At 70.8% G+C, this 55091-nt stretch carries 59 protein-coding genes (1 of these 59 running past the window's edge); 34 read left to right on the top strand and 25 right to left on the bottom strand.

Annotation, left to right across the window (positions count from 1 at the left end; translation table 11 throughout):
- Window positions 1-661: the 5' portion of an acetaldehyde dehydrogenase (acetylating) gene (locus AB0M08_RS27680; RefSeq protein ID WP_364499088.1), read on the bottom strand. The gene continues 269 nt to the left of window position 1, outside the view; only the first 661 of its 930 coding nucleotides appear in the window; it begins with the start codon at window positions 659-661; its stop codon lies off the left edge, out of view.
- Window positions 662-686: 25 nt separating this feature from the next.
- Window positions 687-1673 carry a class I SAM-dependent methyltransferase gene (locus AB0M08_RS27675; protein WP_364499086.1) on the bottom strand — a complete coding sequence of 329 codons (987 nt, stop codon included), beginning with the start codon at window positions 1671-1673 and terminating at the stop codon, window positions 687-689.
- Window positions 1674-2426: 753 nt separating this feature from the next.
- Here AB0M08_RS27675 and AB0M08_RS27670 point away from each other — a divergent pair.
- Entirely contained in the window at window positions 2427-3221 is a 795-nt protein-coding gene (locus AB0M08_RS27670; RefSeq protein ID WP_364499083.1) for a fumarylacetoacetate hydrolase family protein, read from the top strand.
- 293 nt (window positions 3222-3514) lie between these two features.
- Window positions 3515-4618 (top strand): phospho-N-acetylmuramoyl-pentapeptide-transferase, encoded by a 1104-nt coding sequence (mraY, locus tag AB0M08_RS27665; RefSeq protein WP_364499080.1) that lies wholly within the window; start codon window positions 3515-3517, stop codon window positions 4616-4618.
- A 54-nt stretch (window positions 4619-4672) separates the two neighbouring features.
- Here the strand turns inward: mraY and AB0M08_RS27660 are convergent, their stop codons facing one another.
- From AB0M08_RS27660 to AB0M08_RS27650, 3 genes are all read right to left on the bottom strand, one after another.
- Complete coding sequence (locus tag AB0M08_RS27660; RefSeq protein ID WP_364499077.1) at window positions 4673-5179, bottom strand: hypothetical protein; 507 nt, start codon at window positions 5177-5179, stop codon at window positions 4673-4675.
- Window positions 5180-5298: 119 nt separating this feature from the next.
- Complete coding sequence (locus AB0M08_RS27655) at window positions 5299-5700, bottom strand: ATP-binding cassette domain-containing protein (protein ID WP_364499074.1); 402 nt, start codon at window positions 5698-5700, stop codon at window positions 5299-5301.
- A 383-nt stretch (window positions 5701-6083) separates the two neighbouring features.
- Window positions 6084-6431 (bottom strand): hypothetical protein, encoded by a 348-nt coding sequence (locus AB0M08_RS27650; protein WP_364499071.1) that lies wholly within the window; start codon window positions 6429-6431, stop codon window positions 6084-6086.
- 12 nt (window positions 6432-6443) lie between these two features.
- Between AB0M08_RS27650 and AB0M08_RS27645 the strand changes: the two genes are divergently transcribed.
- Both AB0M08_RS27645 and AB0M08_RS27640 read left to right on the top strand, forming a co-directional pair.
- Window positions 6444-7187: an SDR family oxidoreductase gene (locus AB0M08_RS27645; RefSeq protein WP_364499069.1), complete on the top strand. Its 744-nt coding sequence runs from the start codon at window positions 6444-6446 to the stop codon at window positions 7185-7187.
- Between the two features lies 1 nt (window position 7188).
- The gene (locus AB0M08_RS27640; RefSeq protein WP_364499066.1) at window positions 7189-7890 is read left to right on the top strand and encodes a histidine phosphatase family protein; all 702 of its coding nucleotides are present in this window, start codon (window positions 7189-7191) and stop codon (window positions 7888-7890) included.
- Between the two features lie 37 nt (window positions 7891-7927).
- Here AB0M08_RS27640 and AB0M08_RS27635 read toward each other — a convergent pair whose 3' ends face one another.
- Window positions 7928-8278, bottom strand: a complete 351-nt coding sequence (locus tag AB0M08_RS27635; protein ID WP_364499064.1) for a DoxX family protein — start codon at window positions 8276-8278, stop codon at window positions 7928-7930.
- A 91-nt stretch (window positions 8279-8369) separates the two neighbouring features.
- Between AB0M08_RS27635 and AB0M08_RS27630 the strand changes: the two genes are divergently transcribed.
- The 3 genes from AB0M08_RS27630 to AB0M08_RS27620 all read left to right on the top strand — a co-directional run bounded on the left by AB0M08_RS27630 (window position 8370) and on the right by AB0M08_RS27620 (window position 10356).
- Window positions 8370-8804, top strand: a complete 435-nt coding sequence (locus tag AB0M08_RS27630) for a MarR family transcriptional regulator (protein ID WP_364499061.1) — start codon at window positions 8370-8372, stop codon at window positions 8802-8804.
- A gap of 25 nt (window positions 8805-8829) precedes the next feature.
- Window positions 8830-9783, top strand: coding sequence for a hypothetical protein (locus tag AB0M08_RS27625; protein ID WP_364499058.1), 954 nt, complete (start codon window positions 8830-8832; stop codon window positions 9781-9783).
- A 195-nt stretch (window positions 9784-9978) separates the two neighbouring features.
- Complete coding sequence (locus AB0M08_RS27620; protein ID WP_364499055.1) at window positions 9979-10356, top strand: hypothetical protein; 378 nt, start codon at window positions 9979-9981, stop codon at window positions 10354-10356.
- A 61-nt stretch (window positions 10357-10417) separates the two neighbouring features.
- On the opposite strand, the gene tsaD is transcribed toward AB0M08_RS27620, so the two are convergent.
- The gene (gene tsaD, locus AB0M08_RS27615; RefSeq protein WP_364499052.1) at window positions 10418-11443 is read right to left on the bottom strand and encodes a tRNA (adenosine(37)-N6)-threonylcarbamoyltransferase complex transferase subunit TsaD; all 1026 of its coding nucleotides are present in this window, start codon (window positions 11441-11443) and stop codon (window positions 10418-10420) included.
- Between the two features lie 2 nt (window positions 11444-11445).
- A complete protein-coding gene (def, locus tag AB0M08_RS27610) occupies window positions 11446-11964 on the bottom strand; it encodes a peptide deformylase (RefSeq protein ID WP_364499050.1) in 519 nt (172 codons plus the stop codon).
- Between the two features lie 144 nt (window positions 11965-12108).
- Here def and AB0M08_RS27605 point away from each other — a divergent pair, with 144 nt between their 5' ends.
- The 6 genes from AB0M08_RS27605 (at window position 12109) to AB0M08_RS27580 (ending at window position 18043) form a co-directional block, all read left to right on the top strand.
- On the top strand, window positions 12109-12807 hold the full coding sequence (locus tag AB0M08_RS27605; protein WP_364499047.1) for an energy-coupling factor ABC transporter permease: 699 nt from the start codon (window positions 12109-12111) through the stop codon (window positions 12805-12807).
- Window positions 12804-13166 carry a PDGLE domain-containing protein gene (locus AB0M08_RS27600; protein ID WP_364499044.1) on the top strand — a complete coding sequence of 121 codons (363 nt, stop codon included), beginning with the start codon at window positions 12804-12806 and terminating at the stop codon, window positions 13164-13166. Before AB0M08_RS27605 ends, AB0M08_RS27600 begins: the two co-directional genes overlap by 4 nt.
- Complete coding sequence (locus tag AB0M08_RS27595) at window positions 13163-14278, top strand: HoxN/HupN/NixA family nickel/cobalt transporter (protein WP_364499041.1); 1116 nt, start codon at window positions 13163-13165, stop codon at window positions 14276-14278. The genes AB0M08_RS27600 and AB0M08_RS27595 overlap by 4 nt, the downstream gene beginning before the upstream one ends.
- A 138-nt stretch (window positions 14279-14416) precedes the next feature.
- Complete coding sequence (alaS, locus tag AB0M08_RS27590; protein ID WP_364499038.1) at window positions 14417-17035, top strand: alanine--tRNA ligase; 2619 nt, start codon at window positions 14417-14419, stop codon at window positions 17033-17035.
- 109 nt (window positions 17036-17144) lie between these two features.
- Complete coding sequence (locus AB0M08_RS27585) at window positions 17145-17774, top strand: superoxide dismutase (protein WP_364499035.1); 630 nt, start codon at window positions 17145-17147, stop codon at window positions 17772-17774.
- Window positions 17771-18043 (top strand): superoxide dismutase, encoded by a 273-nt coding sequence (locus AB0M08_RS27580; RefSeq protein WP_364499032.1) that lies wholly within the window; start codon window positions 17771-17773, stop codon window positions 18041-18043. Before AB0M08_RS27585 ends, AB0M08_RS27580 begins: the two co-directional genes overlap by 4 nt.
- A 53-nt stretch (window positions 18044-18096) precedes the next feature.
- Here AB0M08_RS27580 and AB0M08_RS27575 read toward each other — a convergent pair whose 3' ends face one another.
- The 4 genes from AB0M08_RS27575 to AB0M08_RS27560 are packed head-to-tail and all read right to left on the bottom strand — an operon-like array spanning window position 18097 to window position 21599.
- Entirely contained in the window at window positions 18097-18756 is a 660-nt protein-coding gene (locus AB0M08_RS27575) for a class I SAM-dependent methyltransferase (RefSeq protein WP_364499029.1), read from the bottom strand.
- A complete protein-coding gene (locus AB0M08_RS27570) occupies window positions 18753-19517 on the bottom strand; it encodes an ABC transporter ATP-binding protein (protein WP_364499027.1) in 765 nt (254 codons plus the stop codon). Before AB0M08_RS27570 ends, AB0M08_RS27575 begins: the two co-directional genes overlap by 4 nt.
- Window positions 19514-20491: an ABC transporter substrate-binding protein gene (locus tag AB0M08_RS27565; RefSeq protein ID WP_364499024.1), complete on the bottom strand. Its 978-nt coding sequence runs from the start codon at window positions 20489-20491 to the stop codon at window positions 19514-19516. The genes AB0M08_RS27570 and AB0M08_RS27565 overlap by 4 nt, the downstream gene beginning before the upstream one ends.
- Before the next feature lie 16 nt (window positions 20492-20507).
- On the bottom strand, window positions 20508-21599 hold the full coding sequence (locus AB0M08_RS27560; RefSeq protein ID WP_364499021.1) for an iron ABC transporter permease: 1092 nt from the start codon (window positions 21597-21599) through the stop codon (window positions 20508-20510).
- 146 nt (window positions 21600-21745) lie between these two features.
- Here AB0M08_RS27560 and AB0M08_RS27555 point away from each other — a divergent pair, with 146 nt between their 5' ends.
- The 12 genes from AB0M08_RS27555 (at window position 21746) to AB0M08_RS27500 (ending at window position 33932) form a co-directional block, all read left to right on the top strand.
- A complete protein-coding gene (locus tag AB0M08_RS27555) occupies window positions 21746-23281 on the top strand; it encodes an ABC transporter substrate-binding protein (RefSeq protein ID WP_364499018.1) in 1536 nt (511 codons plus the stop codon).
- Complete coding sequence (locus AB0M08_RS27550; RefSeq protein WP_364499016.1) at window positions 23251-24237, top strand: ABC transporter permease; 987 nt, start codon at window positions 23251-23253, stop codon at window positions 24235-24237. The genes AB0M08_RS27555 and AB0M08_RS27550 overlap by 31 nt, the downstream gene beginning before the upstream one ends.
- Window positions 24230-25069 (top strand): ABC transporter permease, encoded by an 840-nt coding sequence (locus AB0M08_RS27545; RefSeq protein ID WP_364499015.1) that lies wholly within the window; start codon window positions 24230-24232, stop codon window positions 25067-25069. The genes AB0M08_RS27550 and AB0M08_RS27545 overlap by 8 nt, the downstream gene beginning before the upstream one ends.
- Window positions 25066-25980: an ABC transporter ATP-binding protein gene (locus AB0M08_RS27540; RefSeq protein ID WP_364499013.1), complete on the top strand. Its 915-nt coding sequence runs from the start codon at window positions 25066-25068 to the stop codon at window positions 25978-25980. The genes AB0M08_RS27545 and AB0M08_RS27540 overlap by 4 nt, the downstream gene beginning before the upstream one ends.
- Window positions 25981-26071: 91 nt before the next feature.
- Window positions 26072-26728: an ATP-binding cassette domain-containing protein gene (locus AB0M08_RS27535; RefSeq protein WP_364499010.1), complete on the top strand. Its 657-nt coding sequence runs from the start codon at window positions 26072-26074 to the stop codon at window positions 26726-26728.
- Between the two features lie 209 nt (window positions 26729-26937).
- On the top strand, window positions 26938-27243 hold the full coding sequence (locus tag AB0M08_RS27530; RefSeq protein WP_364499007.1) for a hypothetical protein: 306 nt from the start codon (window positions 26938-26940) through the stop codon (window positions 27241-27243).
- A complete protein-coding gene (locus tag AB0M08_RS27525) occupies window positions 27244-27579 on the top strand; it encodes a hypothetical protein (RefSeq protein ID WP_364499004.1) in 336 nt (111 codons plus the stop codon).
- A 41-nt stretch (window positions 27580-27620) separates the two neighbouring features.
- A complete protein-coding gene (locus AB0M08_RS27520; protein ID WP_364499002.1) occupies window positions 27621-27905 on the top strand; it encodes a DUF6886 family protein in 285 nt (94 codons plus the stop codon).
- Window positions 27906-28088: 183 nt separating this feature from the next.
- Window positions 28089-29087, top strand: a complete 999-nt coding sequence (locus AB0M08_RS27515; RefSeq protein ID WP_364498999.1) for an ABC transporter permease — start codon at window positions 28089-28091, stop codon at window positions 29085-29087.
- Window positions 29088-29097: 10 nt separating this feature from the next.
- Window positions 29098-30033, top strand: a complete 936-nt coding sequence (locus tag AB0M08_RS27510) for an ABC transporter permease (RefSeq protein WP_364498996.1) — start codon at window positions 29098-29100, stop codon at window positions 30031-30033.
- Window positions 30030-32156: an ABC transporter ATP-binding protein gene (locus tag AB0M08_RS27505; RefSeq protein WP_364498993.1), complete on the top strand. Its 2127-nt coding sequence runs from the start codon at window positions 30030-30032 to the stop codon at window positions 32154-32156. Before AB0M08_RS27510 ends, AB0M08_RS27505 begins: the two co-directional genes overlap by 4 nt.
- A 60-nt stretch (window positions 32157-32216) precedes the next feature.
- Window positions 32217-33932 (top strand): ABC transporter family substrate-binding protein, encoded by a 1716-nt coding sequence (locus AB0M08_RS27500; RefSeq protein ID WP_364498991.1) that lies wholly within the window; start codon window positions 32217-32219, stop codon window positions 33930-33932.
- Window positions 33933-33983: 51 nt separating this feature from the next.
- Here AB0M08_RS27500 and AB0M08_RS27495 read toward each other — a convergent pair whose 3' ends face one another.
- Window positions 33984-34589 carry a hypothetical protein gene (locus AB0M08_RS27495; RefSeq protein ID WP_364498988.1) on the bottom strand — a complete coding sequence of 202 codons (606 nt, stop codon included), beginning with the start codon at window positions 34587-34589 and terminating at the stop codon, window positions 33984-33986.
- Between the two features lie 66 nt (window positions 34590-34655).
- On the opposite strand from AB0M08_RS27495, the gene AB0M08_RS27490 reads away from it, so the two are divergent.
- Window positions 34656-35609, top strand: a complete 954-nt coding sequence (locus AB0M08_RS27490; protein WP_364498986.1) for a MerR family transcriptional regulator — start codon at window positions 34656-34658, stop codon at window positions 35607-35609.
- Window positions 35610-35677: 68 nt separating this feature from the next.
- Here the strand turns inward: AB0M08_RS27490 and AB0M08_RS27485 are convergent, their stop codons facing one another.
- Window positions 35678-36706 (bottom strand): substrate-binding domain-containing protein, encoded by a 1029-nt coding sequence (locus AB0M08_RS27485; protein WP_364498984.1) that lies wholly within the window; start codon window positions 36704-36706, stop codon window positions 35678-35680.
- A gap of 111 nt (window positions 36707-36817) precedes the next feature.
- On the opposite strand from AB0M08_RS27485, the gene AB0M08_RS27480 reads away from it, so the two are divergent.
- Window positions 36818-37999: a GGDEF domain-containing protein gene (locus AB0M08_RS27480; RefSeq protein ID WP_364498981.1), complete on the top strand. Its 1182-nt coding sequence runs from the start codon at window positions 36818-36820 to the stop codon at window positions 37997-37999.
- 31 nt (window positions 38000-38030) lie between these two features.
- On the opposite strand, the gene AB0M08_RS27475 is transcribed toward AB0M08_RS27480, so the two are convergent.
- From AB0M08_RS27475 to AB0M08_RS27465, 3 genes are all read right to left on the bottom strand, one after another.
- Window positions 38031-39371: an MFS transporter gene (locus AB0M08_RS27475; protein WP_364498978.1), complete on the bottom strand. Its 1341-nt coding sequence runs from the start codon at window positions 39369-39371 to the stop codon at window positions 38031-38033.
- A 5-nt stretch (window positions 39372-39376) separates the two neighbouring features.
- On the bottom strand, window positions 39377-40123 hold the full coding sequence (locus AB0M08_RS27470; protein WP_364498975.1) for an aminoglycoside phosphotransferase family protein: 747 nt from the start codon (window positions 40121-40123) through the stop codon (window positions 39377-39379).
- A gap of 87 nt (window positions 40124-40210) precedes the next feature.
- Entirely contained in the window at window positions 40211-41458 is a 1248-nt protein-coding gene (locus AB0M08_RS27465; protein WP_364498972.1) for a hypothetical protein, read from the bottom strand.
- A 65-nt stretch (window positions 41459-41523) separates the two neighbouring features.
- Here AB0M08_RS27465 and AB0M08_RS27460 point away from each other — a divergent pair, with 65 nt between their 5' ends.
- Together AB0M08_RS27460 and AB0M08_RS27455 are read left to right on the top strand one after the other, a co-directional pair.
- The gene (locus AB0M08_RS27460; protein WP_364498969.1) at window positions 41524-42012 is read left to right on the top strand and encodes a hypothetical protein; all 489 of its coding nucleotides are present in this window, start codon (window positions 41524-41526) and stop codon (window positions 42010-42012) included.
- Window positions 42013-42234: 222 nt separating this feature from the next.
- Window positions 42235-44013, top strand: coding sequence for a sulfite exporter TauE/SafE family protein (locus AB0M08_RS27455; protein ID WP_364498967.1), 1779 nt, complete (start codon window positions 42235-42237; stop codon window positions 44011-44013).
- A 46-nt stretch (window positions 44014-44059) separates the two neighbouring features.
- Here the strand turns inward: AB0M08_RS27455 and AB0M08_RS27450 are convergent, their stop codons facing one another.
- Window positions 44060-45286, bottom strand: a complete 1227-nt coding sequence (locus tag AB0M08_RS27450) for an MFS transporter (protein WP_364498964.1) — start codon at window positions 45284-45286, stop codon at window positions 44060-44062.
- Window positions 45287-45425: 139 nt separating this feature from the next.
- On the opposite strand from AB0M08_RS27450, the gene AB0M08_RS27445 reads away from it, so the two are divergent.
- Complete coding sequence (locus tag AB0M08_RS27445) at window positions 45426-45785, top strand: hypothetical protein (protein ID WP_364498961.1); 360 nt, start codon at window positions 45426-45428, stop codon at window positions 45783-45785.
- A 10-nt stretch (window positions 45786-45795) separates the two neighbouring features.
- Here AB0M08_RS27445 and AB0M08_RS27440 read toward each other — a convergent pair whose 3' ends face one another.
- Window positions 45796-46614: a hypothetical protein gene (locus AB0M08_RS27440; protein WP_364498958.1), complete on the bottom strand. Its 819-nt coding sequence runs from the start codon at window positions 46612-46614 to the stop codon at window positions 45796-45798.
- 65 nt (window positions 46615-46679) lie between these two features.
- On the opposite strand from AB0M08_RS27440, the gene AB0M08_RS27435 reads away from it, so the two are divergent.
- A complete protein-coding gene (locus AB0M08_RS27435) occupies window positions 46680-47261 on the top strand; it encodes a TetR/AcrR family transcriptional regulator (RefSeq protein WP_364498955.1) in 582 nt (193 codons plus the stop codon).
- A 15-nt stretch (window positions 47262-47276) separates the two neighbouring features.
- Here the strand turns inward: AB0M08_RS27435 and AB0M08_RS27430 are convergent, their stop codons facing one another.
- Together AB0M08_RS27430 and AB0M08_RS27425 are read right to left on the bottom strand one after the other, a co-directional pair.
- Entirely contained in the window at window positions 47277-47870 is a 594-nt protein-coding gene (locus AB0M08_RS27430; RefSeq protein ID WP_364498952.1) for a dihydrofolate reductase, read from the bottom strand.
- 124 nt (window positions 47871-47994) lie between these two features.
- The gene (locus AB0M08_RS27425) at window positions 47995-48507 is read right to left on the bottom strand and encodes a hypothetical protein (protein WP_364498949.1); all 513 of its coding nucleotides are present in this window, start codon (window positions 48505-48507) and stop codon (window positions 47995-47997) included.
- A gap of 177 nt (window positions 48508-48684) precedes the next feature.
- On the opposite strand from AB0M08_RS27425, the gene AB0M08_RS27420 reads away from it, so the two are divergent.
- The gene (locus AB0M08_RS27420; protein ID WP_364498947.1) at window positions 48685-49767 is read left to right on the top strand and encodes a carboxypeptidase-like regulatory domain-containing protein; all 1083 of its coding nucleotides are present in this window, start codon (window positions 48685-48687) and stop codon (window positions 49765-49767) included.
- Window positions 49768-49823: 56 nt separating this feature from the next.
- On the opposite strand, the gene AB0M08_RS27415 is transcribed toward AB0M08_RS27420, so the two are convergent.
- The 4 genes from AB0M08_RS27415 to AB0M08_RS27400 form a co-directional block, all read right to left on the bottom strand.
- Entirely contained in the window at window positions 49824-50462 is a 639-nt protein-coding gene (locus AB0M08_RS27415; protein ID WP_364498944.1) for a hypothetical protein, read from the bottom strand.
- Between the two features lie 315 nt (window positions 50463-50777).
- On the bottom strand, window positions 50778-51131 hold the full coding sequence (locus AB0M08_RS27410) for a hypothetical protein (RefSeq protein WP_364498942.1): 354 nt from the start codon (window positions 51129-51131) through the stop codon (window positions 50778-50780).
- Window positions 51128-51742, bottom strand: a complete 615-nt coding sequence (locus AB0M08_RS27405; protein WP_364498940.1) for a PadR family transcriptional regulator — start codon at window positions 51740-51742, stop codon at window positions 51128-51130. Before AB0M08_RS27405 ends, AB0M08_RS27410 begins: the two co-directional genes overlap by 4 nt.
- Window positions 51743-51817: 75 nt before the next feature.
- A complete protein-coding gene (locus AB0M08_RS27400; protein WP_364498937.1) occupies window positions 51818-52153 on the bottom strand; it encodes a hypothetical protein in 336 nt (111 codons plus the stop codon).
- A gap of 53 nt (window positions 52154-52206) precedes the next feature.
- On the opposite strand from AB0M08_RS27400, the gene AB0M08_RS27395 reads away from it, so the two are divergent.
- Window positions 52207-52434 (top strand): hypothetical protein, encoded by a 228-nt coding sequence (locus AB0M08_RS27395; RefSeq protein ID WP_364498934.1) that lies wholly within the window; start codon window positions 52207-52209, stop codon window positions 52432-52434.
- The gene (locus AB0M08_RS27390) at window positions 52431-54899 is read left to right on the top strand and encodes a CHAT domain-containing protein (RefSeq protein WP_364498931.1); all 2469 of its coding nucleotides are present in this window, start codon (window positions 52431-52433) and stop codon (window positions 54897-54899) included. The genes AB0M08_RS27395 and AB0M08_RS27390 overlap by 4 nt, the downstream gene beginning before the upstream one ends.
- The last annotated feature ends 192 nt before the right edge of the window (window positions 54900-55091 follow it).

Here is a 55091-nt window from a genome sequence, read left to right as displayed (position 1 = left end):
GGAAACTCATCGCGACGCGGAAGGTCGCCGGGGGACGGGCCGGACTCAGGTTGAGGATCGTCTTGACGGCCGATGTCCCGGTGCTGGCGCGCACCGCGTCGCGAGTGGTGGCGAGGTACTCGTCGAGATTCAGCCGGGTGGCCCTGCCGACGGAGAGGTTCGCGGCGGTGGTGACCACCTCGACGTACGAGGGACGGTAGCGGGACGACAACGCATGCAGGATGGGTACACAGGCCTGGCCGCCACAGCTCACCAGGTTGAGATTGCGGTGCACCGGAAGCGTGTCGCCGTTGACGGCCGGCACCACGGCATGGCCCACCCCGCTGGGCGTCAGGTCGACGACCAGGCAGCCCAGCGGCTCGAGCGCCTGCCAGTGCGCGGGATGTGCCGTGGCGTTGCTGGCGTCGAACACGATGTCGTACGGGTCCGCGGTGGCCAGTACGGCGTCGACGCCGTCCGCCGACACACGGCAGCCCAGGTCTCGCGCCGCGCGCAGCCCGGGCGCGTCCTCGTCGCGGGCCGTCACGAGCCGGCAGTCCAGTTCCGCCGATCGCTGGATCTTCATCGCGAGGTCGAGGCCGATGAGCCCGGCCCCGATGACCGCCGCGCGCAGGGGCCGGCTGCGGCGTACGCCCGTGGTGGGAGTGGTGGTTGCCTGCATGTCTTCTCTGCTTTCTGCGGTGGACTCAGCCGGCTACGACGAACAACCTGCTCGTCGGCATGCGCATCGGGCGGCAGGCCACGTCGGTGAAGCCCGCGCGGCGGAAGGCCTGTTCCCATTGCGGCTGCGGTGGCAGGGCGACTCCCATCGACGAAGCGTGCAGGTAGGTGAAGAGGCTGCTGAAGGCGCGCTCCCGCGGACTGGCCGAGTAGGGCACCGCGTCGCTGATCACGAGCCTGCCTCCCGGCGCCAGTGAGGCTCTGCACGCGCGCAGGATGGCGTTCAGTACCTCCGGGCGTCCCGCCACGTCGTGCATGACGAATCCGGCGTGGATGACATCGGCGCCGGCCAAGGGGGACGGATCGTCGGGCAGGGACTCGATCGCGCGGTTCACGACGTTCAGCCGGTCGGCGACGCCGGCCCGTTCCCCCGCCCGCAGCGCCTCCACACAGGCGGCGTCGCTGAGGTCGACGGCGACGCCGTCGCTGTCCGGCAGCGTCTGCAGTAGGTGAATGACGAGTGCGGCTGCCCCGGCGCCCAGATCGACGATCCGTTGGGGCTTCGCCCCGGCGATCTCCTCGAACGCCGCCTGGTAGAAGCCCTGAGACCCGATCCAGCGTGAGGATACGGCGACCCGGCGTCCGTCCCGGCGGTACTTCTGCGGTGCCCGGCTGGGGTCGCTGAGGATGTCGTGGATGTTGTCGATGTACGGACGGTTCGCGGTCATCGCCCAGGAGACGTACCCGGCCGCGTGGCGCAGCGCCGGCAGCTCCGCCGCGCCGGTGTACGCGTGTTCCGGTTCCGTGGCGACGGCCAGTCCTGCAGCGTCGAGCGCCTCCAGGAAAGACACCGCTGACTGGCGCGGGATGTGCGCGGCGGTCGCGGCGTCGTCGGCGGTGAAGGCGTCACCGCTGTCCAACAGGGCGGACAACCCCAGGTTCTCCGCCATCTCCAAGAGGGCGGTTACCGCTGCCAGGTCGGCGGCCGGCTCGGCCGTCCACTTACTCGTCATGGTGCCTCGGGCTCCCCGTGATAGTCGCGGTCCCGCCTGTCGGAGCGGTCCCGCCGTGACGGTTGCGTGACGACTCTGCTGCTCCGGACGCGACGGGTGGCCGTCGGCAGCGGTAGCGACGGTGTGCAGATGTTGTCTGCGGAAATGGTGCTCACGCGCCGGGAACGAAATCAAGTATGGCGTAGCGCCCACTTTCACCGAGCGCGCCGAGGTATTCGGTAAACGACTTGTCGGTTGCGTGGAGGGTGTATTCACCCCTGGCTGGAGAGGTCAACCCCAGTCCTTTGCTGAAGACCCCAGGATTACTTTTGGCTTCGTCTATATGATCTATGGCCGAGGGCCATGTTGGCATGAAACACAGTGGACGTCAAGGCCGTCGAAGCCACTCGGCAAGGCCCCTCAATATCGGCCTTGAGCTGCATGGATATGGCTAAGATGCGACGGCGTGAGAGATGCTTGGATTCGTGGTAGCAGGCGTACCGGACGGTCTGTCAGCGATTGTCGATGATCAATTGTGTTCGGTTTTCGTGATGTGGCAGACCCGCCCCGGCGGAATCTCTTGAGCGATCCTGACGGGCCATCGCCGGAAGTTATCTTGCGCCGTCATCATTCGTCATGCATACTTCGCCGAAGGACGTGTCATCCACCGGCGGCCATCGATATTCCACGGCATCACGAAAAGCATTTGCCGCGAGCCGGCACGACGTCACGGCTGCCCTGGTCCGGGCGACCGCTGGAGCAGAGGAGGCCGGCGTGGGACAGCTGCCCCGCGGAGCCGCGCGGACGCTTGCGCGCTCCCTGTACGAAGCACGCGCCACGCGGCAGCCCATAGCGCCCCTCACCGACGCGGAGCCCGGACTGGGGCCGCTCGACGGTTACGCGATCCAGCGCGAGCTGCTCTCTCTGTTGCAAGCCGACGGTGAGCGGGTGTCCGGCTACAAGGCCGGTCTCACCTCCGAGCCGATGCAGGCGATGTTCGGCCTGGACTCCCCGGATTACGGTCCAGTCCTCGCCTCGACGGTCCACCGGTCAGGTTCCGCCCTCTCCCTGAAGGCGTTCACAGCGCCCCGAGTCGAGGCGGAGATCGCCTGCCGGCTCGGCGCCGACCTCACCGGGCCCGGCATCACGGTCCAGCAGGCCCGGCGGAGCATCACCGAGGTGTATGCCAGCATCGAGATCGTCGACTCCCGCATCCGCGACTGGCGGATCCGCCTGGCCGACACCATCGCCGACCTCGCCTCCGCCGGTGCCGTGGTGATCGGCGACCTCCCGGTGCCGGCGGCGGGCCTCGACCTGCCAGGCATCGCGATGCACCTCCGCCGCGGCGACGAGTGGATCGCCGCCGGCAAGGGCTCGGCCGCCCTGGGCGACCCGGCGGCCGTGGTGGCCTGGCTGGCCAACACGTTGGGTGCCCTGGGTGTGACCCTCGAAGCCGGCCACCTCGTCATGACCGGCGCGCTGCACGCCGCCGTCCCGATGTCCGCGGGCGACGAGTTCGTGGCGGAGTTCGACGTCCTCGGCTCGGTTGGCATGCGTGTGGAGCCCTGAACCGTCTCTGTGCCGGCGCCGACATCGGTCACGTGGTGGAGAGGGATGCGGTGAGCTGACCGGCCGGGGCGGAGCGTGGCGGCTTCCACCTGAGCGACGTGCCCTCCGGTAGGTCACCGTGGGCGACCGCGACGTGACGGTATCGTGCCGACCCCGCCGATGACCTCGTACCGGTGAGTCGGGGTGGCGGAACGGTGGGCCCAGGGCCGCTTCGGTTATCGTCGGATGGCAAGATCATCCCCCGTGATCGATGATTCTGACCTACTCGGCACCAATGGCGTGGAGGCTCGTTCGTGAGGGCGGTCATCGTCGCGGCGGCCGTCGCGTTCATCGTCTCCCTGCTCAGCACACCGCTGGCGATCCGGGTCTTCACCGCGCTCAAGGCCGGCCAGCCGATCCGTTCGCTCGGCCTCGCCTCCAGCGCCGGCAAGACCGGCACCCCCGCGATGGGTGGCGTCGCGTTCATCGTGGCGACCCTCGTCGCGTACGTCGCCGGGCACCTGGCGCTGACCACGCTGCCGGAGCGGCAGATCGCCCAGGAGAAGCCGACCATGACGGCTCTCGTCCTGCTCGGTCTGCTCGTCTTCTGCGGCGCCGTCGGCTTCATCGACGACTTCCTCAAGGTCCGCAAACGCAACTCCGACGGCCTCTCCGCCAAGGGGAAGCTGCTCGGCCAGGCGATCATCGGTACCGGGTTCGGCATCGCGGCCCTCTACGCGACCAGCACCAACGGCGAGACCGTGATCAGCGAGAACATCTCGTTCATCCGGGACATCAGCTGGCTGAACGTGGGCAAGATCGGCGCGGTGATGATGTTCGTCTTCGTGATCACCGCGATGTCGAACGGAGTGAACCTCACCGACGGCCTGGACGGCCTGGCCACCGGCGCGTCGACCCTGGTGCTCGGCGCGTACGCGCTGATCGGGTACTGGCAGTACCGGCACTGGTGCGCCGACGAGACGTACGCCCAGGCGACCGGCTACTGCTATCAGGTCCGTGATCCGCTCGAGGTCGCGATGATCGCGGCGGCCGCCGCCGGTGCCTGCGTGGGCTTCCTGTGGTGGAACACCTCCCCGGCACGGATCTTCATGGGTGACGTCGGCGCGCTCGGGCTCGGCGCCCTGATCGGCGGGCTCGCGGTGGTGACCCACACCACGTTGCTCTCGATCCTGATCGGCGGGCTCTTCGTCATCATCACGGTCACCTGGGTGATCCAGATCGTCTCGTACCGGACCACCGGCAAGCGTGTCTTCCGGATGGTGCCGCTGCACCACCACTTCGAGCTGGCCGGGTGGAGCGAGGTCAACATCGTGGTCCGGTTCTGGATCCTGGCGGGTGTCTGCGTGGCGATCGGCCTGGGCGTCTTCTACTCGGAGTTCCTGAGCGCCGTCGGATGACACGCGGTCGCAGGGGTGCGGGCGGCTCGGCCGCCCGCACCCCTGTTTCTCGCCTCAGGCGTCGGTCTTCGCGAGACGGTACGCGGCGGCGCCGAGTGTGAGCGCGACGTACCCGGCGAAGACCCCCAGCCCGGTCCACGGGCCGAGCGAGCCGTCCGCCCGGGTCACCGACATGATCTGGCCACCGGCGTCGCTGGGCAGGTACTTCGTGATCACGTCGGTGATCGAGCCCGGCAGGAGCATGACCAGGCCGGGCAGGATCAGCAGGGTGCCGGCCAGGATGGCGATCGCGCCCGCGCTGGAGCGGACCAGCACGCCGAGGGCCACCCCGAGCACCGCGACCAGGCCCAGGTAGAGGCCGGCGCCGAGCAGGCTGCGCAGCACACCGTCGTCGCCGAGGCCCAGCGCGGTGACCGCATCGGAGAGCAGGCCCGCACCGAGCAGGAACGAGACGAACGCGCCGGCGGTCATCAGCACGAACACGCTGCCACCGGCCATCAGCGCCTTGCCCCAGAGCACCGGGAGCCGGGACGGCACCGCGGTCAGCGTCGAGCGGATCATGCCGGTCGAGTACTCGCCCGCGGCCAGCAGCGCGCCGAGGACACCGACGGCGAGCGAGGCCAGGGTGGCACCGGCCAGCGCGAGGCTGACCGGGTCCGCCTCGACGTTGGCGGACGCGATCAGCCCGATCGCGACCAGCAGGAACGCGGAGACGCCGAGGGTGATCTGGTCAGCCCGGCCAACTCGATCACCTCGTCGACGCGGGAGCGCGGGATGCCGTGCGTACGCGCGAGCGCCAGCAGGTGGCTGACCGCGGACCGGCCGGGGTGCACCGCCTTGGCCTCCAGCAGCGCGCCGATCTCCTGGAGCGGCGCGACGTGCTCGGCGTAGCGGGCACCGTTGACCAGCACCTCGCCGGAGGTCGGCCGGTCCAGACCGACGATCATCCGCATCGTGGTGGACTTGCCGGCGCCGTTCGGCCCGAGGAAACCCGTGACCTCCCCGGGTCTTGCGGTGAAGGTGAGGCCGTCGACGACGGTTTTGGTCCCGTACGTCTTCACGACCTGTCGCACTTCGATCATGCCGGTGTCCCTCCCGTGGTGACCTGCCGCAACGACGCTACGGAGCGCCGGGAGCACGGTCGTGGCACCGCGGGTGGCATTTCGGGGGCGGAGTCGTACCACTCCGCCCGCTGCTCTCGCCGGACATGTGGCCGTCGCCCGGCGTCACCCGGGTCGCGGAGAGGTTCGTGATGGCGAATGTCGTGAACATTCCCGCCGAACAGGCCGTCACCGCGGTGGCGGCGATCCATCGCTTTCCGGTGGATTCGCTCATCACGAACCTCCCCCTTTTTTCAGCGCCGGTTCGAATCAGAACGAAAAGGTGTGCTGGAAATACACCGGCGACCGGAACGGGAGCTTGTAGGAGCCCGCGACGGTCAGGGTCTTCTGGGCCCAGTCCACGGTCACGGTGCCCTGGACGTCGATGATGACGAGGTCCAGTTCGAAATGCCCGAGGGGTTTCCGGCGTTGAGCTCGAGGTCGGCGAAGGTGTAGCCGAAGACCGTGCCCTTGAGAACCAGCACCTCCTGGGCGAGGTCGATCTCGACGGTGAAGGTGAGCGGGCCGAAGGACCAGCTCCAGTCGATGGCGGTGGGCGCCGCCAGGGACGCGTCGAGGCCGGCCGAGAAGCGCTCCAGTTCCGAGGCCGTCGTGGTGGTGGTCGTCCGGCGGTGACACCGAGCCGCGGATACCTCACCGGGATGACGGGATCGGTGGACGAACAGGCGGAGCAGGCCCGCCCGGGTACCCACTACGGTGTGCGGATGAGCATCAGCAGCCGCGGCGTCATCCTGATCACCGGGGCCAGCGCCGGGTTGGGCGAGGAGATGGCCCGGCAGTTCGCCGCCCTCGGGTACGACCTCGCGCTCTGTGCGCGCCGTGTCGACCGCCTCGACGCGCTGCGCGCCGAGCTGCCGGTCCGGACCGTGGTCAGGCGGCTCGACGTCACCGACGACGAGGCGGTGTTCCGGGTGTTCCGGGAGTTCGCCGCCGAGTTCGGCCGGATCGACCGGGTGGTCGTCAACGCCGGGCTCGGCAAGGGCGCGCCGCTCGGCACCGGCCGCTTCGACGCCAACCGGGCCACCGCGATGGTCAACTTCGTCGGCGCGCTGGCCCAGGCCGAGGCCGCGCTGGAGATCTTCCGGGCCCAGGGGAGTGGCCACCTCGTGCTGATCTCGTCGGTCTCCGCGCTGCGCGGCATGCGCCGGTCGATGACCACGTACGCCGCCACGAAGGCCGGCATCGCCGCGATCGCCGAGGGCCTGCGCGCCGAGCGTATCCCCGGCGTCGACGTCTCGGCCGTCTTCCCCGGCTACATCCGCTCCGAGATGAACGAGCGCGTCCAGCAGCGGACCAGGTTCATGGTGGACACCCGGACCGGGGTGCGCGCGATGGTCGCCGCGATCGAGAAGCGCCGGGCGACCGCCTATGTGCCCGCCTGGCCGTGGGTGCCGATCAGTATGGCGATGCGACTGTTACCGCTTTCGATCGTACGGAAGATGGTGTGACATGCCCCGTCTGTTGCTGATCAGGCACGGTCAGGCGTCGTTCGGTGCCGACGACTACGACGCGCTCTCCGAGCTCGGCCACGAGCAGGCGCGCACGCTCGGTCGCTCGTTCGTGGCGCGCGGCGTCCGCCCCGGCCTGCTGCTGCGCGGCACGATGCGCCGCCACGCGGAGACGGCCGCCGGTCTGCTCGACGGCCTCGGCACCGCGCTTGCGGAGATCGTCGACGAGGGTTGGAACGAGTTCGACTTCCAGCACGTCGTCGAGATCCACCGGCCGCTCTTCCGTGACCGCACCGCGATGATGGCCGAGATCGGCCGCTTCGAGCGCCCCGACCGCGCCTTCCAGCAGATCTTCGAGGAGGCGACGCTGCGCTGGTCCTCAGGCAGATTCGATTCACAGTACGCCGAGAGCTTCGCCGCCTTCCGCGCACGCGTGGCGGCCGTCCTCGACCGGGCGCGTGCCCTGCTCGCCGAGCACCGGGAGATCGTGGCGGTGAGCTCGGGCGGCCCGATCGCGATGGCCGCCGCCCTGCTCACCGTCGGCGACTCGGCCGGGACGGCACCCCTGTGGTCGGCCCTGAACCGGGTCACCGTCAACACCGGCGTGACCAAGGTGATCTCCGGCAGCCGCGGCCTCTCCCTCTCCACGTACAACGAGCACACGCACCTGGAGGACCGGCCGGCGCTGCTCACCTACCGCTGACCGGTTGCTCCGCGCGGCGCGCAGGGGCCGGGCCGGCTCAGGCCGAGGCGACGGCCAGGGTCAGGGTGATCGCGGCGAGGGCCAGGAGCAGCGCCGGCACCGGCAGGCCCCGGGTGTCGCGGATCCGAAGGTGGGTGATCACGGCGCCGGCGAAGTAGAGGACGAGGCCGGTCGCCGCGGCGATCCCCAGGGGCCGCCAGCCGATGCCGATCCACAGGCCGAGCGCCCCGGCGAGGTTGAGAAGACCCAACGGCACTAACCACTTCCCGGGTACGCCCGCGGCGGTGAGCCCGGCGACGACCCGCTCCACTCCCCGGATCTTGGCGATGGCGGTGGCGGTGACCAGCGCGCCGTACACGACGGCGGCCACGACGTAGGCAGAAAACATGGTGACCTCAAAACTGTATAGCCGGAGTAATCGTTGGAACAGTACAACGATTACTCCGGCTATACAATCGGGGGTGGGTATGATGAACGACATGCAGTTAGGTGTGCTCCTGGCGGGCCGGGGCGCGGTCGCCAGCGCCCGGGTCCGCAACGCCCTCGCCGTCCGCGGCCTCACCCTGCGCTCGGTCTTCACGCTCACCCGCGTGGCGAAGGAGCCGGTCAGCCAGCAGTCGCTGATCGACCTGCTCGGCGTCGACCCGAGCGCCCTGGTCTCGGTCCTCAACGAGCTGGAGGGGCTGGGCCTGCTCGCCCGGCGGCGCGACCCCGCGGACCGCCGGCGGCACGTCGTCACGATCACGCCCGAGGGCACGTCCGCCCTGACCGAGGTGGACGCGATCCTGAACGGCGCGGACGACGACCTGTTCGCGGCGCTCAGCCTCGACGAACGGGCCCAGCTGGAACGGCTGCTGGAGAAGGTCGCCGACAGCGAGGGCTGCGAGAAGTACGAACCGCCGCAACCGCATTGATCCAGGCCGGTACCCTGCCTGGGCGATGAGGATCGATGCGAAGACACTCGGGGGAGCGGCCGTCGCCGCGGTCCTGGTCGTCGGCGCGGCCGCCGCCGGGATCGGTCTCGTCACCCGCGACTCGTCGCCGTCGAGTACGGTCGCCGCCGCCGAGCCGGTGGGCGAACCGCGGATCCTGCGGCGCTCCCCGCGCGACGCCCGGCAGGCGTGCCGGCTCGACCAGGCCGGCGCGATGGAGTGGATCGTCCGGTCCGCGCCGTGGGGCCGGTCCACCGGGCTCGCGCTGCGCCCGCGCAACAGCGAGCGCTGCACCCTGTCCGGCACGCCGCTGCTGTCCGGCGTCGACACCGTGACCGGCGAGTCCGCGCCGATCCCCACCGGTGCCGCCGGTGCCGCCGGTGCGCTCGACGCGCGCGTCCCGCGCCAGTTCCCGGCCACCGTCGACCCGGGCGAGACGGCCCGGCTGGAGGTCCGCGGCACCCCGTGCGCCGCCGGGGAGGAGCCGCGGTCGTACCGTGAACTGACGGTCACCACCGGAACCGAGACGATCCCGCTGCCCGCCTCCCGCACCCTGACCGGCGTCTGCGGCGCCGCCGTCAGCGAGTGGTTCGTCGAACCGCCCATGCTGTACGCCGCCCTGAACGCCACCGTCGAGGCACCCGCCGTCCTCCGCCGCGGACATGACTTCACCTACACCGTCACGATCACCAACGTGTACGCCCGCGACTACGGGTGGTCGTCCTGCCCGGTCTACCGCCTGGGGCTCGCCGCCACCGCCATCGGTTCGTGGCGGCGGATCGTCTGCACACGGGAGGGCGTGGACGGCCACGACGGCGTCGCGTTCACCCTGCGCGGCCGCATCCCGTCGGACACCGAGCCGGGCGAGCAGAGGCTGACCTGGATCGCCGCGACGAGCTCCGGCGAGGCCGTCATCGCCGACATGGCGACCGACGGCACGGCCGTCACCGTCACCGGCTGAGGGCAAGGGTGCCCCGGTGGCGCCCGGGACACCCTTCATCCTCATCACAGGAACGGCACGGAGTGGCGCCGGACCTGATGCAATCCTTTCCTAGTTGCCTACCCTTTGCAATAAGCCGCTAACGTACTCATAGACAATCCATAACTTGGACCTGTGAGGACACGGATGTTCGACCAGGAGGCCGCGTTTACACTGATGGGAGCGCGCGGATTCCGCCGTACCGCGGCCAGCCGGGCGGTGCTCGCCGTGCTCCAGGGCAGCCGCGGCATGACGGCGCGAGCGATCCACGACCGGCTGATCGCCACCGGCGAGACCTGCGACATCGTCACCGTCCACCGAGTGCTGCGCCGCCTGAGTGCGGCCGGCGTGGCGTATCCGGTGCCCTGCGGGAGCTCGGTCGGCTACCGGCTCGCCGGCCCTCAGGACCCGGTGCTGCAGTGCGTGCGGTGCGGCGTGACGACGCCGCTCAGCGGGGCCGTCACCACGGCGCTGGCCCGGGAGGCCGACCAGGCCGGCTTCACCGTCGGCCCGGTGGTGACAGGTCACTGCCCGGACTGCCGCCGGAGGGCGTGACCGTGCCGTCCAGGCTCTCCACCCGACGGCAGAGGTCGACCGGATCGGATTCCTCGGTGGCTCACCGATCACCGGCCGGCAGGAGTGCACCATGCAGTACGGCGTTCGGGTCGATGCCCAGCGTCAGTGGGCTGGGCGCCAGGCCCGCGCGGGCGACCAGGTCACCGACGGCGGCGATCATGGCGCCGTTGTCGGTGCACAGCGCCGGTCGCGGCACGCGCAGGACGATGCCCGCCTCGGCGCAGCGCGCGGCGGTGAGCGCGCGGACCCGGTTGTTGGCGGCGACACCGCCGACCATCAGCAGGGTGTCCGCCCCGTGGTCGAGGCAGGCGGCGACGGCCTTGCGGGACAGCGTGTCCGCGACGGCCTCCTGGAACGAGGCGGCCACGTCGGCGACCGGCAGCGGCCCGGGGTGCCGTTCCACCCAGCGAGCCACGGCCGTCTTCAGCCCGGCGAAGGAGAAGGCGTACGTCCCGGTCATCGGGCGGGGGAAGCGGACCGCCTCCGGGTCGCCGTCCGCGGCCGCGCGGTCGATGGCGGGCCCACCGGGGTAGGGCAGGCCGAGGAGCCGGGCGACCTTGTCGAAGGCCTCGCCGGCCGCGTCGTCGCGGGTGTCGCCGAGGTGCACGATCGGGTCCCGGGCCAGGTCGCCGAGCAGCAGGAGCGAGGTGTGCCCGCCGGACACGATCAGCGCGACGCAGCGCGGTGGCAGCGGGCCGTGTTCCAGGGTGTCGACCGCGGCGTGACCGGCCAGGTGGTGCACCCCGTAGAGCGGCACGCCCAGCGCCAGCGAGAAAGCCTTGCCCGCGGCGAGGCCGATCTGCACGGCGGTGGCCAGTCCCGGCCCCGCGGTGACCGCGACCGCCTCGACGTCGGCGAAGGCCACCCCGGCCCGGTGGAGAGCGGTGCGGACCATCGTCGGGAGGGCTTCGAGGTGTGCCCGGGCGGCGATCTCGGGCACCACGCCGCCGAACCGGGCGTGCTCGTCCATGCTGGAGGCGAGCGCGTCGCCGAGCAGCACCCCGTCGCGGACCAGGCCGACGCCGGTCTCGTCGCAGGAGGTCTCGATGCCGAGGACGAGGGGCATGCTCAGCGCAGCCCGGCCTCGCGCAGCAGCACGTCGCGCTGCTTCTCCGGGAGCCGGTCGACGTAGAGCAGACCGTTGAGATGGTCGGTCTCGTGCTGCAGGCAGCGGGCGAAGTAGCCGGTGCCGGTCACGGTGATCGGTTTGCCGTCGCGGTCCACGCCGCCGGCGGTGGCCAGCGACGCGCGGGGGACCGAGGCGCGCGGGCCGGGCACCGAGAGGCAGCCCTCGTCGCCGTCGTCGACGCCGGCGAACGCCGACGGAGCTTCCAGGACCGGGTTGACGAGGTGGCCGACCTGGCGGATGCCGTCGGCGTCCGGGCAGTCGTAGACGAAGACCTGCGCGTCGACGCCGATCTGGTTGGCGGCCAGCCCGACACCCTGCGCCGCATACATCGAGGCGAACATGTCGTCGATCAGGTCCGCGAGTGTCTGGTCGAAGACGGTCACATCGGCGCAACGACGATGCAGCACGCTCTCGCCGTAGTAGGTGATCGGGCGTACGGTGCCCCGGGCGTTCGACATTGCTGCACACTATATGCACCTGCAACTGACTGGCATTAGGGTCGGGTGAATCTCACTACCTGCCAGTTATTTGCAATAACGACGTGTTCTCATATGCTCTGCGCGAGCGGGAGCAACGGCTCCCCCGCATCCTGGGGAGGCGTCATGGATGTGCGAGCGATGCACATCTCCAACGGCATCATCAGCGGACCGGTCTCGGTCGTGTTCATCGTCTTCGCCGCCGCGGTGCTGGCGGTCTGCGTGTGGAAGGCCCGCGCCGACCTCGACGACCGCCTCGCACCGATGGCCGGTCTGGTCGCGGCGTTCATCTTCGCCGTGCAGATGCTCAACTTCCAGGTGCTGCCCGGCGTCTCCGGTCACCTGCTCGGCGGCACCCTCGCGGTGATCCTGGTCGGCCCGTGGGTCGGCGCGCTCTGCGTCTCCACCGTCCTGATCGTCCAGTGCCTGCTCTTCGCCGACGGCGGCCTCACCGCCATCGGCCTGAACATCACCAACATGGCGATCATCGGTACGGCCGCCGGATACCTGCTGGTCGTGGCCCTGGTGAAGATCCTGCCGAAGACACCGGCCGCGCTCGGGGCGACCGCCCTGATCGCCTCGATCGTCAGCGTCACGGTCGCGTCGCAGGGCTTCGTCCTCGAGTACGCCCTCGGCGGCACCACCGACCTGTCGCTGCCGGCCATCTCCGGCACCATGGCCGGCGTCCACGTGCTGATCGGCATCGGGGAGGGCATCATCGCCTCGACCACCGTGATCACCGTGGCGAAGGTCCGCCCCGACCTGGTGTACGCCCTCCGCAGGTTCCGCAGGCCCGTCACGATCGAAGCGGAGGCCACCGCATGAACAGGAAGCTCGGCTGGTTCATCGGCGCGGGGCTGCTGGTCGCGTTCCTGCTGGCCGGGGTGGTGTCGAACTTCGCCTCCGGCAGCCCGGACGGCCTGGACGCCACCGCCCGCGACGGCTGCGTCTTCAACGCGGCCGACGAGATCGTCAGTGGCACCTGCATGGTTCAGCAGGAGCAGGCCCACCAGATGGCCGACAGCCCGCTCGCCGACTACGGCATCGAGGGCATCGAGAACGAGTACCTGTCGACCGGCCTGTCCGGCATCGCCGGCGTGCTGATCACTTTCGGTATCGGCGCGGGCGGCTTCTGGCTGGTTCGCCGCCGCGACCAGAAAGCCGCGGAGGAAGCCCCGACATGACCGACACCGCGTCCCGCCTCACCCGGTTCCGCCAGAGCCTGACCCGCCAGGACTGGCGCGCCCTCGGCGGCATGACCGGCTTCATCGTCCTGCTGCACGTCGTCGGGTTCGGGGTCCTGTTCGGCCTGGTCGTGCCGAAGCACTTCCACCTCGGCGGTGTCCATCCGGTCTTCACCGTCGGCGTCGGCGTGCTCGCCTACACCTTCGGGCTGCGGCACGCGTTCGACGCCGACCACATCGCCGCGGTCGACAACACCACCCGCAAGCTGATCCAGGACGGTGGCCGCAAGCCCCTCTCGGTCGGCTTCTGGTTCTCCCTCGGCCACTCCACCATCGTCTTCTGCCTGGCGTTCCTGCTCTCGATCGGCGTCAAGGCGCTCGCCGGGCAGGTCGAGAACGACGGCAGCGAACTGCACTCGATCACCGGTGTGATCGGCGCCTCGGTCTCCGGGGTGTTCCTCTGGATCCTCGGCATCCTCAACCTGGTCGTGCTGCTCGGCGTGATCAGGGTGTTCCGTGAGATGCGCCGCGGCGTCTACGACGAGCAGGCCCTGGAGGAACAGCTCAACAAGCGCGGCTTCATGAACCGCTTCCTCGGCGGCCTGACGAAGTCGGTGCGCAAGCCGTGGCACATCTACCCGATCGGCGTGCTCTTCGGCCTCGGCTTCGACACCGCCACCGAGGTCGGTCTGCTGGTCCTGGCCGGCGGCGCGGCCGCCTTCAACCTGCCCTTCTACTCCATTCTGGTGCTGCCGATCCTGTTCGCGGCGGCGATGTGCCTGATGGACACCATCGACGGCGTCTTCATGAACGCCGCCTACGGCTGGGCCTTCGCCAAGCCGGTCCGCAAGGTCTTCTACAACATCACCATCACCTCGATCTCGGTCGCCGTCGCTCTGATCATCGGCACCGTCGAGCTGATCGGCGTCCTCGACGACCAGGCCGGCATCACCACCGGACCGCTCGCCGCGATCGGCGCCATCCCGCTGGACTACGCCGGCTACGGCATCGTCGCGTTCTTCGTCGCCGCCTGGCTGATCGCGATCGCCGTCTGGCGCTTCGGCCGGGTCGAGGAGCGCTGGTCCGCCAACCTCTCGCCCTCCGGCGAGTAGCCGCCCGAAGACCCGTGAGGGCCGGGACCGGATCTTCCGGTTCCGGCCCTTTTCGCGTACGCCCACCGCCCAGTGAATCATCGCGCTCTGATGCATCTATGATGCTGTTGCAAACTATGGGCAATAAGGGGAGCGTTGATGCGGACGGCGGAGATCAAGCGGCGCTTTCTGGCGCACTTCGCGGCGAACGGGCACACGGTGGTGCCCTCGGCGCCGCTGCCGGCGATCGCCGACCCGAACCTGCTGTTCATCAATGCCGGCATGGTGCAGTTCGTGCCGTTCTTCCTGGGTCAGCAGACTCCGCCTTATCCACGGGCGGCGAGCGTGCAGAAGTGCATCCGGACGCCGGACATCGATGAGGTCGGCAAGACGTCGCGGCATGGCACGTTCTTCCAGATGAACGGGAATTTCTCGTTCGGCGACTACTTCAAGGCGGGTGCGATCGCCCTCGCCTGGGAGTTGTCGACGAAGCCGGTCGGGCAGGGTGGTTTCGGTCTCGATCCGGAGAAGATCTGGGCGACCGTCTACCTCGACGACGACGAGGCCATCGAGATCTGGAAGAAGACCGGGCTGCCGGCCGAGCGGATCGTGCGCCGCGGCAAGAAGGACAACTTCTGGTCGATGGGCATCCCCGGCCCGGCGGGCCCGTGCTCCGAGCTGTACTACGACCGTGGTCCGGCGTACGGCAAGGAGGGTGGTCCGGAGGTCGACGAGGACCGGTTCATGGAGTTCTGGAACCTGGTCTTCATGCAGCACGAGATCGCCGATGTGGCCTCGAAGGAGGAGTTCCGGATCGTCGCCGATCTGCCGAAGCAGAACATCGACACCGGGATGGGCCTGGAGCGGATCGCGTCGATCCTGCAGGGTGTCGACAACCTGTACGAGATCGACGAGGTCCACCCGATCCTGGCCCGCGCCGCCGAGCTGACCGGCAGGCAGTACGGCAAGCGGTCCGGCCGCGCCGCCGCCGAGAGCCACCCGGACGACGTGCGGCTGCGGGTGGTCGCGGACCACGTGCGGACCGCGCTGATGCTGATCGGCGACGGCGTCACGCCCGGCAACGAGGGCCGCGGGTACGTGCTGCGCCGGATCATGCGCCGCGCGATCCGGGCCATGCGGCTGCTCGGCTGGCACGACCGCGCGCTGCCCGAGCTGCTGCCGATCGCCCGGGACTGCATGGCGCCCTCCTACCCCGAGCTCACCGGCGACTTCGACCGGATCGCGCAGGCCGCGTACGCGGAGGAGGAGACCTTCCTCGGCACCCTGCGCGCCGGGACCACCATCCTGGACACCGCGATCGCCGAGACCAAGGCGTCCGGCGCCGCCCGGCTCCCCGGCGCCAGGGCGTTCCAGCTGCACGACACGTACGGCTTCCCGATCGACCTCACCGTGGAGATCGCCGCCGAGCAGGGCCTCACGGTGGACGCGGACGGGTTCCGGGCGCTGATGGCCGAACAGCGCGCCCGGGCCAAGGCCGACGCGAAGGCCCGCAAGACCGGCCACGCCGACCTCTCCGACTACCGGGCCGTCCTCGACGAGCACGGCCCCACCCGGTGGCTGGCCTACGAGACCCTGGAGACCGAGTCGCGGGTGCTGGCCGTGCTGGGCGCCGGCGGCCTGGTCACCGTCTTCCTCGACCGGACCCCGTTCTACGCCGAGAGCGGCGGCCAGGACTCCGACGCCGGCATGCTCACCGGACCCGGCCTGCACGCCGAGATCATCGACGTGCAGCGCCCGGTCAGGGGCCTGATCGCGCACACCGTCCGGATCCTCGACGGCGCCATCGCGGCCGGGGACCTCGTGCACGCCGCGGTCGACCCGGAGTGGCGGACCGGCGCCCGGCAGGCGCACTCCGGCACCCACGTGGTGCACGCGGCACTGCGGCACGTGCTCGGGCCGACGGCACTGCAGTCCGGCTCCTACAACCGGCCCGGTTACCTGCGGCTCGACTTCGCCTGGCGCGGTGGCCTCTCCGACGCCACCCGCAGTGAGGTCGAGGAGGTCGCGAACCTCGCGATCCGTCGCGACCTGCCGGTCGGGGTCCGCTACCTGCCTCTGGACCAGGCCCGCGCCGAGGGCGCCATCGCGCTGTTCGGCGAGACGTACGACGAGACCGTCCGGGTCGTCGAGATCGGCGGCGACTGGTCCCGCGAGCTCTGCGGCGGCACCCACGTCGACCGCTCCGCCCAGATCGGCTCGCTCGCCATCACCGGTGAGTCCTCGGTCGGCGCCGGCCAGCGCCGCGTCGAGGCGGTCACCGGCATCGAGGCGTTCCGTTACCTGGCCCGGGAACGAGATCTGGTCGGCCGGCTCGCCGGCCAGCTCAAGGCCCGCCCCGAGGAGCTGCCGGACCGGGTCGCCGCCCTGCTGACCCGGATGAGGCAGGTGGAGCGCGAGGCCGGCGACCTGCGCGACCGGCTCCTGGAGCTGGACGCCGAGAGTTACGCCGCGCAGGCGGTGGACCTCGGCGGCACCGCCTACGTCGGCGTCACCACCACCGGAGACGGTCGCGTCCTCGCCGAGAAGATCCGTCACCGGCTCGGCAACCGTCCCGGCGTCATCGGCGTCGTCGCGGGCACGAGCGTCGTCGTCACGGTGACCCCCGCCGGCCTGGAACGCGGGCTCTCCGCGGCGGACCTGGTCAAGCTGCTGCTCGCCGGGCGCGGTGGCGGTACCCCGGCCGCCGCGCAGGGCAGGGCCGCCGGCGATCCCGCGGAACTGCTCGTCCGGCTCCGCGATCTGACGGTCGCGTCGTGACCGGAATTGATGGCGCGACATCGATGGGAAATGCTTCCGTACTCCTGTCGGATCTGGTTTATTGCAAGTGAACGGCAACAACGAACTACTAGCGGAACTGAAGGTAGCGATGGCGGCATACACGCTTCCCGACATGCCCTACGACTACGGCGCGCTGGAGCCGGCCATGTCCGGCCAGATCCTGGAGCTGCACCACAGCAAGCACCACGCGGCGTACGTCAAGGGCAGCAACGACACCCTCGACCAGCTGGCCGAGGCCCGCGACAAGGGTGACTACTCGGCCCTGGTCGGCCTGGAGAAGACCCTGGCGTTCAACCTCTCCGGGCACGTGCTGCACTCGATCTTCTGGAACAACCTGCGTCCGGGCAGCAGTGCCGATCGGCCGGAGGGCGACCTCGAAGCGGCGATCATCGAGCACTTCGGCTCGTTCGAGGCGTTCTCCGCGCAGCTCTCCACCGCCACCAAGGGCGTGCAGGGCTCCGGCTGGGGCGTCCTCGCATGGGAGCCGTTGTCCCAGCGCCTGATCGTCGAGCAGGTCTACGACCACCACGGCAACGTCGGCCAGGGGTCGACCCCGATCCTGGTCTTCGACGCCTGGGAGCACGCGTACTACCTGCAGTACAAGAACGTGCGCCCGGACTACGTCGACCGGCTCTGGAACCTGGTCAACTGGTCCGACGTCACCAAGCGGTTCGACGCCGCCCGCGCGGCCGGGAACCCGATCATCCTCGCCCCGTGACCGGGGCCGGCCCCGGGCCGGTCTTCCTCGTGGCGCAGCAAGCGGCGGGAGTCATCGCGGCCAAACACCGCGGTGACTTCCCCGGCGCCGAGGAACTCCTGGTCTCCATGGGCGACGAGACCACCCGCACCCGCGGGTTCTGCCTGCTCGCCGAGCTGGCCCTCAGCCTCATCCGGTCACAGACCGGGCAGAGCATGGACGAGCTCATCCAGGAGCTCACCCTGCTGATGGCCGAGATCGCCGGACAGCCCGGCTCCACCGCGGCCTGACCCATCCGGCCGTGGCGACGGCATCACCACCGTCACGGCCGGGCGAGTCCCGGTCAGCGACGACCGGTGATCAGGAACTGCATCTGGACCACGTGGTTCTCCGCGACGCCGTACTTCTCGTCGAGGGCGTGGATCCTGGTCAGCGGCGTCACGGTGACGCCGGTGAGCCCGGCCTTCTCGAACACCGTCGCGGTCTGGTTGATCGAGGAGGCGGCGGCCAGCGGCAGCGTCGCCCAGATCTCGCCGTCGTAGAAGCTCTGCGGCCCGTTCGGGAACCAGGTGCTGTCCACGGCCGCGACCGTGCCACCCGGCTTGACCAGCTGGATCCAGTTGGCGAGCGCCGCCTCCGGGTCGCGCAGCGTCCACATCACGTACCGGCTGACCACCGCGTCGAAGCTGCCCGCCGCGAACGGCGGCGCCACCGCGTCCCCGAGCTGGAACGTCGGCCCCGGGTAGGCACGGGCGCGTTCCAGCATCCCCTCGGAGAGGTCGATCCCGGTCACCCGGTGTCCGAGACGGGCGAGGGTGACCGCCACGTGCCCGCTGCCGGTCCCGACGTCGAGCACGTCGATCGGCGCCTCCGGCAGGGCCTGCGCCCACACCTCGGCCCAGGCCCGGTCGTCCTCGGCGAGCCGTTCGGGCCGCTGCTGGTAGGCGTCGTACGCGGGCGCCCGCCCGGTCCAGTACTCGTTGATGCGGTCCTGCACGGTCATGGGGTCAGTACTCCTTCGAACAACAGGTGGAGATTCCCGTCCAGGTCGACCCGGCGCATGCCGATGCCGTAGACGGGTTCGAGCACATCCGGCTCCAGCACCTCGGTCACCGTGCCCGCCGCGACCACCGTGCCGCCGCTGAGCAGCACCAGGTCGTCGCAGTAGCGGGCGGCCAGGTTCAGGTCGTGCAGCACCACGATCACGCAGGTGCCCAGCGCCCGGACCAGGCCCAGAACCTCGTGCTGGTAGCGGATGTCCAGATGGTTGGTGGGCTCGTCGAGCAGCAGGTGGGTGGCCTCCTGCGCCAGGGCCCGGGCGATCAGCACCCGCTGCCGCTCGCCGCCGGAGAGCCCGGCGAACGACCGGGTGGCCAGGTGGGTGGCGCCGACCCGGTCCAGGCAGGACGCCGCGACGGCGAGGTCCGCGCGGCCGGCCCGCTGGAACGTCGACAGGTGCGGGCCGCGGCCGAGCAGCACCGTCTCGGCCACGGTCAGCGCACTCTCGCCGCCGGACTCCTGGACCACGACGGCGATGCGCCGCGCGGCCTCCCGGGGAGCCAGCGTCCGCAGCGTGTCACCGTCCACGCCGACCCGGCCGGTCGGGCTGCGCAGGGCACCGTAGAGCAGGCGCAGCAGGGTGGTCTTGCCGCTGCCGTTCGGCCCGATCAGCCCGAGCACCCGACCGGGCCGCGCGGTGACGTCGACGCCGTTGATGACCGGGGTCGCGCCGTACCGCCAGGAGACGCCGGTCGCCTCGATCACGACGTGGCCTTGAACCGCTGCACGATCTTCTCCAGGCCGTCCACGGCGAGCGGGGACGGCGGCTCGGTGAAGTTGAACAGCTGGGTCATCACGTCGCCGTTGCGCACCGCGGTGAGCTTGTCCGCGCCGGGCAGGTCGGTCAGCGCCTTCTCGACCGCGGCCGGGTCGCCGGAGCTGTAGAGCAGCACGATGACGTCGGGATCACGGCCGAGCAGTTCCTCCAGGGTGACCTCGAAGACCCGCTCCTTCGTGTCGGCGAAGACGTTGGTGAAGCCGGCCGCCTCCAGCTGCGGATGCGCCATGCTCCCGGTGCCGTAGGCGTAGGTCACGCCGCCGCCCACCGTCGGGTACAGCACCGCCGCGGTCCGCCCCGAGGCCGCTCCGGCCTCCTCCTTGATCTTCGTGAGCCGTTCCTGCAGGGCGGTCACCGCGCTCTCCGCCGCGTCCTTCTCGTCGAAGACCTTCCCGTACGCGCGAAGCTGGGCGGAGATGTCGTCGAAGGTCGGCGCCCCGGTGCTGTCCGCACACATCGCGGGCTCCTCCAGCAGCGGGATGTCCACCGCCGACAGGGTGTCCCGGGAGAGGTTGTCGACCTCGCCGAGCACCAGATCGGGCTGCTGGCTGATCACCACCTCCTTGGAGATCTGCAGGTGCCCGGTGGTGTCGGTCTTGTCGGTGAGCAGCGGGATCTTCGCCAGCTCGGCCAGCGTCGCGGCGTCGTAGTACGCGTCCGGGTACACCCCGGCGCGGGCGGTGACCCGGTCCAGCACACCGAGGTCGTGCAGGTACGGCACGGCGGCGCTCTTGAGCAGCACGACCCGCTGCGGCTCGCTGTCGAAGGTCACGTCGGTGCCGCAGTTGCTGATGGTCACCGGATAGGCGGCGGAGCCACCGTCGGCGGTGGTCGTCCCGGCGTCGTCCGCGCACCCGGCCAGCAGCAGGAACGAGGCGAGGACGGGGAGGGCCTTCTTCATGGGGGAGGGGTTCCTTTCAGGAGCCGGCGGCGTGCATGCGACGGATCAGGACGAGCAGGAAGGGTGCGCCGAGCAGGGAGGTGATGATGCCGATCGGGATCTCCTGCGGGGCCAGCAGCACCCGGGCCACCACGTCCGCCCAGACCAGCAGGATCGCCCCGAGCAGCGCGGCCACCGGCACGACCCGGGCGTGCGGGGCGCCGACCAGGCGGCGGGCCAGGTGCGGGACGACCAGCCCGACGAAGCCGATGCTGCCGGAGGCGGAGACGAGCACGCCGATGCAGAGCGAGACGATCACGAGCAACCGGATCCGGAACCGGTCCGGGGAGACGCCGAGGGTGTGCGCGGTCTCGTCGCCGACCGCGAGGACGTCCAGCCGCCGCCCGGTGACGGTCAGGTACGCGATGGTCCCGCCGATGACCACGGCGGCGACGGTCAGCAGCGCGTCCCAGCGGGCCAGGCCCAGCGAGCCGAGCAGCCAGAACATCACCGACCGGGCGCCCTCGGCCGACCCCGAGGCGAAGATCAGGAAACTCGTGGTCGCGTAGAGCGCGTAGCCCACCGCGACCCCGGAGAGCAGCAGCCGCATCGAGGTGATCCGGCCGCCGCTGCGGGCGATCAGGAAGACCAGCAGCGCCGCGGCGAGCGCGCCGAGGAACGCGCTGGCCGAGAGCGCGTACTGGCCGAACCCGGCGCCCGCTCCGAACAGGATCGCGGCCGCCGCACCGCTGGACGCCCCGGAGTTGATGCCGAGCAGGTACGGATCGGCGAGCACGTTGCGGACCATCGCCTGCAGCGCGACGCCGCAGACCGCGAGCCCGGCGCCGACCAGGATCCCGAGCAGCACCCGCGGCAGCCGTACCTGCCAGACGATCGCCTGCTCCGGCAGCGTCCAGGTGACCTCGCCCGGCACGCCGACCAGCTGGTTCCCGATGATCCGGGCCACGGTGACCGGGCTGATCGCGATCGCCCCCGTGCCGACCGCGACCAGCGTCGTCGCGACGAGCGCCGCGGTGAGGACGGTGAGCCACAGCGCGGTGCGGCGCCGTTGGGCGCCGATGCCGAGAAGGTCCTCGTCCTCCCGGCCCGCCGTCAGGGTGACGGACACCGAGACCTCCTCATACCAGGAACTTGTTGTTGCAATTGATGTGCAAGAGGCTAACAGTGAGATCACCTCCGCGTGAAGGTGGCCGCTACGGATCGATGCATGGGACTCTTATTGCCATGTAGTTGCAACTAGGAAAGTATGGCGGTATGTCGATCTCCCGCCGGTCTGCCGGCGTGCTCGCCGCTGCCCTGATCGCCCTCGCCGCCTGCTCGAACCCGTCCACCGCCGACTCCGCCGCGGCCGGGGAGACCTTCGTGGTCGCCACCTCCGGGGAGCCGGACACCCTCAACCCGGTGCTCGGGTACGGCAGCGACGGCGCCTCGCTGATCTTCGACGGGCTGGTCGCCCGGGACGGGCGGAACGCCCTGATCCCGGCGCTCGCCGCGGAGCTGCCCACGGTCGACGGCACCACCGTGACCGCGAAACTGCGCAGTGGCGTCACCTTCCACGACGGCACCGTGCTGACCGCCCAGGACGTCGTCTTCACCTACCGGTCGGTGCTCGACCCGAAGGTCGACTCCACGCTCCGCTCCGACCTCGACATGCTGGCGAAGGTCGAGGCGCCGGACCCCTCGACGGTGGTCTTCACGCTCAAGTACGCGTACGCCCCGTTCCTGCAGCGCCTCACCCTGGGCATCGTGCCGGCGAAGGCGCTGAGCGGGCAGGACATCAACAAGGCCGGGTTCAACCAGAAGCCGGTCGGCACCGGGCCCTACAGGGTGACCTCGTGGACGCCCGGCGACCGGCTGGTGCTCGCGGCGAACGACGGGTACTGGGGTGGCAAGCCCGCCAACCGGGGCGTCGTGGTCGCCTTCGTCGAGGACGACAATGTGCGCGCGCAGCGTACGCAAGCAGGGGAATTCGATGTTGTGGAACTGGCACCGAAGCTGGCCGCGGCATTCCCGAACGCGGTGAAGGTGCCGACCGCCGACTACCGCGGGGTGATGCTGCCGCTGAAGAACCCGGTCGCCGGCGACCTCGCGATCCGCGCGGCCCTGAACACGGCCGTCGACCGGCAGGCGATGGTGACCGGGGTGCTCGCCGGCACCGGTGAACCGGCCTACGGGCCGATCGCGCCGAGCTCGGAGTTCGCGGTCACCACCACCCCGGCGGCCGCCGACCTCACGGGTGCGGGCTGGACCGCCGGTAGCGACGGGATCCTGGTCAAGAACGGAGAGCGGGCCACGTTCACGCTGATGTACCCGGCCGCCGACAGCCTGCGCAAGGAGCTCGCGCTCGCGGTCGTCGCGGACGCCAGGAAGATCGGCATCGAGGTCGAGCCGGAGGGCCTGACCTGGGACGCCATCTACCCGCGGATGAAGAGCGACGCGCTGATCATGGGCTTCGGCACCCCGTACGACCCGGACTTCGTCTCCTACAAGCTGTTCGGCTCCGCCTTCGCCGAGCAGGGCTACTACAACCCCGGCTCCTACGACTCGGCCGTCGCCGACCGGGCCCTCGAGGACGGGCGGAAGCAGATCGACCTCGCGAAGCGGCAGGCCGCGTACGCCACCTTCCAGAAGCAGCTCGCCGCCGACGTACCGTGGGTGTTCCTCACGTACCTGCAGCACACCTACGTGGTCCAGGACGGGGTCACCGGCGTCACGCCGCGCGTCGAGCCGCACGAGCACGGTGTCGCCAACAGCCTCTGGTGGAACATCAACACCTGGACGCGTACGTGATCCGGCTGATCCGCAATCGGCTCGCCATCGCGCTGCCGGTGCTGATCGCGACCAGCATGGGCATGTTCCTGCTCGGCGCGGCGTCGCCGATGGACCCGGCCATGCAGTACGCGGGCGCCGCCGCGTTCACCGCCTCCCCGGAGAACCTCGCCCAGATCCGCGCGAACTGGGGCGTCGACGATCCGCTGCCGGTGCAGTACCTGCGCTGGCTCGGCAACCTGCTGCACGGTGACCTCGGCTGGTCCACCTCCCGCCATCAGGAGGTGGCCGCGGTGATCGGTGCGCGGGCCGGGTGGACGCTGCTGCTGCTCGGGATCACGCTGGTCGTGGTGCTCGCGTCCAGCCTGCTGCTCGGCACGCTCGCCGCGCACCACCGGGTCGTGGACCGGTTCGTCACGACCACGGCGTACGCGGTCGAGTCGATGCCGGTCTTCTGGCTGGCGCTCGCCGCGATCGCGGTCTTCGCCCTGACCCTGGGCTGGTTCCCGGCCGGTGGCCTGACCGACGTACGGTCGGTCGCGGTGGACCCCGGGGACGTCGCGCACCACCTCGTGCTGCCGGTCCTCGTCCTGACGATCTCCCAGTCGCCGTGGTTCCTGCTCTTCGTCCGGGACGCGGTCGCCGAGAGCCTGCGCGACGACCACGTGCTCGCCGCTCGGGCCCGGGGTCTTCGCGGTCGCACGGTCCTTTTCGGTCACGCGCTGCGGACGGCGCTGCTGCCGTTCCTCACCCTGGCCGGCACCCACCTGCCCGAACTGGTCGGCGGGTCGGTGCTGGTCGAGACGGTCTTCTCCCTCCCCGGGCTCGGCGCGGTCAGCGTGCAGGCGGCGCTCGGCAGCGACTTCCCGTTGCTCGCCGCGATCACCCTGATCACCACGACCGTGGTGCTGACCGCGAACCTGCTCACCGATCTGGCGTACGGGATCGCCGACCCGAGGGTGCGCGTCGATGGCTGAGCTCGCGTGGTCACGTCCGAGAATGCCCAGCGTGGCGGGCGCCGTGCTGGTGGTGGCGATCGGCGTCACCCTGCTGATCCCGCTGATCGCGCCGCTGGACCAGAGCGCGGTCGCCCTGGACCGCGTCTCGCTGCCGCCGTCGCTCGCCCATCCCGGCGGCACCGACGACCTCGGCCGCGACGTGCTTCTGCGCAGCCTCTACGGATTACGGGTGTCGCTGCTGGTCGGCGTGGTCGCGGCGATCACCGCGACGGTCCTCGGCGGGCTGATCGGCGGCGTCTCCGGCCTGCTCGGCGGCTGGCCCGACCGGATCCTGATGCGTGTCGTGGACACCGTCGCCGCCCTGCCGCACCTGCTGCTCGGCATCTTCATCGTGGCGATGCTGCGCCCCAGCCTCGGCGCGGTGATCCTCTCCATCGGCCTCACCCACTGGCTGTCGACCGCGCGCATCGTCCGATCCGAACTCCTGTCGCTGCGCACCCGCCTCTTCATCGACGCGGCCGTCTCCGGCGGCGCGAGCCGGATCCGGGTGCTGACCCGGCACCTGCTCCCGCACGTCCTGCCGAAGATCGCCCTCGCGACCACCCTGATGGTCCCGCACGCGGTCTGGCACGAGACCTCGCTGTCGTTCCTCGGCCTCGGCCTGCCCCCGCACCTCGCCTCGCTGGGCAACATGATCAATGACGGTCAGCGGTCGCTGTTCACCGGCGCCTGGTGGGCCAGTCTCGTCCCCGGCCTGGTGATCATCGTGGTCACCCTCGCCGTCGCCGCGGTCGCCGCCCGATGGCGCGACCGGCTCGACCCCCGAGTCCGAGCGGAGCTGAACCTGTGACGCTGTTGGCGATCGAGGGCCTGAGCGTGCGGTTCCGCCTGCGCGACGCGACGGTCCGGGCCGTTTCGGACACCACCCTTACGGTACGACGGGGAGAGCTGCTCGCCGTGGTGGGGGAGTCCGGGTGCGGCAAGTCGGTGCTCGCGCACGCGCTGTTCGGCCTGCTGCCCGGCAACGCCCGGGTCACCGGCCGGGCGGTGCTCGACGGCGTCGACGTGCTGAGCTGCGGCGAGAAGCGGCTCGCCGGGGAGATCCGCGGCCGCCGTCTGGGTCTCGTCCCGCAGAGCCCGGCTACCGCGCTCACCCCGGTCCGCACCGGCCGCGCCCTGCTCACCGAGACGTTGCGCGCCCACCGCCGGGACCCGGCCCTCGCCGAGCGGATCGCCGCCGACGCCGGACTGGACCCGGCAGACCTGGACCGCTACCCGTTCCAGCTCTCCGGCGGGATGGCCCAGCGCCTGGTCACCGCGCTCGCCCTGGCCACAGACCCACCCCTGCTGATCGCCGACGAGCCCACCACCGGCCTGGACCGCCCACTCGTCGACCACACCCTCGACCTGCTGCGCCGCCGCTGCGACGCCGGCGGCGCGGTCCTGCTGATCACCCACGACCTGGCCGCCGCCGAACGGGTCGCGGACACCGTCGCGGTCATGTACGCCAGCCGGATCGTCGAGCACCGCCCGGCCCGGCAGGTGTTCGGGAACCCGGCGCACCCGTACACGGCGGCACTGCTCGACGCGCTGCCCGACCGGGCGTTCCGGCCGATCCCCGGCGACCCGCCGATGCTCACCGCACTCCCGGCCGGCTGCGCCTTCGCCGCCCGCTGTGCACGTGTCACGGCCGCCTGCGCCGAGCTGCCCACCGGCCCGGTCGCCTGTCATCACCCGCTGCTCTCGGAGGCCGCCGCGTGAGTCTCACCCCCCACTCACCACCCGCACGTCGCGGAGGCCGCCGCGTGAGTCTCGTCGCCACTCAGCACCCGCACGTCGCGGAGGCCGCCGCGTGAGTCTCGTCGCCACCGGGATCACCGCGGGGTATCGCGGCAGCCGGGTTCTTCAGGACGTGTCGTTCACCGTCGAGATGGGGGAGACCGTGGGGTTGCGCGGGCCGTCCGGCAGCGGCAAGTCCACACTGGTCCGGGTACTCGCGCTGCTGCACAGCCCGGAGGCCGGACACGTCAGCGTGGACGGCGAGCGGGTGACCGGGGCCCGGCACCGGGTGCCGGGCTCCCTGCGTACCCGAATCGGGGTGTTGTTCCAGAGCCCACGGGCGGCCGCCGACCCACGCCTGAGCCTGAGCGACCTGATCGCCGAGCCACTGCGCGCGACGCGCCACCCGCGCGACCGGATCGACGCCCGGGTGACCGATCTCGCCCAGCGCGCCGGCCTCACCCCCGACCTGCTGCGGCGCCGCCCACACGCGGTCAGCGACGGCCAGCTCCAGCGTGCCTGCCTGGCACGGGCCCTGATCCACACCCCGCGCTACCTCCTCTGCGACGAGGCCACGACCATGCTGGACGCGTCCACCCAGGCCCACGTCGCCGCCATGATCGCCGAGGAGAGCGAGCGCACCGGCATGGGCGTCCTCGTGGTCAGCCACGACCCGGCCCTGCTCACCCGCTGGCCCACCCGCATCGAGGACCTGACACCGCGCCGCTGACGTGCCGATTCTCCTCAGGACCATCGGCGGCCGGAATAGCGTTGCGCTCCATCTTCCGGGTTCGGCTGCGGATCCTGCTCGGAATGAGTTCGCCGGGACGATCCTCTCTTGAACATGTCCCGCTAATATCACTCGCTCGGCGCCTCGCACCTTCCAGAGACGCGCGGTGCCCGCCGGCTTGGCAGCATGAAGTGGAGAGACGGAGAGATATGGCCTCGTTTGAGATGCGACCGGACGAGATCCGCCGCTCTGGCGCAGAGCTGACCGCAGCCGGGGAGAGCTTCGCCGAAACACTTGCGCAGTTTCAGCAGCAGGCGGCGCAATTCGATGGTGCGTGGGGTGAGGACACCATCGGTACCTACATCGGCACCGCCTACATCGAGGTTGCGGCGTACGCGTTCGAATGTTGGCAGCTGATCGCGGACGAAATCGCAGATGCGGGCGACGATCTCGGCGTGCAAGCGGACCAGATCGAGGAGAACGAGCGGCAGATCGCCGAAACCCTTAGGGGCTAAGTGCCTACCGATAGCGATGAGGAAATCGTCAACGAAATTGGCGACATCCTCCTCGATCTTTTCCCTGAAGATGCTGACGCCATCATTGCAGATGCAACCGTCGACACTAATTATGCCGGGGTAAATGTTTCAGTCGTAAAGCAATCAGGTGCTATTCCTATTCCGGGTGGTCCTGGACTGTCGCGCACGGTTTATAACGTCGGCAAACTGATCCTCAAACTGCGTGAATTGATGGTCGAGGAGGGTGAGGCCGCGTTCTTCGGATTTCGTATCACCATTCAGCGTGATGGTGAATTCGATGTCGAACTCACCTACAACCAGCCCGACTACAGCTGATCTGCTCCGGGGGAGCGCCGGCGGCTCGCGTCATCGCTGTCGTGCATCGGTGGGTGCCCTCGCTGTCCCGGGCCGGGCTCGACGTTCACCGGCTCGACGTTCACCGGCTCGACGTTCACCGGCTCGACGAGGACGGGTTCGGGCTCCTCGACGACGTCGCCGGGTACTGGGTGAGCGAACAGGACGCTCGGGTGCGGGACGTTCGCCGGGTCGACGACTGCCTGGCGGCGCTGGCCGAGCATGACGTCGAGGTGTGCCTGGCGGACACGGATCGACGATGTTACCGGTCTCCGGTGGGGAATGGGAGCTTTTCTCAACTACTGTAATCAACATTTAACGATCGGTCCGAGATGTTCGGTGGTTGCGTTACGGCGGTGTGAAGAATATCCGCCTCAAGGGTTGTCTTCCGTGGCGTTACCGAATCGATCAGCCAGTTATCTAGGCGCCTTTCAATGTCTCTGCTAACGTCCCCGGCCAGTTGTAGTGATCTTCCGGGAGGCAATGGCGTAATGGGCAGGTTCCTGCTGCGCAGGGTGGGTTACCTCGTACTCCTCGCGATGGTTGCGACGGTGGTGGCCTATCTCCTCGCGGCTACGCAGTTGCATCCGCGGAGCAGGTACGAGGGTCGTAACCCGGCCCCCGCGGAAGCGGTCGTCGACCAGCGGCTCGACGAGCTCAACATGAATGACAAGACTCCGGTTGTCGACCGATTTACCACCTGGGTGGACGGGATCGCGCACGGTGATCTCGGCAAGACCGTGGACGGCGATTCGGTGAACGCGGAGATCGGCCGCCGGATGTGGGTCAGTCTGCGGCTCATGCTGATCGGGTCGATCCTCGGCACCCTGCTCGGCGTGGTGGCCGGGGCGTACGGCGCGATCAAACAGCACCGCTGGTCGGATCAGACGCTGACGGTCATCTCCTTCGTCCTGCTCTCGGTGCCCACGGTGGTGCTCGCCGTCCTGGTGAAGAACGCCGGCATCTGGTTCAACCAGGTGTCGGGGAACGCCTCGACGCCGTTCCTGTTCACCACCGGGGAGATCACCCCGGGGCTGGACACCTGGTCCTGGGCGGGTCTGGTCGACCGGGCCGGGCACCTGGTCCTGCCGACCATCGTGCTCGCGATCGGGGTGAACGGGTTCGCCTTCTACAGCCGGTACCAGCGCAACTCCATGCTCGACGTGCTCGGCAGCGACTTCCTGCGTACCGCGCAGGCGAAGGGTCTGCGGCGCTGGTCGGCCCTGACCCGGCACGGCCTGCGGACCGCCCTCATCCCGATGGCGACCTTCTTCTCCTACCAGTTCGCGCTGCTGTTCGTCGGGGCGACCTTCACCGAGAAGATCTTCGGCTGGCACGGCATGGGCGAGTACTTCGTCGACTCCATCACCAAGAACGACATCAACTCGACGGCCGGGGTGACGCTCTTCGTCGCCGTGCTGGTCCTGATCGCGGGCCTGCTCTCCGACGTGGTCTACGCCGCGCTGGACCCGCGGGTCCGGGCGAGTTGAGGAGGCCGCGATGACTGTGAACACCGACTCCGTCCTTGTCGGATCGGTCAGCCCCGATCCCGCCGACGACGGTACGCGACGGGACCGCTCGCCCTCGCGGAACCGGCTGGTACTGCGGCGATTCCTGCGTCGGCGGATGGCCGTCGCGGGCTTCGCGGTGGTCGTACTGCTGATCCTCCTCGCGTACCTGGGACCGCTCTTCTATCCCTGGAAGTACGACCAGCTGGACTTCCAGTCCTTCCAGTCGCCGCCGAGTCCCGAGCACTGGTTCGGCACCTATCAGACCGGCGGGGACGTCTTCGCCCGTACGCTGCGCGGCCTGCAGAAGTCGCTGGTGATCGGCCTGCTCGGGGCGCTGGTGTCGACCGGTCTGGCCGCCGTGGCGGGTGCCTTCGCCGGGTACTTCCGCGGTACTACGGACATGATCGTCCGGCTGATCACCGACCTGATGCTGGTGCTGCCCGGCTTCCTGATCATCGCGATCTTCTCGGCGGCGCTGCGGGACGGCAGCTGGCTGCTCTTCATCGTGCTGCTGGCCGGCTTCCAGTGGATGATCACCGCCCGGGTGGTCCGCGGCATGACGCAGTCGCTGCGGGAGCGGGAGTTCGTCCAGGCGGCCCGGTTCATGGGGGTGCCCGGCTGGCGGATCATCCTCCGGCACATCCTGCCGAACATGGCGTCGCTGTTGATCATCGACGCGACCGTCGGCGTCAGCAGCATCATCCTGGCCGAGGTCGGGCTCTCCTTCTTCGGCTTCGGCGTGCAGCCGCCGGACGTCTCGCTCGGCACCCTGATCGCCGACGGCTCCGGCGCGGCGCTGACCAACTGGTGGCAGTTCTATTTCGTGGCGGGCGTCCTGATCCTGCTGGTCCTCGCGGTCAATCTGGTCGGCGACGGCCTGCGGGACGCGCTGGACCCGAACTCCGAGATCGAGGGTGCGAAGTGACCGACGCGATGGTGGCCCCGGTGGGCTCCGCATCCGGCGTCGCCGAACCGCTGCTGCGCGTCGACGACCTGTCGGTGACGTTCCGCAGCCCGGCCGGTCCGGTGACCGCGGTGCGGGGGATCAGTTACGACGTACGCCCCGGCGAGGTGCTCGGCATCGTCGGCGAGTCCGGGTCGGGCAAGTCGGTGTCGTCGCTGGCCGTGATGGGCCTGCTGCCGCCGACCGCCGCGATCACCGGGTCCGCGACCTTCCAGGGGCGGCAGCTGCTCGGCCTCGGCGACAAGCAGATCTCCCGGATCCGCGGCAGCCGGCTCGCCATGGTGTTCCAGGACCCGCTCTCCGCGCTGACCCCGGTCTACACGGTCGGCGACCAGATCGCCGAGACGATCCGCATCCACCAGGGCCTCGGGCGCGAGGCGGCCCGGGAGCGGGCGGTCGAACTGCTCGACCTGGTCGGCATCCCGAACCCGCGGCAGCGGTCGAAGGGGTTCCCGCACGAGTTCTCCGGCGGCATGCGGCAGCGGGTGATGATCGCGATGGCGATCGCCAACGACCCGGCGCTGATCATCGCGGACGAGCCGACGACCGCGCTCGACGTCACCATCCAGGCGCAGATCCTGGAGGTGCTGCAGAAGGCCCGCGAGGTGACCGGCGCGGCCATCATCATGATCACCCACGACCTCGGGGTGATCGCCGGTTTCGCCGACCGGATGATGGTCATGTACGCCGGGCGGGTCGTCGAGACCGGCCCGGTCGAGAGCGTGTACCAGCAGCCCCGGATGCCGTACACGATCGGTCTGCTCGGCTCGATCCCCCGGCTCGACATGGGGGAGCGGCAGCGGCTGACGCCGATCGAGGGGGTCCCGCCGTCCATGGTGGCCCTCCCGGCCGGCTGCCCGTTCGCGCCGCGCTGCCCGATGCGGATCGCGGTCTGCGAACAGTCCGAGCCGGAGCTGCTCGGCGTGGTCACCGACGACGCCGGACGGCTGGCCGCCTGCCACCGCAGCACGGAGATCGCCGAGCGGGAGCTGACCGGTGCCGAGGTCTTCGCCGCCACCGCGCTGCCGGAGGAGACCGGGACGCCGCCGCTCCCGCGGGAGGAGCGGCCGGTCGTGCTGGAGGTGCGCGACCTGGTCAAGGAGTTCCCGCTGACCACCGGGGGAGTGCTGCGCCGCCGGGTCGGCACCCTCCAGGCGGTCGCCGGGATCAGCTTCGACATCCGCGAGGGCGAGACGCTGGGCCTGGTCGGCGAGTCGGGCTGCGGCAAGACCTCGACCATCATGGAGATCCTCGAGCTGGCCAAGCCGACCTCGGGGAAGATCGTGGTGCTCGGTAAGGACACCGCCGAGATGAACCGGAAGGAGCGGCTGGCGATCCGCCGCGACCTCCAGGTGGTGTTCCAGGACCCGATGGCCTCACTGGACCCCCGGCTGCCGGTCAGCGACATCCTCGCCGAGCCGCTGGCGGCGCACGGCGTCCCGGTCCCGGAGCAGCAACGCCGGGTCCGGGAACTGCTGCGGCTGGTGGGCCTGCGCCCGGAGCACGCCGACCGGTACCCCGCCAAGTTCTCCGGCGGCCAACGGCAGCGGATCGGCATCGCCCGGGCCCTGGCGCTGGAACCGAAGGTGCTGGTGCTCGACGAGCCGGTCTCGGCGCTGGACGTCTCCATCCAGGCCGGGGTGATCAACCTGCTCGAGCGGCTGAAGGGCGAGCTGGGCCTCTCCTACCTCTTCGTGGCGCACGACCTCTCCGTGGTCCGGCACATCGCCGACCGGGTGGCGGTGATGTACCTCGGGCGGATCGTCGAGATCGGTACGGCCGATCGCGTCTTCGGCGCACCGGCCCACCCGTACACCCAGGCGCTGCTCTCCGCGATCCCGCTGCCGGATCCGGTCAAGGAGCGCAGCCGCCGGCGGATCCTGCTGACCGGCGATCTGCCGAGTCCGGCCGACCCGCCGTCCGGATGCCGGTTCCGGACCCGGTGCCCCACCTTCGCCGGTGACCTCGACGCCGAGCGGCAACGACGCTGCCTCGACGAGTCCCCGGCGCTCTCCGGCCGCGAGACCCCGGCCCCGGACCACACGGCGGCGTGCCACTACCCGGCACCCGCCGCGGTGGTCTGACCGCCGGTGCAGATGAGAAAGAACAGCGCGTCAAACAGACGCCAAGGTGTGGAGGAACTGGTGAGGACATACTGGAGCGCGAAGGCGCTCCTCGCACCGATCGTCGTCGCGACCCTGATCGGGTCCGCGGCGTGCACCGGCTCGACCGGTAGCGGCACCGATCAGGGTTCGCCGCCGCCGAAGGCCACCGAGAACCAGATCAACCCGATGTCGCGCGACCAGGTCCAGGACGGTGGCACGTTCACCTGGGCGATCGGCGCGGTGCCGGCGAACTTCAACTACTTCGAGCTGGACGGCACGGACGTCTACGCCAGCGAGGTCGTCAACGCCCTGCTGCCGCAGCTGTTCACCTACGAGGCCGACGCCACGCCGGTCTGGAACAAGGACTACCTCGCCTCCGAGCCGACGGTGACGACCGACCCCAAGCAGGTGGTCACCTTCGAGCTCAACCCGAAGGCCGCCTGGGACGACGGCACTCCCATCACCTGGGAGGACCTCTACTGGCAGTGGAAGTCGACCAACGGGTCGGACAAGGCGTACAACATCTCGTCGTCCAACGGCTACGAGAACATCGAGAGCGTCGCGAAGGGCAAGGACGACAAGGAGGCGATCGTCACCTTCAAGAACAAGTACGCCGACTGGAAGGCGCTCTTCACCCCGTTCTACCCGGCGTCGACGAACAAGGACGCGAAGGCCTTCAACGAGGGCTGGCAGAAGCAGCCGCTCAAGACCACGGCCGGCCCGTTCACGTTCGACTCCCTGGACGCCACGGCGAAGACCATCACGCTGGTCCGCAACGACAAGTGGTGGGGCGACCCGGCCAAGCTCGACAAGATCGTCTACCGGGCGATCGAGCCGGACGCGCAGATCGACGCGCTGGCCAACGGTGAGATCGACTTCGTCGACATCGGCTCCAGCGCCGACACCTACCAGCGGGCGCTGTCGATCAGCACCGCCGAGATCCGCCAGGCGTCCGGCCCGAACTTCCGGCACATCACGATCAACGGCACCAGCTCCGTGCTCTCGGACGTCAAGGTGCGCCAGGCGATCGCCGAGGCCATCGACCGGACCGCCATCGCCAAGGCGCTGCTCGGCCCGCTCGGCATCACGCCGACGGCGCTCAACAACCACATCTTCATGTCCAACCAGGTGGGTTACCAGGACAACTCCGGTGACGTCGGCAAGTACGACCTGGAGAAGTCGAAGGCGGGCCTCGACGCCGCGGGCTGGACGCTCAACGGCGACGTCCGGCAGAAGGACGGCAAGAACCTCGAGATCAATTTCGTCATCCCGACCGGCGTCAAGTCCTCCGAGCAGGAGGCCCAGCTGGTGCAGAACATGGTGGCCCAGGTCGGCGTGAAGGTGAAGATCAACGCGGTTCCGGTGGAGGACTTCTTCGAGAAGTACATCACCCCCGGCGACTTCGACATGACGGTCTTCTCCTGGATCGGCACCCAGTTCCCGATCAGTTCCTCGAAGTCGATCTACGTGAATCCGGTCAAGAACGAGAAGGGCGAGCTGGACACCCAGCAGAACTACGCCCGGGTGGGCTCCGCCGAGCTGGACAAGGCGTTCGACGACGCGACCGCCGAGCTCGACCCCACCAAGGCGGCCGCGCTGGCCAACCAGGCCGACGCGCTGATCTGGCAGGAGGTCCACTCGCTGACCCTCTACCAGCGCCCCGAGCTGATCGCCACCAACAAGAAGGTGGCCAACTTCGGCGCCAAGGGCTTCGCCAGCGTCACGTACGAGAACATCGGCTTCGTCAAGTCCTGACCGTTTCCGACGGTGTGCGCCGTGCGCGGGGATGCCCTCGCGCACGGCGTGTCAGATCGGTTCGTAGGCCTCGCGGGGCAGGGCGGGACCCCAGAGCGCGTCCACGTCACCGGCGGTGAGCCGCCGCTCCACCCCGGTCTCGCCGAGCGACGCCCGGACCGCCCGCATGGCGTGCGATGACGTGAGCGCGGCCAGGCTGCCGTAGCGATCCCGGCGCCACGTCCGGTAGGCGCCGTTCGGCATCACGTAGTCGACCAGCCGTAGCGCACTCTCGGCGTGGCTGAAGAACGCGCCGTCGAACGCCAGCGCCGTCCGGTAGCAGGAGCGCACCGTCCGCGCGTACTCGAGAATCGGGCCTTTGATCGGATCGGTCTTCTGCCCGGCGAAGGTCGGATCGGCCTGCCGGGGGTCGGTGGCCCCGGCCCAGAGCGTGGCCACCAGGGCGGCCGACGCCGGGTCGTCCGGGCCGGTCAGCCGGAACGTCAGCCACTCCGCGGAGGCGGCCAGAAGACCGAGATTTCCCCGTACGGAGATCAGGACCAGCTTCCGTACGATCGCCGACTGGCTGCCGTCGCTGCTGAACCCGTGACCGAAATCGTACTGATCCGGACCCCAGGCGAAACCGATGGTCGTGCGGGCGAGGGAGGGTGGCGGCACGGAGGGCAAGCTACCACCACGGTACGGCTTGCGGCTCAAGCGACCTGAGGGCGGAGAGTGGTCGCCATGGATGAGGATCTGTACCCGATCGGACAGGTGGCCCGCCGTACCGGGCTCTCGGTCAGCGCCGTCCGCTTCTACTCCGACGAGGGCATCGTCGCGCCGGCCGGTCTCAACAGTGCAGGTCACCGATGCTACGACCTGCACGGCATCGCCCAGCTGGAGCTCATCCGCACGCTGCGCGACCTCGGCGCCGGGCTGGACGAGATCCGCCGGCTGCTGCACGGCGAGACGACCCTGCACCACCTGCTCGCCGAGCACCTGGAGCTCGTCGAACGCCAGGAGCACGCCCTGCGCGCCCGGCGGGCCGTACTGCGCGCGCTGACCCGGCAGCAGGCACCCGCGGCACGGGCGTCGCTCATGCACCGGCTCGTCACCATGTCCGATGAGGATCGCGAGCGGCTCGTCGACGAGTTCTGGGCCGAGGCGGGTGCCGGGCTGCCCGACGGCTTCGCCACGCGGCCCCGGCTGCCGGACGATCCCACCGCCGCCCAGCTGGAGGCGTGGATCGAGCTGGCCGGTCTGCTGCGTGACGGCGAGTTCCGCGCCGCGGTCCGTACCTACCTGCGCGACACGTACGGTTCCGGCCCCGGGGCGCAGTTGGCCGCCGGCCCGGTGCAGCGCTTCATCCACACCGACGGCAGCCGCCTGATGGAACAGATCATGGCGGCTCACCGCTGCGGCCTGCCGCCCGATTCGGATCATGCCCGCGCTCTCGCCACCCGGCTGGTGACCGCGGCCGGCGCGCTCACCGGCCGTCCCGACAGCACCGAGCGCCGACAGCGGCTCGCCGAGGGCTACCGGATGCTCGCCACCTTGCCGCAGAATCCCCCTTCAGGGTACGACACCACGCACGGTAGGTACGCCGCGCTGGTGATGACGATCAACGGGACGCCCCGGCCCGAGACCGTCGACTGGGCGGCACTGGGACTGTGGCTGGCCACCGCGCTGACCGCGTGACCGTTCTCAATCGCGCGGAGGTGCCTCCGTCGTGCCGTCCCCGGTGCGCGCGGCGGCCCGCGCGGCGCTCACTGAGCGTCCTCGAGTGGACGCGTGGCCGCGGCCAGGACCTCGCCGATCGCCGGGAGGTAGTACGCCCTGCGGCTCGCGTCGGTGGCGTCCCGGGCCAGGATCTCGCCGGCGTTCGCCGCGGTGACCGCGACGCCGGGGATCTCCAGCCAGCCCTCCGGCATCTCCGACTCGCGGCCCAGGTACGTCACCTGCAGTTCGGCGGCGACCGCGCCCTTGAGGAACTGCTCCGGCGAGACGAGGACCAGCTCGTCGCGTTTCACCGCCGCGATGGTGGTGTCGTCGACGTCGAAGGCCGCGGCCACCCAGGAGGCCTTCCGCCGGGCGCGGATCTCGGACAGCAGGCGCCCGTCGGCACCCACGCTGACGAAGGCCAGCGCGCCGGGCGTGGACTCGGTGACGGACTCCCACATCGAGGTGGCGGCGCCCGGCCGGTCCGCGGTGTCGAGCGGGCCGAGTACCCGGACCTTCGGCAGCCTTTCCCGCATCCGCTGGGTGAAACCGAGCGCCCGGGCGTCCAGCTGCGGTACGCCGTTGCGCGGGTTGCCGAGCACGATCCGGCCGGTGGCGTCCGCGTCGAGCCGGTCGGCGACCGTGTCGGCCAGGAGACGTCCGAGGTTCTGGTTGTCGTTGCCGATGTAGGTCAGCACGGGGGAACCGGTGACCGGCGGGGTGTCGAACGCGATGAGGTGGACGCCCTTCGCCACCGCGTCGCCGAGCGGGTCTCCGGTGGTCTCGGTGAACGGTATCGAGATGGCGATCGACCGGTAGCCCTGCGTGGTCAGGTCCGTCAGCGTGGTCGCCAGGGCTGTCGCGTCGGCGGCCGGTGGCCCGGTCACCGTGGCGGTGACGTCGGTGAACTGCCCGGCCCCGAACCGGTAGCCGGCGCTCATCTGCACGCTGAACGGCGCGTTCATCATCGACCCGAGGTAGGCCACCCGCTTCGCGCCGCCGTCGCCCGCCTGCTGATGGGCGCAACCGGTCAGCACGAGGACCAGGACCCCGGCCAGGAGACGCCTGACGTACATGTCGGTCACATCGGTCCCGCGTCGCCGGAATGTAGCGATTGACGGTGCCTCAACCCGATGGCCGCCGCGCCGATGTGTGTAGCGGATCGAACGGGAAGGGGGACCAGCGGGTTGCGGATCACAGCGCCGACCGGCAGACGTGTGCCGGCGCTCTGCGCGCTCCTCGGCCTCGTGGCCGGCTTCGTCGTGCTGGCCGTCGGCGGCATGCTCGCGGCGAACACCACCCAGCGGGCCGTGGAGACCGTGACCAGGGCCGACCGGATCACCGCGGCCTGGGACTCCACGCTCGTCCTCGTCACCCAGGAGAACGAGGCGGTCAACGACTACCTGCGTGCCCCGGACCGGGACGGCCTGTCCGCGGTCATCGCGCAGATCGGCTCGGCCGAACCCACCCTCGCGTGGCTGTCGAGCAACGCCGGCCGGGGTGACGCGCGGCGTGTCCAGCTCACCGAGAGCGGCTACCGGTCCTTCACCCAGCTCCAGCGTGACCTGGTCGCCGCCGCCGAGCAGGGCCGCGCCACCGAGGCCGCCGACACCGGCGCCCAGGTCGGCATGAGCGCCGCCGCACTCCGCAAGATGCTCGCCGCCAACCTGACCGCCCAGCGCTACCAGCTGCGTGCCGAGCTGATCGAGGTCGAGGCCACGAACACCCGGCTGCGCGAGATCGGCGTCTACGTGGTCGTGGTCGACGCCACCCTGCTCGTCATCTGCGCCGCGCTGCTCCTCGGCTACCAGCGCCGGGTGGAACGGCAGGCCGCGAACAGCCGGTACCAGGCGAGCCACGACGCGCTCACCGGCCTGGCCAACCGCCGGCTCTTCAACGACCGGCTGGAGAGCGCGGTGCACGCCGCCGTCGACGGCGGATCACCGGTCGGCCTGCTGCTGATCGACCTCGACGGGTTCAAGGCCGTCAACGACGCGCTCGGGCACCAGGCCGGCGACACGCTCCTGAAGGCCGTCGCCACCCGGATCACCGCCGCCGTACGCCACACCGACATCGTGGCCCGCCTCGGCGGCGACGAGTTCGCGGTGATCCTGCCGGCGATCTCCTCCTACGAGCAGAGCCGCGAGATCGCCGCGATCATCCTGGCCGCCGTCGAGGAGCCGGTCCCGTACAGGGACGCCACCGCCACGGTCTCCGCGAGCATCGGCATCTCTCTCTGCCCCGGCGACACCACCGACCCGGCCGTTCTCTTCCACAACGCCGACGCCGCCATGTACCACGCCAAGCGCGGCCGCCGCGGCATCGTCTGCCACGACGAGACCCGCCCGTCGGTCGCACCCGCAGCCTGACGTACCGGACCGCGGGGAACGACGGCATCGATCAAAACCTTTGATGCGGCCGTACGGCCTCCGCCCGCTCGCCGGTGAAGGTCCGCAGACTCCGGCTGGTCGCCGCCCCGGCGGCGGTGAGCAGCAGGGCGCCCCCGATGCACAGCAGTGCGCCCGCGCCGCCCAGCGTGGCCGCCAGGAACCCGCCCAGGATCGGGCCCAGCGGTGCCATCGCCCGGCCCACCACGGTGAGTACCGCCTCCATCCGGCCGAGCATCTCCTCCGGCACCAGCCGGGTGACCACCGCGTTCATCACCACGTTGAGGGCCGGCGTGGCCAGCGAGATGCAGACGAAGGGGAGCATCGGCCACCATCTGCCGAACGGCAGCGTCTCCAGGACCACCGCACCGCCGAAGATGCCCACGACGGCCAGCAGCAGCTTCCCCGGCGGCAACAGCGCTCCGGTACGGCCGGAGAGCAGCGCTCCGGCCAGGCCGCCGATCCCGGAGGCGGCCAGCACCGCGCCGGTGACCACGCTGTCGCCCCCGCGCTCACCGATCAGCACGATCAGCGGCAGGATGGTCGCGCCACCCAGCAGGTTCAACATCATCACGGTGCCGGACGAGTCCCGCAGACCGGGCTGACGCCAGAACCAGCGGAAGGCCTCGCGGAGCTCACGGCCCATGCTCGGCGTCCCCGGCACCGCGTCCCCCGGCACCGCGTCTCCCGGCACCGCGTCTCCCGGCATCGCGTCCCCCGGCACCGGCTCCCCCGCCGCCGGTTCGCCGGCCGGCGGCGGGACGGGACCCGGCCGGCGCGGCACCCGGGCGACCGTCGTGCACACCGCGGAGACCAGGAGCGTCACCGCGTCCACCACGAACGGGACGGCCTGACCGAGCCCGTACAGCAGGCCCCCGGTAGGTGGCCCGGCGAGCCAGGCGGCGTGCGTGCGCGCCTCCTCCTGCGCGAACGCCGTGGGCAGTTGCTCCGCCGGCACCACACCACGGATCGCGATGGACCGGGCCGGCCCGATGAACGCCGTGCACACCCCGTCGACGACCGCGAGCACCAGGAACGTCCACATCAGCGTCTGCCCGGCGACGACCAGCGCGGCCAGCAGCGCGGCGACACCCGCCTGCACCAGCTGGCCGCCGACCAGCGTGCGCCGCCGATCCCAGCGGTCCACCCAGACACCGGCGGGCATCTGCGCCAGCACCGTCGCGGCACTGCGCGCACCGGCGATCAGCCCGGCCCAGAGCGGCGACCCGGTGACCGCCAGGACCAGCAGCGGCATCGCGAGCCGGGTCAACTGCGTACCGAAATCGGAGGTGGCACTGCCGATCCAGAGCAGTTGGAACGCGGTGTTCCTCCGCAGCGGCGGCGGCTCATCCATCGACGTCACATACGTGATCTCAGCACGTCGAACTCGCAGCCCGGCAGGGACGGGTCGAAGCCGTGCTCGATCAGCCAGCGCGACGCCGTCAGGCTGCGCAACGACCACCAGGCCCGGATCACGTCCCGGTCGACGTCGGTACCGTACCCGGCGAGGAGATCCTCGAGGCGTTCCTCGTGCCCGAGGGTCAGGATGGCCAGGTCGAAGAGCGGATCGCCGGGCGCCGCCTCGGACCAGTCGATCACGCCGGTGACCTCGTCGCCGTCGGTGAAGACGTGGGTGATCTGCAGGTCACCGTGCATGAACACCGGCGTCCACGGCCGGAACGCCGCCTCGGCGATCGTACGGTTGCGGTCGACCAAACCGGCCGGCAGGACGCCGTTGTCGACGAGCCAGGCGCATTCACGTTCGAGCTCCGCGTCCAGCCCGGCGAGCTTCCCGCCGTCCCAGGGCGGCGGTGGCGCGTCGTGCAGCCGCCGGATCGCGGCACCCGCCGCGGCCCACGCCGCCGGCGACGCGGGCGACGGCTCGCCGAGGATCCCCAGCGCCCGCCCGGGCACCGCGGCGATCGCGAGAACGGGCGGCCTGTGCCACAGGACGTCGGGCGTCGGCACGGGCGCCAGCCGCATCGCCGCGACCTCGGCGGCGAGGCGCGCCGGATCACCGTCGACCTTGAGGAACACGTCACCGACGCGCAGGGTCACGCGCTCGCTGTGAGCGACGACGACCTCAACCTCCTCCACGCCCCGCATTGTCCCGGCACCGCCACCGATTCGCGCGCTCTCACACCCTCGTAAAGGTAGATCTTGGCAAAGGTGGGGCGATATATGGGCATATCTTTAACGGGGACCGGTCACCAGCCAGGTCGCGCCCTCGGTGCCGTCGCGCAGCTCGACCCCGGCGGCGGTCAGGGCGGCGCGCAGCGCGTCGGCGCCGGCGAAGTCCTGTCGCTCGCGCAGCCCGGCGCGGACGTCGATCAGCCGCTCGACCAGGGGGCCGAGTCGTTCGGCCGGGTCGCGCAGGCCCTCGGCCGTGGCCTGGGCGAGGCGCAGGATCAGCGTACGCAGAACCGCTCTCGCCTGTTCCGCGCCGTCGTCCTCCTCGGTGTCGGTGCTCCAGGCGTGCACGGACTCCTCCAGGTCGAGGATCGCCCGGGCCAGGCCGTCGGCGTTGCGCCGGGCGAGAGCCGCGTCGAAGCGCCGCTCGCACGCCGCGGCGACCTCGGCGACGGTGGGTTCCGCGATCGTCTCCGCGGCGGGTGGGCCCGGCTGGCGGGGGATGACGACGGCGGCGGTGCCGTGGTGCGCGAGTGCCCGCAGTTCGCCGAGTCCGAGCGATGTGCCGGTGGGCAGCACCGTGCTGTGGCCGCGACGGCGCACGGTCAACCCGCCCCGCCCGGCCACCCGGACCGTACCGGCGGACGGGTCGATGTGGACGGCGGTGTGCTCGTCGACGCCGAGCACCGCGGCGTCCTCCGGCAGCTGCCACTCCATCGCGCGCAGGCGGCGCTCGCCGAGGTAGCAGTAGCGGGTGTCGAAGCCGGTGCCGCCCTCGGTGTTGTCGTAGTGCGGCACCAGCGCCACCCGCAGGTCCAGATGGCGGAGCAGGTCGAGCCCCTCGGCCCACCGGGCCGGCTCGCCGGCCTTGTAGATCTCGTAGACCGGCACCGTCCAGCGGCCCAGGGTGGCCGCGGCGGCGGAGGCGAAGACGGTGATCCCCCGGTGCTGCCGCAGCCGGTCGTGCAGCGCCTGGGCGACCGCGCCGGGTCTCCACCAGCGCATCGCGTAGGTGGGGCTGCCCGGTCCGGAGAAGAGCCAGCCGGCGCTGCGGACCATCGCCAGGCCGCGGTCGGCGTCCTCCGAGGGCGGGTCGCCGCCGCGCAGCCCGGGTGCGGTACGCACGGTCAGCCCGACGCTGCCGGCGAAGTACCGCTCGGCCTTGGCGGAGATGCTCGCGACGTTCTCCTGGAAGCCGTACGGCGTCTCGATCAGGACGGCGGGGGACCCGGCCGGGAGCAGGGCGGCGACCTGCCGGTGCACCGTCACCATGGTCGGGCTGGTCTCGCCCGAGCCCATGATGGTCAGCATCGGTCACCACCTTCGTTCGGGCGATCCTTGTTGCCACAGTATGGCAATTACTGAAGGATGGCGAGGTGGATCTTCACGAGTCGCCGTCCGCCGGAGTCGTCGTCGAGACCGTCCTGCTCGGTATGCGGGACGGCCGTCTCACCTGCCGGTTGGACGAGGCGCGGCTGGCGGACGGCGACCACCCGGACGCCCTGGCGAGACGCCTGGCCGGGTTCACCGAGTCCAGCGCGATACCGGGCCGCATGGTGCACTCGACGTCCTGGCGATTCGACGCGGGACGGATCGTGCTGACCTACGCGGCGCTGCCGGACCCGGATCCGCGGACCGCCGTGTTCCATGAGGCTCCGGTGGAAACCGCCCGCGGCGCGGATCCGATGTCGCCGTCCCCGGAATACGTCGGGCACGCCGACGTGATCGCGCACGCCTGCCGGCACCTGGCGTTCCTGCGGCGCACCGATCCGGTCGCCGCGACGGCGGCCGAGCAGGTCGGTGGCCTGTGGGAACTGCTGGACGAGTACGCGCCGGACGTCGCGGGTCAGCGCACGAACGGGTGACGGGATATCGCAATTCGTGAATGCGACTGTGGCGTCGCTGTGCGGTTGCTAGGAATTGGATAAGTGGTTCGTCCGCAGCGCGGATAATTGTTGACATTGCTGTTCACGATTTCCTACGGTGTGGCGCGTCATCGGGCCCGCCGTACCGTTTCGGCGGGTCGTTCCACATGCCACTTCGCCATCGGGGAGACCCATGCCTGCCTGCGTACCGGACGGTCTCTCATGATCCGCGGGCTGGTCGCCCTCGCGACCGTGGCCGCGGGCATCCTGCTCACCGCGGCCCCGGCCTCCGCGCACCCGCTCGACCAGGTCACCCACCAGGTGACGCTCTCGCCGGACGCCGGCGTGCTCGGCATCGAGGTCGATCTCTCGCCGGGCACCCTGGTCGCGGGCGCTTTCGCCGACACCGTCGACACCGATGGTGACAAGGTGATCAGCGATGCCGAGATCGCCGCACACGCGGCCGCGGTCGTCGCCGGACTGTCGCTCACCGCCGACGGCACGCCGGTCCCGATCACCGTCGGCCGGACCAGCTACCCCGACTATCAGCTGATGGCGGCGGGCGGCGGCCTCACCGCGGTGCTCGCCTCGGTCACGATTCCCACCGACACCAAGAAGATCCAGTTCCTTGACGGGTACGACGGCGGCCAGCCCACGACGGCGACGATCGACGTCGTGGTGGCCTCCGACGCGACGGTCACCGCCACCGACCTCACGGCGTCCGGCAACGCGATGGGCTTCACGATCGTGCCCCGGACGTCGGCCGCCGGCGCAGCCACCGACGGGACCGACGGCGCGACCACCGACGGGGCCACCGGCGCGACCATCGACGGGGCCGCCGACACGGCCTCCGTCGCGGCGGAGTCGACCGGCCTCAAGGAACGGGTGCTCGCCACGCTGCAGGACCCGCTCGCCTCCCCGTGGGCGCTGGCCATGCTGATCGTCCTGTGCGCGGTGCTCGGCGCCTTCCACGCGCTCACTCCCGGACACGGCAAGACGCTGATGGCGGCCTACCTGGTCGGCACCAAGGGCACGCCCCGCGAGGCGATCACCCTCGGCGGCATCATCACGGTCACCCACACCGCATCGGTTCTCCTCCTGGGTACGGTGGTCCTGCTGATCGGCGACAGCGTTCTCCCCGGCGTGCTGGTCCCCGCCCTGGAGGTCCTGACCGGCGGCGTGGTCCTGTTCCTCGGCGCCCGCGTAGCAGTCCGCCGCTGGAAGGCCTTCCGCTCCGGCGCCGACCCTCACGGCCACTCCCACGGCCACGCGCACGGCCACGCGCACGGCCACGCGCACGGCCACGCGCACGGCCACTCCCACGCCGCCGATCACGCGCACGGTCACTCCGGCAGCCACGCCGCCGATCACGCGCACGGTCACTCCCACGCGCCCGTCCTGGTCGGAGCGGCCGCCCACACGCACGCCGAGCGACACGCGCACGCTCTGCCCGAGGCCCACGCGCACGCTCTGCCCGAGGCCCACGCGCACGCGGCCACCGGGAGCACCCATCCCCACGAGCACGACGCGCCGGAGAAAGGCGATCACGGCCACACACACGACCATGACCACGGCCACGACCATGACCACGGCCACACGCACGATGACGGGCATGGCCACGGGCACAGTCATGATCACGGGCATGGGCACAGCCATCACGTGCCGCGCAGCTGGCGGGAACTCGTCGCGATGGGCATGTCCGGCGGCCTGATCCCGTGCCCCGAGGCCCTGAGCATCCTGATTCTCGCCGTCGGCCTGCACCGCACCGGCCTCGGCCTCACGATGATCGTCGCGTTCAGCCTGGGCCTGGCCGCCGTCCTGGTCGGTATCGGACTCGCCCTGGTCACCATCCGGGGCGCCCTGCAGCGGGTCCGTCCCGCCACCGACAACCCGCTGCTCACCCGCCTCCCGCTGATCTCCTCCGCCGTCGTGGTCATCCTCGGCGTGGTGATGACCACCGCCGGCATCCTGCACGTCACCGACGCCCTCGGCATCAGCTGACTGAGACTGGTCAGCTGACCGGGACTGATCGCCGGGCCCACGCCGATCAGCTGACCAGGACCCCGTGCCGGCGGTGTGCCCACCTGATCGCCGCCGGCACGGCCAACCCCGTCAACGCGAACATGACCCCGACGGTGAACCAGCCCGGCGCGCCCCACCCGATGCAGAGCCCGATCAGCAGGCCCGGCCCGACCGTCTCGGCGAGACCCGCGCCCAGCCCGAACACTCCGAGGTACTGGCCAGTGGCGTGCTCCGGCGCGAGCGCGAACGACACCTCGAACCCGGCCGCCGCATGCCACAGCTCGCCGGCCGTGTGCACCACCGCGGCGCCCACCAGCACGATCGCGGCCGCCCAGCCCGGCATCGCCGCGGTGAACGGCACCAGCGAGCACGAGATCAGGAACGCGACCCCCGCGCGGCGATAGGCGCGGCCACCCGCGGTGGGGGAGTCGACGCCCTGACTGGCGCGTACCTGAAAGAGCACCACCAGGATCGTGGCGACCAGCATGGTGACCGAGATCGTCCAGCGGGGTGCGGTGGTGACCTCGATGATCCAGAGCGGGATCGCCACGGTCAGCACCTTGAACTGGATCGCCATCACCCCGTCGAGAGCGGTCAGCAGCAGGTACGGCCGGTCCCGGAGCGCCTCCCATCGCGGCCCGGCCGCCACGTGTGTCGGTGGCACCCGCGGCACGAAGGCGATGAGTAGCGCGGACCCGGCCGTGAAGATCGCCATGCCGGCCACCATCAGGCGGTACGCGGTCTGCGTATCGGTCTGCACGGCCCACCCCGCGAACAGCGCGCCGACCGAGACGCCGACGTTGGTCACGGCGCGCAGGTAGGCGCGGAACTCCTGTGGCCGCTCCCCGCCGAAGCGCCGGATCAGCGGGCTGCGCGCCGCCGTCCCCGCGGTCTTCGCCGCCGTGGCCACGCTGACCGCGATCACGAATGGCCAGAACCTCTCCACGAGGACGAACGTGACCGTGGCCAGGGTCTGAACGATCAGCGTGACCAGGTAGACCCCGCGCGCCCCGAGCCGGTCGGCGAGATGTCCGACGAGGACACCCTGCGCGAGCGCGATGGCCCCGGCGATCCCGAGCCCGAGCCCCACCTGGGAGGCGGGCAGGTGGACGCCCTCGGTGAAGTAGAGGACCCCGGCGGTCAGGTAGAGCCCGCTGCCGAGCGTGAAGACGAGGTTGGACGCCGCGAGCAGCCGCTGCGGCGCCGTCCCGGGGATCAGCCGGGACGCGGCCCGGACATGATGCTCAATCATGGTTATTGCAACCTACTGGCAATAACACGATCGGGCTACCCGGGAACCAGCGCGGGTGTGCGCGACGACTGTGTCGTGGTGCCGATGATCGGCGCCGCCCGCGCCGCCGTGCGGGCTCGCCCGAGTGGGAGAACGACCGATGACTCTTCCCGACCTTGCCGCGTACCGATTCCACCGCTCGGCCGACGACGCCGCCTTCGAGGGCTGCGAGGTCCCCGGGCTGCGGGCGGAGTTCTACCGCCGGCCCGACGGTGACCGGATCGCCTCGGTGGGGCGTTACTCCTACGACGGGGCGGAGCTGCTGATGGCCTGGGGTTACGTCGACGAGGAGCACTGCCGGCAGAATGCCGTGGCCGACCCCGCGGGCGGCTGGCACCCGGTCAGCCAGGGCTGCCCGGACGTGCGCCTGGTGCGCGCCGGCGACGATCCGGACGCCCCGGTGGTGGGCCTGCGGGTGCGTGCCGCCGGCGGCGGCTGGATCGCCGTGGGCAGGGACTGAGGGGGTCATGTCAGGAGGCGCGGATCAGGTCGGCGAGCAGGTCGGCGGTGTTCGCGTCGTGACTGGTCCGGCCCATGATGGCGGGGGAGTTGCGCGGCCCCGGGATGGTGTGACCGCCGCCGTGCACGGTGTAGAGCGACACCGGTGGGCGCCCCGGCGACGCGTAGGACGTCTGCTCGATCATCGTGCCGAGCCGCGCCGTCGACGGTGCGGCGTGGATGCCGTTGCGGCCGGCGAAGTAGGCGGCGGTGTCCGGCGCGGAGAGGCTTCGGCCGCCCACCTTGAAGAGCTTCCGGGCCCACCAGGGGAACTCGCCACCGGCGTACGCCGTAATCGGATCTTTCGTGCCGTGAATGATGATCAACGGCATCGGGGCCGGTGGTGCGTCGGGGAAGAGGAAGGCGTCCGGCTCGGGCATGGTCGCGGCGATGACCGCGGCCCCGGAGAGCAGCGCGGGCGTCTCGTGCATCAGGCGCAGCACCATCTGCCCGCCGTTCGAGTACCCGACCGCGAAGACCCGCCGTGGCTTGATCTGATCGGCCACGGCGTGCGCGAAGGCGACGTCGTCGACGTTCTCGGCGCGGGCCGGGAACGCGCTGGTCCGCCGTGCGTCGTTCCAGTTGCCGCGGTACCCGTCGAGATACGCCACCGTGGCCACGCCCGCGGTGGCGAGCGCGTCGAACGCGTTCCCGGTGAACGCCCGGTGTTTCGCGCCGTCCTGCTTCGACCCGTGGAAGACGAGCAGGAGGTCCTCGCTGTCGGCCTCGACGAGCGTGTATGTCCTGGTCCGGCCGTCGACGTCGATGCTGTGCCGCATGGTGGCCCCCATGAAGTGGATGATGTATCCGTTTCACCGTAGCACAAGCGGATGATCTATCCGGTTACACTGTGGTGATGAGCACCGCCCCGCTGCGCAAGGACGCCGCCCGCAACTGGCAACGCATCGTCGACGTGGGCCGCCTGGCGGTCGACGGCGGCATATCGATCCAGCTCAACGACGTCGCGCGGACGGCCGGGGTGGGTGTCGCCACGGTCTACCGCCACTTCCCGACCCCGGAGGCCCTGCTCGAGACGATCGCCGCGCCGGGCCTGGCCGCCCTGGTGGCACACGCCGAGCAGGCCCTGGCCGCTTCCGATCCGTGGCATTCCCTCCGAGATTTCCTGTACGCCGCCACGGAGGCGCAGGTCACGGATCCTTCGCTGGCGCCGGTCTTCGCGACACCGGAGAGCGCGCTACCCGCCACGGCCGAGGCGAAGCGGCGGCTCGTGGCGGTCTTCGGCGCCCTGCTGGCCCGGGCGCGCGCGGCGGGTGCCGTCGACCCGGCCGTCTCCGCCGACGACATCGTCCCGCTGATGTGCGGCGTGATGTTCGCGGCCCGGGTGCACCCGCCGGCAGACCGCGCGGAGCACGCGGCGACGGTCCGTCGCTACCTGACCACCCTGCTGAACGGCGTACGGGCCCGCCCTGCTCTTTAGGCGTGCGGGCGCGCCCTACCGCTTGACGGTGTAGTGCAGGTGGAGCACGCGATCGCCCTGGACGACGGCGTCCGGGTCGTCGAGCAGGACGGTCCCGGTGTGGCCACCGAAGAACCGCACCCCGTCACCGAGCACCACCGGCACGACGTCCATGCACACCTCGTCGACGAGCCCGGCCGAGAACGCCTGCCCGCCGACGTCGCCCGCGGTCACCGAGACCAGCCCGTCCCCGGCGAGCTCCTTCGCGAGCGCGATCCCGGCCTCGACGGACCCGGCGGTGTGGAACGGCGCCTCGGGGAACCGCGCGAGCCACTCCCCGGGCAGCGGCCGATGGGTGATCACGACCAGCGAGTCCCCGGCCGCGGGCACGCCCTTCCATCCGTCGGTGGTGTCGAACAGGTGCCGGCCGATCACCGTGCAGCTGACGTCGCTCCAGAACGGCCGCACGTACTCCGCCGAGGCCCGGCTGACCTTGAACGACCACGTGTCGTTCGCGCGTACGGTCACGTCACCGTTGCCGTACCAGTCGAAGAGCGGCCCGACCGTGTCATCGGGATGGGCGATGAACCCGTCCACCGAGACCACGGCCTGCATGACGACTCTGGCCATCGTGCTGCGCTCCTCCGTCCGTTCGTCGGACCTTACCGCCGGACCGGGATCGTGTGGGGGCGCTCGGCCGGAGACAGCCCGGTCCCGTCGTGGCGGGACCGGGCTGTCGCTCACCGGGGGCGGGCTACTGGACGGTCAGCGTGGCGGCCGTCGGCTGGCCGGCGTCCGGGGTGCAGGTGAGCTCGACGTCGCCGATCAGCTGGACGTCGGCGGTGATGGCCACCTCGCCGCCGGTGATGGTGTCGGTGCCGGCCACCGACGGGGTCCAGCTGCCGGAGAGCTCGCCGGTGATGGCCGCGCCGGCCGCGATCGGGCCGCCGCTGCCGCTCAGCGCGAACGTGGCGCTCTCGGCGCCGCTGACCACCAGGTTCGCGGTGCCGCTCCAGGTCTTGATCCGCAGCGGGGCGGTGATGCCCAGGTCGGTGACGGAGAGGTCGAAGCTGACCGCGGAGCCCTTGGTGGCCGGGTTCGGGCTGACGGTCAGATCGCCGGTGATGGTCACAGCATCGTCGCCGAGAATGCTGGAGCAGGTGTACGGCGCCGAGATCGCGTCCGCGAGGGCGGGCAGCGGGGCGGCGAGGACACCGAGCGGCAGGACGGCGGCGATGACGGCCCAGCGGGCCACGGGGACGGACATGGGGGACTCTCCTTCGGGCTTGTTACCGGGGAGTTCAGTGTATCCATGATCATCGATGTATCCGCTCGTTCTCGAGGGACACAACCGAGCGCGATCGTTGTCCCCGTCCCACAAAAGGCCCGCTCAGGGGAATGACGGGATCCGTGCCATCGCGACGCCGAGGAGGAGGAGGACCCGATGAGCGCCCGCGTCGAACAGTGCCGTGTCGAACAGTGCCGCGTCGAACTGCGCAGCGGCACCTCCGCCAGCCGCACCGACTCTCGCCACTCGGGCTGCAGCGACGGCAGCCGGGTCACCGTCGAGAACCAGCCCGGCGGTGAGTTCCGGGTGTCGGCCCTGCCCGGCGCGGGCAGCAGATACCTGCAGGGTGCATCCTCGGTGCGGCTGGTCCCGGGACGGACCACGACCGTCACCATGCGGCTCACCCAGGGCGGCACCGTGGCGATCCGGACCACCGCCCGGGCCACCGGCGCCGCGATCCGCGGCACCTGCTTCATCCTCAAACGCCTCGGCGACGGCTACCTGGGCGACGATCACAGCGGGTGCGGCAACGCGGCCGGCCGGTCGACCACCCCGCCGGTCGCCGCCGGGACGTACGAGCTGTTCGCGATCGCCCCGTCCGGCTACGGCCACCAGTGGGTCGGCGAATCGGGCGGAACCGGCGACCAGCGCGCCGCCGCCCGTATCGTGGTCAAGCCCGGCCGCACCGTTCAGGCGCCCCGGGTGCTGCTCGACCCGCCCGGCACGGTCACCGGCGTGGTCTCCGATGCGTCCGGCGCTCCACTGCCCGGCGCGGACGTGGCGTACTCCGCATGGGGCGCCCAGGACGGCCCGAACTGGAACACCACGACCGACAGGGAGGGCCGCTACACCGTCGACAGACTGGGGCCGTACGGCTGGCCCCTGCTCTTCCACTCGGAAGGCCACCCTCGCGAGTGGTCCGGCCACCGGGGCAACCGCTTCCTGGCAGACCGCGTGCCGATCACCGCCGGCGCCATCACGAGTTACGACTTCAGCATGGCGCGCGCCACGGCGACGCTGACCGGCCGGGTCGCCGTACCGGCATCCCCGGGGGCGACCTGGCGGATCCACGCGTACAACGCCTTCACCGGCGACGAGATGGCGGCCGTCGACGGCACCGGCCGTTACTCCCTGCCGCTGATCGGCCCTCAGCTCGCCGAGATCTCCTGGTCCTACGACGCCGACGACGTGCCGTGGACCGAGGGCCGCCTCGACCCCGCCGTCAAGATCCCCACTTAGGGTCCGCGCAGGCTGGACCTGGTCCTCCGCTAGTCACGCGACCGGCGACGTGCGGCTCACGACGCCGGGGTTGCGTTGTGGTCCCGGCGGGCGTCGGCTGCCGCGAGGCCGGCACGCATCCTGTGGCGCGCTTCGGGGGCCCACGGTCCGGAGGTGGCCAGGGGTATCTCGGTCATGAACCGCCGCTCGGCTTCCGGGATCTTCGCGGCGACCAGGTCGGGGTCGGTGGCCGCGGTGGCGTACAGGTTCGGGCCGTCGGCGTAGAAGAGGTCGGTGACGACGAGTCGCCCGTCCGCGGTGCACATGATGTTGGCGGGGTTCTGGTCCAGCGGTCCGCACCAGGGCAGCGACTGACGGGCCTGGTCGTGGATGCGGCGGATGATGTCGACGAGGTCGGCGACCTCCGGGGCTCGGCTGGCGATCATCCGGTGGAAGGCCACGGCGTCATCCTCGGTGGCGGGCTGCAGCCATTCCATGATCTGCAGGTCGCCGCCCCCGGCCAGCCGATCATGGGAGTACGACTCGGGGACCTGACGGGTGTGCCGGGCCTGGCGGTACAGGGCCGCCGTGTACGGGCCGGTCGGGTCGAACGGGCTGATTCGCGCGGCGGTCCGGCCGTCCGGTGACCGCAGCGCGACGGCCCAGTCGCCCGCGCCGCACGGCTTCCATCCCCGCGCGAGGAGTCTGCGTTCCACGTCGCGATGATCGGGTTTGCGGACGACGGCGGACATTGCCGGATCTTCGCGCATCCGGCCGGCGCCGGTCCACCGAGAATCGCACCCGATCCGGTCTGGCGATCTGCCCGGCAGCGAGTCCTGGCTGGTGCTGGGAGGCCTCTCACGGCCTCCGAGGCACCCCTCAGCCCCAGCCGCTGACCTTCGGCTGGCGTTCAGGAGTGCCTCACCATCCTCGAGACACCTCTCAGTCCCAGCTGGACAACGGCGAGCAGGACAACGGCGAGCTGGACAACGAACGTCGAGCAGGGCGAGGGCCGATGAGCGCTGACGGACTCAGTTCGGTGCGTCCGGCGTGTCGATGAGGTGGCCGGTGGTGTCGAGGTGGCGGGCCATGTCGGTGATCCTCTGCTGGAAGCGGTCGCGAGTATTGCGGGCGAAGCCGATGAAGAGGCGGTTGGCGAGCGGTACGCCCCAGCGCATCGTCTGGGCGACGTTGTAGACCCGGTGGGTGACCAGCGTGTGGTCGCCGTGCGACTGGGCGGACCACTCGCCGCGGTACCACCAGCCGCCCTGGTGTGCCCCGGTGGTGCCGGTCTGCTCGGTGAACGGGACTGCCCGCTGGATCAGCGGCCAGACCTCGTCGACCGGGGCTTCGATGATGCCCGCGAGGTCGACCATCAGCTTCATGACTGCTGCTCCGTTTCGTGGAGGGCCGTCTCCAGCAGGTCGGCCCGGATCGGGGCGGGCCAGGCGAGGGTTCCGCTGTCGAGGCGGGTGAGGACGGTGCCGGTCCAGTCGAGTTCGGCGCGGTGCATGGCCAGCGCGTACTCGAGTTCGAGCAGCACGACGTCGGGTAGGCCGGTGTCGCGCAGGGTGCCGAGCTGTGCGGTGCCGGTGGTGATCGTTTCGTGGAGGGCCGCCGCCCTGGCCAGCAGCGCCTCGCGGGCCGCGGGCACGGGGAGGGAGCCCAGCAACGAGATCGCCGCGGTGAACGTCGGCCGGTCCAGTCCCGGTTGCTCGATCAGGCCGCTGAGCCGCGTACCGAGTTCCCGGCGTCCGTCGTCGGTGATGCGGTAGACGGTCCGTTCCGGGCGGCGGCCGTCGCGGATGGTCTCGGCCGGCTGGATCAGGCCGGTCTCGGTGAGCCGGTCGATGGCGTGGTAGAGGCTGCGGGGTAGCCCGGTCACGTAGTCCTTGCGGGTGTGCACGATGAACTGCTGCAGCTCGTACGGGTGGCTCGCGCGCACCGAGAGCATGGCGAGCACGGTCAGCCCGACCAGGTCATGTCTCCGCGCCATCCCGCGCCCTCCCTGTTAGTGCATCTTGCACTATAGCGCGACGCAGCAACGCCTCTCCGCGTCAGAGCTGAGGCGTCACTCGCGGCTCAGGTACCGGACCGGCTTGCCGAGCGACTCCGCGTACGCGATCTCCCGCCGGGTCGACTCGCCCAGATAGCCGCCCGGGTCCACGATGTAGACCTCGTCGGCCATCCGGATCTTCTGGAAGTGCAGCCGGCCCAGCCGTCCCCTCAGATCCGCGCCGTCGGCCGTCCAGTCGTAGCCGGGCAGCTCGGGGAGGCGGAACATCCCGAGGCTGAGCACGACGTACCCGTCCAGCGTGAGCCGCTGGTTGACCTCGGCGAACTCGGCCTCGAACCGGGTCGAGCCGCAGAGCGTGATGACCGTCGCCGTACCCTCGTCCGCCGTCATGAGCTTCATGATCGCCGATCGGCCTCATCCGGGCCTCATCGGTCCCGGTCACCGTGTTCCTCCGAGCATGCGCCCTGGCCGAGCGGGAACGCCTCGACGTCGTCTACGGCGTGCGGACCGACCGCCGGACCGACAGCCCGTTCAAGCACGGGACCGCCGGGCTGTACTGCCGCGCGATCCGGCGCGTGGTGGGTGCCACGGTGCCGCGCCACGCCGGGGACCGGGCGGTGCCGGTCCGTCAGACATCGATGACCGAGCATCGACCGAGGGATCGCCGATGAACGACATCGCCGCCGTGTCCACCGCCGTCAACCGGGTCGTCCACGGTGACGGCGACCCTGACGCGGCCGCCGTCGCGCTGCTGCGGCTGCCGGAGGGCCCGTACGCGCGGGGGCCGCTCGCCGCCGCACTGATCACCGCACTGCTCGACAGGGAGGGCCGCAGCCCGTACACCCACCTGGACGCGCTGCTGGAGCTGGCCGACCGGGAACCGCCCACCGATCCGGCGTGGGCGCACACCCGCCCCTATGCACGGTCGATGTCGATCGCCCTCGCCCTGGCCGAAGGACGTCTGCCCGACCTGCGCGCCGCCCTGACCGAACTGGACGGACTCTTCGAGGACGATCCGGCGTCCCCGGCCTACCGGCACCTTCGCCGGGCCCTCGACGACGAGCTCAACCGGCTGTCCGGCGACGATTCCCTGTTCCTCGGCCTCGATCAGAGGCTCGCCGAGCTGCGGGCGATGCTCTCGGACCAGTCCGGCCCGGAGCCATACCCCGCGTTCCTGGCGCTCCTCGACGCATCGGTGGCCTATCAGGAGGCGAACGTCCGTGGCGAGGATCCCACCGATTCCCGGAACCGGCTCCGGGTGGTGCTGGACGCCCTTCCCGTCGGCGACCCCCTGTTCGACCGGGCCACCGCGCGGCTGGTCGCGGCCGCGCGGAACGCCGTGTCCGGCCCGGAGGACGCCGTCGACCGGGCCCGGCGATCCTTGGCGGCTCTCCCGGTGCCGCACGCGGATCGGGTCCGTCTTCTCGGCGAACTCGGCATGGGAATCCTCAATCGGAGCCTGAACGGCGGCCCCTCCACCGATCTGCCGGAGGCGTCCGCCGCGCTGGAGGAGGCCCGGATTCTCGCCGGGGGCCCGTACCACCCGCACTGGGTCTGGATCAACCTGTGCCTGGCGGAGGTCCGGCGGCACGCTCCCGGCACCGGTAGCCCGGTGCAGGCCGCGCTCGACGGGCTCCAGCACGGTGTCTGGAAGGCCCTCGTCCAGCCCACGCCGGAGGCCACCCGGTTCGCCGTCCGCCAGGAGGCCGGTTCGGCGATCGCGGTCGCCCGGTCGCTCGTCGGCGACGACGACGCGGCCGCGATCACCGCCCTGGACACCGGCCGCGGGCTCGCACTGTTCGCGGCCACCCGTACCTCCGGAGTGGCCGACCGCCTGGAACGGGCAGGCCGAGGGGATCTCGCCGACCGGTGGCGGGAGGCCGCCACCGGTGGCGGCCCCGAGCATCTGCCCGCTCATCTGCGCGCCGAGGTCTGGTCGGTCCTCCAGGACCGCGAGCTCGAACCGCCGCCGGTGCAGGAGATCGCCGCCGCGCTGGCGGCCGTGGACGCCGACGCCCTCGTCTATCTGGTCCCGGGCGACGCCGAGGTGCCGGGACTCGCGGTGATCGCGCCGGCCGACGGGCCGCCGTTCCATCTGAGGCTGCCGCTCCTGCGGTTCGCCGGAGTGCCGGAGGCGGCCGGCTATCTCACCCTGCGATCGCGGGATCTGGGCCCGGCGACCGCGAAGGCCTCGTTGCCGGAGACCGTGAGCGCGGTGTGCGACTGGGCCTGGTGGGCGGCTGTCGGCCCGCTCGTGGAGCACCTCCCGCCCCGTGCGCGGCAGGACCGCGTGCCCCGCGTCGTGCTGGTCCCGATGGGGGAGCTGGCCCGGATACCCTGGCACGCCGCGCGCCGGCCCGACGGCCGGTTCGCGGTCGAAGACCTCGCCGTGTCCTACGCCGCCTCCGCCCGCATGCTGTGCCACTCCGCGGCCCTGCCCCCGATCGCGCCCGGTTCGCGGGGGCTGTTCGTCGGCGACCCGGCGTCCACGTCCGCCGGCGCGTTGCCGTCGGCGCGGCTGGAGGCGTTCGAGATCCATCGCGCGTTCTATCCCGAAGCGCGTTACGTCGGCCGTCGTCCGGACGGCCGGAGCGACCCGGCCGGGTCCGGCACGGCGCCGGAGGTGCGCGACTGGCTCACCGGGGACGGTGCCCGGGGCAGCACTCTCCACCTGGCGTGTCACGGGACCGTGGACGACGACACCGGGGCCGCTCATCTCCTGCTCGCCGGCGATGACCGGCTCAGCACCGGAGAGATCGTCGCCCTGATGAACGGCGCCGCCAGCCACGACACCGATCTGGTCGTGCTGGCCGCCTGCCGTACAGGTCACTCCGTCTTCGGCTACGACGAGGCGTACAGCCTGGGCACGGCGTTCCTGGCCGGCGGCGCGCGTTCGGTGCTGTCCACGCTCTGGCCGATCCCGGACCGGGCCACGTCGGTCCTGATGTTCGTCTTCCACCACTATCTGCGGGCCGAACGGATGCCTCCCTGGCGGGCCCTGCGCGCCGCCCAGCTGTGGATGCTCGATCCCGGCCGTGACCGGACCCTGCTACCCGCACCACTGGGCAGCCGGCTCGACGCCGCTGATGCCACCGCCCTCGTCGCCTGGGCGGGCTTCACCCACTGGGGACGATAGGCCGGTGGTCCCCGGATTCGGTGTCTGGCACGAAGCGGCACATGCTCATTCCCGGCTTCACCCATCGGGTAATGGAAGCGTGCCGAAGCCCCGGCTAAGAGCGCGTTTTAGATGTGGTCACCCGGGCGTGTTGAAGGTGCGGCGGGGCTTGCGGACGGCCGGTCCGCCGCGGTCGAGCCAGCCGAGCATGCC

The sequence above is a fragment of the Actinoplanes sp. NPDC051851 genome, assembly GCF_040681165.1.
GTDB lineage: Bacteria > Actinomycetota > Actinomycetes > Mycobacteriales > Micromonosporaceae > Actinoplanes.
The sequence above is the reverse complement of the archived record's forward strand: the minus strand, read 5'-3'. Positions and strand labels throughout refer to the sequence as shown.

Coding starts and splice junctions, on each gene's coding strand:
- AB0M08_RS27675 (WP_364499086.1), bottom strand. CDS start 1,673: ATGACGAGTAAGTGGACGGCCGAGCCGGCCGCCGACCTGGCAGCGGTA.
- AB0M08_RS27470 (WP_364498975.1), bottom strand. CDS start 40,123: ATGCGGGGCGTGGAGGAGGTTGAGGTCGTCGTCGCTCACAGCGAGCGC.
- tsaD (WP_364499052.1), bottom strand. CDS start 11,443: ATGCCCCTCGTCCTCGGCATCGAGACCTCCTGCGACGAGACCGGCGTC.
- AB0M08_RS27555 (WP_364499018.1), top strand. CDS start 21,746: ATGTCGATCTCCCGCCGGTCTGCCGGCGTGCTCGCCGCTGCCCTGATC.
- AB0M08_RS27595 (WP_364499041.1), top strand. CDS start 13,163: ATGACCGACACCGCGTCCCGCCTCACCCGGTTCCGCCAGAGCCTGACC.
- AB0M08_RS27660 (WP_364499077.1), bottom strand. CDS start 5,179: ATGATCCGCTCGACGCTGACCGCGGTGCCGTCCCGGCTCCCGGTGCTC.
- AB0M08_RS27390 (WP_364498931.1), top strand. CDS start 52,431: ATGAACGACATCGCCGCCGTGTCCACCGCCGTCAACCGGGTCGTCCAC.
- AB0M08_RS27620 (WP_364499055.1), top strand. CDS start 9,979: ATGGGAGCGCGCGGATTCCGCCGTACCGCGGCCAGCCGGGCGGTGCTC.
- AB0M08_RS27490 (WP_364498986.1), top strand. CDS start 34,656: ATGGATGAGGATCTGTACCCGATCGGACAGGTGGCCCGCCGTACCGGG.
- AB0M08_RS27600 (WP_364499044.1), top strand. CDS start 12,804: ATGAACAGGAAGCTCGGCTGGTTCATCGGCGCGGGGCTGCTGGTCGCG.
- AB0M08_RS27485 (WP_364498984.1), bottom strand. CDS start 36,706: ATGTACGTCAGGCGTCTCCTGGCCGGGGTCCTGGTCCTCGTGCTGACC.
- AB0M08_RS27510 (WP_364498996.1), top strand. CDS start 29,098: ATGACTGTGAACACCGACTCCGTCCTTGTCGGATCGGTCAGCCCCGAT.
- AB0M08_RS27640 (WP_364499066.1), top strand. CDS start 7,189: ATGCCCCGTCTGTTGCTGATCAGGCACGGTCAGGCGTCGTTCGGTGCC.
- AB0M08_RS27430 (WP_364498952.1), bottom strand. CDS start 47,870: ATGGCCAGAGTCGTCATGCAGGCCGTGGTCTCGGTGGACGGGTTCATC.
- AB0M08_RS27445 (WP_364498961.1), top strand. CDS start 45,426: ATGACTCTTCCCGACCTTGCCGCGTACCGATTCCACCGCTCGGCCGAC.
- AB0M08_RS27605 (WP_364499047.1), top strand. CDS start 12,109: ATGGATGTGCGAGCGATGCACATCTCCAACGGCATCATCAGCGGACCG.
- AB0M08_RS27465 (WP_364498972.1), bottom strand. CDS start 41,458: ATGCTGACCATCATGGGCTCGGGCGAGACCAGCCCGACCATGGTGACG.
- AB0M08_RS27420 (WP_364498947.1), top strand. CDS start 48,685: ATGAGCGCCCGCGTCGAACAGTGCCGTGTCGAACAGTGCCGCGTCGAA.
- AB0M08_RS27475 (WP_364498978.1), bottom strand. CDS start 39,371: ATGGATGAGCCGCCGCCGCTGCGGAGGAACACCGCGTTCCAACTGCTC.
- AB0M08_RS27515 (WP_364498999.1), top strand. CDS start 28,089: ATGGGCAGGTTCCTGCTGCGCAGGGTGGGTTACCTCGTACTCCTCGCG.
- AB0M08_RS27405 (WP_364498940.1), bottom strand. CDS start 51,742: ATGGCGCGGAGACATGACCTGGTCGGGCTGACCGTGCTCGCCATGCTC.
- AB0M08_RS27655 (WP_364499074.1), bottom strand. CDS start 5,700: ATGATCGAAGTGCGACAGGTCGTGAAGACGTACGGGACCAAAACCGTC.
- AB0M08_RS27400 (WP_364498937.1), bottom strand. CDS start 52,153: ATGACGGCGGACGAGGGTACGGCGACGGTCATCACGCTCTGCGGCTCG.
- AB0M08_RS27625 (WP_364499058.1), top strand. CDS start 8,830: ATGAGGATCGATGCGAAGACACTCGGGGGAGCGGCCGTCGCCGCGGTC.
- AB0M08_RS27565 (WP_364499024.1), bottom strand. CDS start 20,491: ATGAAGAAGGCCCTCCCCGTCCTCGCCTCGTTCCTGCTGCTGGCCGGG.
- AB0M08_RS27455 (WP_364498967.1), top strand. CDS start 42,235: ATGATCCGCGGGCTGGTCGCCCTCGCGACCGTGGCCGCGGGCATCCTG.
- AB0M08_RS27635 (WP_364499064.1), bottom strand. CDS start 8,278: ATGTTTTCTGCCTACGTCGTGGCCGCCGTCGTGTACGGCGCGCTGGTC.
- AB0M08_RS27425 (WP_364498949.1), bottom strand. CDS start 48,507: ATGTCCGTCCCCGTGGCCCGCTGGGCCGTCATCGCCGCCGTCCTGCCG.
- AB0M08_RS27575 (WP_364499029.1), bottom strand. CDS start 18,756: ATGACCGTGCAGGACCGCATCAACGAGTACTGGACCGGGCGGGCGCCC.
- def (WP_364499050.1), bottom strand. CDS start 11,964: ATGTCGAACGCCCGGGGCACCGTACGCCCGATCACCTACTACGGCGAG.
- alaS (WP_364499038.1), top strand. CDS start 14,417: ATGCGGACGGCGGAGATCAAGCGGCGCTTTCTGGCGCACTTCGCGGCG.
- AB0M08_RS27530 (WP_364499007.1), top strand. CDS start 26,938: ATGGCCTCGTTTGAGATGCGACCGGACGAGATCCGCCGCTCTGGCGCA.
- AB0M08_RS27630 (WP_364499061.1), top strand. CDS start 8,370: ATGCAGTTAGGTGTGCTCCTGGCGGGCCGGGGCGCGGTCGCCAGCGCC.
- AB0M08_RS27450 (WP_364498964.1), bottom strand. CDS start 45,286: ATGATTGAGCATCATGTCCGGGCCGCGTCCCGGCTGATCCCCGGGACG.
- AB0M08_RS27585 (WP_364499035.1), top strand. CDS start 17,145: ATGGCGGCATACACGCTTCCCGACATGCCCTACGACTACGGCGCGCTG.
- AB0M08_RS27645 (WP_364499069.1), top strand. CDS start 6,444: ATGAGCATCAGCAGCCGCGGCGTCATCCTGATCACCGGGGCCAGCGCC.
- AB0M08_RS27545 (WP_364499015.1), top strand. CDS start 24,230: ATGGCTGAGCTCGCGTGGTCACGTCCGAGAATGCCCAGCGTGGCGGGC.
- AB0M08_RS27440 (WP_364498958.1), bottom strand. CDS start 46,614: ATGGGGGCCACCATGCGGCACAGCATCGACGTCGACGGCCGGACCAGG.
- AB0M08_RS27410 (WP_364498942.1), bottom strand. CDS start 51,131: ATGAAGCTGATGGTCGACCTCGCGGGCATCATCGAAGCCCCGGTCGAC.
- AB0M08_RS27435 (WP_364498955.1), top strand. CDS start 46,680: ATGAGCACCGCCCCGCTGCGCAAGGACGCCGCCCGCAACTGGCAACGC.